Annotated in this window: 54 protein-coding genes (1 of these 54 running past the window's edge); 35 read left to right on the top strand and 19 right to left on the bottom strand. The window is 41.8% G+C overall.

Annotation, left to right across the window (positions count from 1 at the left end; translation table 11 throughout):
- Together WA256_RS15030 and WA256_RS15025 are read left to right on the top strand one after the other, a co-directional pair.
- Positions 1 to 182 carry the 3' portion of a hypothetical protein gene (locus WA256_RS15030; RefSeq protein ID WP_054563498.1) on the top strand. It extends 205 nt beyond the left edge of the window, so the window shows 182 of its 387 coding nt (coding positions 206-387); its start codon lies off the left edge, out of view; the stop codon is at positions 180 to 182.
- Positions 183 to 683, top strand: coding sequence for a prolyl-tRNA synthetase associated domain-containing protein (locus tag WA256_RS15025; RefSeq protein WP_058583962.1), 501 nt, complete (start codon positions 183 to 185; stop codon positions 681 to 683).
- Here WA256_RS15025 and WA256_RS15020 read toward each other — a convergent pair.
- Positions 650 to 1786, bottom strand: coding sequence for an MFS transporter (locus WA256_RS15020; RefSeq protein WP_304636221.1), 1137 nt, complete (start codon positions 1784 to 1786; stop codon positions 650 to 652). The genes WA256_RS15025 and WA256_RS15020 overlap by 34 nt on opposite strands.
- Before the next feature lie 71 nt (positions 1787 to 1857).
- Between WA256_RS15020 and WA256_RS15015 the strand changes: the two genes are divergently transcribed.
- From WA256_RS15015 to WA256_RS14990, 6 genes are all read left to right on the top strand, one after another.
- Positions 1858 to 1980 carry a hypothetical protein gene (locus tag WA256_RS15015; protein ID WP_267237900.1) on the top strand — a complete coding sequence of 41 codons (123 nt, stop codon included), beginning with the start codon at positions 1858 to 1860 and terminating at the stop codon, positions 1978 to 1980.
- Positions 1981 to 2018: 38 nt separating this feature from the next.
- The gene (locus WA256_RS15010; RefSeq protein ID WP_063529912.1) at positions 2019 to 2558 is read left to right on the top strand and encodes a DUF2058 domain-containing protein; all 540 of its coding nucleotides are present in this window, start codon (positions 2019 to 2021) and stop codon (positions 2556 to 2558) included.
- A gap of 103 nt (positions 2559 to 2661) precedes the next feature.
- Positions 2662 to 2985 (top strand): c-type cytochrome, encoded by a 324-nt coding sequence (locus WA256_RS15005; RefSeq protein ID WP_054552448.1) that lies wholly within the window; start codon positions 2662 to 2664, stop codon positions 2983 to 2985.
- A gap of 129 nt (positions 2986 to 3114) precedes the next feature.
- Positions 3115 to 3882 carry a class II aldolase/adducin family protein gene (locus tag WA256_RS15000; protein WP_054552449.1) on the top strand — a complete coding sequence of 256 codons (768 nt, stop codon included), beginning with the start codon at positions 3115 to 3117 and terminating at the stop codon, positions 3880 to 3882.
- Between the two features lie 9 nt (positions 3883 to 3891).
- A complete protein-coding gene (locus tag WA256_RS14995; RefSeq protein WP_054552450.1) occupies positions 3892 to 5067 on the top strand; it encodes a mandelate racemase/muconate lactonizing enzyme family protein in 1176 nt (391 codons plus the stop codon).
- Positions 5068 to 5480: 413 nt separating this feature from the next.
- Positions 5481 to 8501, top strand: a complete 3021-nt coding sequence (locus WA256_RS14990) for a TonB-dependent receptor (protein WP_062566633.1) — start codon at positions 5481 to 5483, stop codon at positions 8499 to 8501.
- 80 nt (positions 8502 to 8581) lie between these two features.
- Here the strand turns inward: WA256_RS14990 and WA256_RS14985 are convergent, their stop codons facing one another.
- The 9 genes from WA256_RS14985 to WA256_RS14945 form a co-directional block, all read right to left on the bottom strand.
- Entirely contained in the window at positions 8582 to 8956 is a 375-nt protein-coding gene (locus WA256_RS14985; protein ID WP_062566632.1) for a hypothetical protein, read from the bottom strand.
- 8 nt (positions 8957 to 8964) lie between these two features.
- Positions 8965 to 10512, bottom strand: coding sequence for a S41 family peptidase (locus WA256_RS14980; RefSeq protein ID WP_335992533.1), 1548 nt, complete (start codon positions 10510 to 10512; stop codon positions 8965 to 8967).
- Between the two features lie 44 nt (positions 10513 to 10556).
- Positions 10557 to 11399 carry an amidohydrolase family protein gene (locus WA256_RS14975; RefSeq protein WP_130167216.1) on the bottom strand — a complete coding sequence of 281 codons (843 nt, stop codon included), beginning with the start codon at positions 11397 to 11399 and terminating at the stop codon, positions 10557 to 10559.
- Positions 11396 to 12121, bottom strand: a complete 726-nt coding sequence (locus WA256_RS14970) for an SDR family NAD(P)-dependent oxidoreductase (RefSeq protein ID WP_130167217.1) — start codon at positions 12119 to 12121, stop codon at positions 11396 to 11398. The genes WA256_RS14975 and WA256_RS14970 overlap by 4 nt, the downstream gene beginning before the upstream one ends.
- Positions 12122 to 12130: 9 nt before the next feature.
- The gene (locus WA256_RS14965; protein WP_054563509.1) at positions 12131 to 12619 is read right to left on the bottom strand and encodes an FKBP-type peptidyl-prolyl cis-trans isomerase; all 489 of its coding nucleotides are present in this window, start codon (positions 12617 to 12619) and stop codon (positions 12131 to 12133) included.
- Positions 12620 to 12682: 63 nt separating this feature from the next.
- Positions 12683 to 14179 carry a LysM peptidoglycan-binding domain-containing protein gene (locus WA256_RS14960; RefSeq protein WP_304636218.1) on the bottom strand — a complete coding sequence of 499 codons (1497 nt, stop codon included), beginning with the start codon at positions 14177 to 14179 and terminating at the stop codon, positions 12683 to 12685.
- A 28-nt stretch (positions 14180 to 14207) separates the two neighbouring features.
- Positions 14208 to 15194, bottom strand: a complete 987-nt coding sequence (locus tag WA256_RS14955) for an MBL fold metallo-hydrolase (protein ID WP_335992532.1) — start codon at positions 15192 to 15194, stop codon at positions 14208 to 14210.
- Between the two features lie 68 nt (positions 15195 to 15262).
- Positions 15263 to 15550, bottom strand: a complete 288-nt coding sequence (locus WA256_RS14950) for a cell division protein ZapA (RefSeq protein WP_054563511.1) — start codon at positions 15548 to 15550, stop codon at positions 15263 to 15265.
- Entirely contained in the window at positions 15550 to 15780 is a 231-nt protein-coding gene (locus WA256_RS14945) for a cell division protein ZapB (protein ID WP_054563591.1), read from the bottom strand. The genes WA256_RS14950 and WA256_RS14945 overlap by 1 nt, the downstream gene beginning before the upstream one ends.
- Positions 15781 to 16020: 240 nt before the next feature.
- On the opposite strand from WA256_RS14945, the gene WA256_RS14940 reads away from it, so the two are divergent.
- Positions 16021 to 16860, top strand: coding sequence for a 23S rRNA (adenine(2030)-N(6))-methyltransferase RlmJ (locus WA256_RS14940; protein ID WP_062566627.1), 840 nt, complete (start codon positions 16021 to 16023; stop codon positions 16858 to 16860).
- A 57-nt stretch (positions 16861 to 16917) separates the two neighbouring features.
- Here WA256_RS14940 and WA256_RS14935 read toward each other — a convergent pair whose 3' ends face one another.
- The 3 genes from WA256_RS14935 to WA256_RS14925 form a co-directional block, all read right to left on the bottom strand.
- On the bottom strand, positions 16918 to 17727 hold the full coding sequence (locus WA256_RS14935; RefSeq protein WP_058583951.1) for an META domain-containing protein: 810 nt from the start codon (positions 17725 to 17727) through the stop codon (positions 16918 to 16920).
- 150 nt (positions 17728 to 17877) lie between these two features.
- Complete coding sequence (locus tag WA256_RS14930) at positions 17878 to 18444, bottom strand: PhnA domain-containing protein (RefSeq protein ID WP_058583950.1); 567 nt, start codon at positions 18442 to 18444, stop codon at positions 17878 to 17880.
- Between the two features lie 86 nt (positions 18445 to 18530).
- Positions 18531 to 19295: a substrate-binding periplasmic protein gene (locus tag WA256_RS14925; protein ID WP_335992531.1), complete on the bottom strand. Its 765-nt coding sequence runs from the start codon at positions 19293 to 19295 to the stop codon at positions 18531 to 18533.
- Between the two features lie 104 nt (positions 19296 to 19399).
- On the opposite strand from WA256_RS14925, the gene WA256_RS14920 reads away from it, so the two are divergent.
- From WA256_RS14920 to WA256_RS14890, 7 genes are all read left to right on the top strand, one after another.
- Positions 19400 to 20677: an EAL and HDOD domain-containing protein gene (locus tag WA256_RS14920; RefSeq protein ID WP_335992530.1), complete on the top strand. Its 1278-nt coding sequence runs from the start codon at positions 19400 to 19402 to the stop codon at positions 20675 to 20677.
- 54 nt (positions 20678 to 20731) lie between these two features.
- Positions 20732 to 21346 (top strand): paraquat-inducible protein A, encoded by a 615-nt coding sequence (locus tag WA256_RS14915; protein ID WP_335992529.1) that lies wholly within the window; start codon positions 20732 to 20734, stop codon positions 21344 to 21346.
- A gap of 43 nt (positions 21347 to 21389) precedes the next feature.
- Positions 21390 to 21743: a hypothetical protein gene (locus WA256_RS14910; protein ID WP_332394104.1), complete on the top strand. Its 354-nt coding sequence runs from the start codon at positions 21390 to 21392 to the stop codon at positions 21741 to 21743.
- A gap of 104 nt (positions 21744 to 21847) precedes the next feature.
- The gene (locus tag WA256_RS14905) at positions 21848 to 23170 is read left to right on the top strand and encodes a TolC family protein (protein WP_335992528.1); all 1323 of its coding nucleotides are present in this window, start codon (positions 21848 to 21850) and stop codon (positions 23168 to 23170) included.
- The gene (locus tag WA256_RS14900) at positions 23163 to 24620 is read left to right on the top strand and encodes an efflux RND transporter periplasmic adaptor subunit (RefSeq protein ID WP_335992527.1); all 1458 of its coding nucleotides are present in this window, start codon (positions 23163 to 23165) and stop codon (positions 24618 to 24620) included. Before WA256_RS14905 ends, WA256_RS14900 begins: the two co-directional genes overlap by 8 nt.
- Positions 24617 to 27721, top strand: coding sequence for an efflux RND transporter permease subunit (locus WA256_RS14895; RefSeq protein WP_335992526.1), 3105 nt, complete (start codon positions 24617 to 24619; stop codon positions 27719 to 27721). Before WA256_RS14900 ends, WA256_RS14895 begins: the two co-directional genes overlap by 4 nt.
- A 142-nt stretch (positions 27722 to 27863) precedes the next feature.
- Positions 27864 to 28319 carry a hypothetical protein gene (locus WA256_RS14890; RefSeq protein ID WP_054563522.1) on the top strand — a complete coding sequence of 152 codons (456 nt, stop codon included), beginning with the start codon at positions 27864 to 27866 and terminating at the stop codon, positions 28317 to 28319.
- A gap of 3 nt (positions 28320 to 28322) precedes the next feature.
- Here WA256_RS14890 and ppx read toward each other — a convergent pair whose 3' ends face one another.
- The 3 genes from ppx to WA256_RS14875 form a co-directional block, all read right to left on the bottom strand.
- Entirely contained in the window at positions 28323 to 29810 is a 1488-nt protein-coding gene (ppx, locus tag WA256_RS14885; RefSeq protein ID WP_062566619.1) for an exopolyphosphatase, read from the bottom strand.
- Positions 29803 to 31884, bottom strand: coding sequence for a polyphosphate kinase 1 (gene ppk1 / locus WA256_RS14880; protein ID WP_332394099.1), 2082 nt, complete (start codon positions 31882 to 31884; stop codon positions 29803 to 29805). The genes ppx and ppk1 overlap by 8 nt, the downstream gene beginning before the upstream one ends.
- A gap of 160 nt (positions 31885 to 32044) precedes the next feature.
- Positions 32045 to 32551, bottom strand: coding sequence for a glycine cleavage system protein R (locus WA256_RS14875; protein WP_054563525.1), 507 nt, complete (start codon positions 32549 to 32551; stop codon positions 32045 to 32047).
- Positions 32552 to 32899: 348 nt separating this feature from the next.
- Here WA256_RS14875 and WA256_RS14870 point away from each other — a divergent pair, with 348 nt between their 5' ends.
- From WA256_RS14870 to WA256_RS14825, 10 genes are all read left to right on the top strand, one after another.
- Positions 32900 to 35134, top strand: coding sequence for an ABC transporter permease subunit (locus WA256_RS14870; RefSeq protein WP_054563526.1), 2235 nt, complete (start codon positions 32900 to 32902; stop codon positions 35132 to 35134).
- Positions 35135 to 35149: 15 nt separating this feature from the next.
- The gene (pstA, locus tag WA256_RS14865; RefSeq protein ID WP_130167225.1) at positions 35150 to 36799 is read left to right on the top strand and encodes a phosphate ABC transporter permease PstA; all 1650 of its coding nucleotides are present in this window, start codon (positions 35150 to 35152) and stop codon (positions 36797 to 36799) included.
- Between the two features lie 26 nt (positions 36800 to 36825).
- On the top strand, positions 36826 to 37653 hold the full coding sequence (pstB, locus tag WA256_RS14860) for a phosphate ABC transporter ATP-binding protein PstB (RefSeq protein WP_062566615.1): 828 nt from the start codon (positions 36826 to 36828) through the stop codon (positions 37651 to 37653).
- A gap of 47 nt (positions 37654 to 37700) precedes the next feature.
- Positions 37701 to 38402, top strand: a complete 702-nt coding sequence (gene phoU / locus WA256_RS14855) for a phosphate signaling complex protein PhoU (RefSeq protein ID WP_054563528.1) — start codon at positions 37701 to 37703, stop codon at positions 38400 to 38402.
- Between the two features lie 150 nt (positions 38403 to 38552).
- Positions 38553 to 39230, top strand: a complete 678-nt coding sequence (locus tag WA256_RS14850; RefSeq protein ID WP_054552477.1) for a TIGR00153 family protein — start codon at positions 38553 to 38555, stop codon at positions 39228 to 39230.
- Between the two features lie 43 nt (positions 39231 to 39273).
- Positions 39274 to 40542 (top strand): inorganic phosphate transporter, encoded by a 1269-nt coding sequence (locus WA256_RS14845; protein WP_054563530.1) that lies wholly within the window; start codon positions 39274 to 39276, stop codon positions 40540 to 40542.
- A gap of 76 nt (positions 40543 to 40618) precedes the next feature.
- The gene (locus tag WA256_RS14840) at positions 40619 to 41548 is read left to right on the top strand and encodes a hydrogen peroxide-inducible genes activator (RefSeq protein ID WP_063528173.1); all 930 of its coding nucleotides are present in this window, start codon (positions 40619 to 40621) and stop codon (positions 41546 to 41548) included.
- Positions 41549 to 41675: 127 nt separating this feature from the next.
- Positions 41676 to 42218: an RNA polymerase sigma factor gene (locus WA256_RS14835; RefSeq protein ID WP_063528174.1), complete on the top strand. Its 543-nt coding sequence runs from the start codon at positions 41676 to 41678 to the stop codon at positions 42216 to 42218.
- Positions 42211 to 42810, top strand: coding sequence for a hypothetical protein (locus WA256_RS14830; protein ID WP_062566612.1), 600 nt, complete (start codon positions 42211 to 42213; stop codon positions 42808 to 42810). The genes WA256_RS14835 and WA256_RS14830 overlap by 8 nt, the downstream gene beginning before the upstream one ends.
- Before the next feature lies 1 nt (position 42811).
- Complete coding sequence (locus WA256_RS14825) at positions 42812 to 43720, top strand: hypothetical protein (RefSeq protein ID WP_063528176.1); 909 nt, start codon at positions 42812 to 42814, stop codon at positions 43718 to 43720.
- A 22-nt stretch (positions 43721 to 43742) separates the two neighbouring features.
- On the opposite strand, the gene WA256_RS14820 is transcribed toward WA256_RS14825, so the two are convergent.
- Positions 43743 to 43946, bottom strand: a complete 204-nt coding sequence (locus tag WA256_RS14820; RefSeq protein WP_054563535.1) for a hypothetical protein — start codon at positions 43944 to 43946, stop codon at positions 43743 to 43745.
- 233 nt (positions 43947 to 44179) lie between these two features.
- Positions 44180 to 46690 (bottom strand): two-component system response regulator, encoded by a 2511-nt coding sequence (locus WA256_RS14815; protein ID WP_130167226.1) that lies wholly within the window; start codon positions 46688 to 46690, stop codon positions 44180 to 44182.
- Positions 46691 to 46904: 214 nt separating this feature from the next.
- Between WA256_RS14815 and queA the strand changes: the two genes are divergently transcribed.
- The 8 genes from queA (at position 46905) to WA256_RS14775 (ending at position 56080) form a co-directional block, all read left to right on the top strand.
- The gene (gene queA, locus WA256_RS14810; RefSeq protein ID WP_054563537.1) at positions 46905 to 47936 is read left to right on the top strand and encodes a tRNA preQ1(34) S-adenosylmethionine ribosyltransferase-isomerase QueA; all 1032 of its coding nucleotides are present in this window, start codon (positions 46905 to 46907) and stop codon (positions 47934 to 47936) included.
- Between the two features lie 410 nt (positions 47937 to 48346).
- Positions 48347 to 49474, top strand: a complete 1128-nt coding sequence (gene tgt / locus WA256_RS14805) for a tRNA guanosine(34) transglycosylase Tgt (protein ID WP_058583935.1) — start codon at positions 48347 to 48349, stop codon at positions 49472 to 49474.
- Between the two features lie 29 nt (positions 49475 to 49503).
- A complete protein-coding gene (gene yajC / locus WA256_RS14800; RefSeq protein ID WP_036973302.1) occupies positions 49504 to 49842 on the top strand; it encodes a preprotein translocase subunit YajC in 339 nt (112 codons plus the stop codon).
- A 22-nt stretch (positions 49843 to 49864) separates the two neighbouring features.
- Entirely contained in the window at positions 49865 to 51724 is a 1860-nt protein-coding gene (gene secD, locus WA256_RS14795) for a protein translocase subunit SecD (protein ID WP_063528500.1), read from the top strand.
- 8 nt (positions 51725 to 51732) lie between these two features.
- Positions 51733 to 52680 (top strand): protein translocase subunit SecF, encoded by a 948-nt coding sequence (gene secF / locus WA256_RS14790; protein WP_063528501.1) that lies wholly within the window; start codon positions 51733 to 51735, stop codon positions 52678 to 52680.
- 56 nt (positions 52681 to 52736) lie between these two features.
- The gene (locus tag WA256_RS14785; RefSeq protein WP_063528502.1) at positions 52737 to 53288 is read left to right on the top strand and encodes a hypothetical protein; all 552 of its coding nucleotides are present in this window, start codon (positions 52737 to 52739) and stop codon (positions 53286 to 53288) included.
- Positions 53289 to 53375: 87 nt separating this feature from the next.
- A complete protein-coding gene (locus WA256_RS14780; RefSeq protein ID WP_063528503.1) occupies positions 53376 to 55166 on the top strand; it encodes a GGDEF domain-containing protein in 1791 nt (596 codons plus the stop codon).
- Positions 55167 to 55249: 83 nt separating this feature from the next.
- Positions 55250 to 56080, top strand: coding sequence for a substrate-binding periplasmic protein (locus WA256_RS14775; RefSeq protein WP_269408433.1), 831 nt, complete (start codon positions 55250 to 55252; stop codon positions 56078 to 56080).
- Positions 56081 to 56114: 34 nt separating this feature from the next.
- On the opposite strand, the gene suhB is transcribed toward WA256_RS14775, so the two are convergent.
- Entirely contained in the window at positions 56115 to 56918 is an 804-nt protein-coding gene (suhB, locus tag WA256_RS14770) for an inositol-1-monophosphatase (RefSeq protein ID WP_054552496.1), read from the bottom strand.
- 282 nt (positions 56919 to 57200) lie between these two features.
- Here suhB and WA256_RS14765 point away from each other — a divergent pair, with 282 nt between their 5' ends.
- A complete protein-coding gene (locus tag WA256_RS14765; protein ID WP_062566604.1) occupies positions 57201 to 57548 on the top strand; it encodes a four helix bundle protein in 348 nt (115 codons plus the stop codon).
- Positions 57549 to 57671: the final 123 nt, after the last annotated feature.

The raw sequence follows: 57671 nt of genomic DNA, 5'->3' as shown, positions 1-57671 counted from the left end.
AAGATTTTGCCGAGCAAGAAGTATTTGAAGAGTCGAGCAACTTAAAACTTATGCTCGAAGACCAAGCGGTTGAATTATTAAATGAAGAGCTTAAAGAACGACAATACTGCGACGATAAACACGTTATTGACGAAGTATTATGGCGTGATTTAAGTGTGCAATTACGAGGACGTTGTTTGTAAATGTATGCAGATAAAAGCAAGTTAGCTGCTACGCTAGCTCAATTAGATATTAATTATGATGTGATTGAGCATCCACCATTACACGGCAGCTTAGATGCCGATAAGTTTATGCTCGATAGACCGGGCACACGTTTAAAAAACCTGTTTTTACGGGATAACGAAGGTAAGCGCCACTTTTTAGTGATCACCGCTCACGACAAACAACTCGACTTAAAAGCCATTGCTCAGCAGCAGGGGTTATCGCGTTTAGGGTTTGCATCTGATGAGCGATTAGCGCGTTATCTTAAAGTGCCACCGGGCTGTGTTTCTATGTTGGCACTGTTAAACGATAAGCAAAATAATGTCACTCTTTGGCTAGACCAAGAAATTTGGTTTAACGAGCTTTTTCATTGTCACCCTTTTGAAAATACTGCCACTTGGCTGATGAAAAAAGAGGATTTAGAGCTGTTTTTTGAAAGTACCGGGCATCAACCGCGTATCGTATTTCTACCTGCCAAATAAACTAAGCTTAAACCCACTAAGCAGACTAAAAGTAGCACGGTCATAAAGGCAACTTGGCCGTGTTGCTGATATACCAGCCCAGGCAATAACGAACCTAATGCGCCACCGCTATAATAAAACGATACATAACCGCCATTGGTGACACTTGCAGGTGCACTGCTGATTTTATTTACCAGTGGAGCGGCACTTGAGTGGATCACAAACATTGCGCCACAAAAGCCAGTAAAAGCAATAACAAAAAGTAATAACTGTTGGCTCATCAATAGCACCATCGTCAGGCTATAAAATACAAAAACCCAGGTTAGTAAACGCCAAGGTGTTGATGACTTTCGTAACAGCCAAGGTGTGGCTATAGAAGCTAGTGCACCAAGCAAATAACCGCTGTAAACCAGTCCGATGTCTCGGGTGTTAGTGATAGCAAAACTGTCTTGCAGAATGAAAGGTAAATAATTTAACAGTGCCGCAAAACAAAAGAACATACAAAACACCGCTCCGTAGAGCTTTAATACCAACGGATCTTTTAATTGCTTTAGATACAATAGCGGCGACTTTGCAGCATGAATACTCGCACCTTTGTTTGATTTAGGAATGGCGAGTGCAAACAGTACTAAGCCAAGCGCAATCACATAATAAAAACTTTGCCAGCTTAAAAAGTCAGTAAACAAAGCAGCGAACATACGTCCGAAGTAGCCACCAACAATGGTGCTGCCAATGTAAAGTGTCATATTACGTTGTAATTGGTCAGCCTGAAAAGTCACACCAATATAACTGGTCATAGCGGTGAGAGCCGCAGGTAGGGTGATCCCTTGTATAAAACGAACCAGTAATAGCAACTCAAAGCTTGGTGCTAAAGTAAAAGCGATACAGCTGATTGCTAACACAAACATGGCAATTTTTAGAATTGTGAGTGGGTTTCGCTTAGCTAAAAACAAGCCATACACTAAAGGAGCAATGGCTAGTGGCAACATAGTAGCGGTCATTAAGCTACCAGCAGTGGCTGGCGATACAGAAAAATGACTAGCAAATAATCCAAGTAAGGGTTGTGGGGCGTATAAAACAAAGAAAATAAACACAGAGCAAAGTAACAAATGTCGCAGCTGCATTTTTAGCTCCCAAGAGGAAAAGCCCTAGCTTATCGGGTACAGGTTTTTTTACAAGTTCAAAGGCGACTAAAATGATAAATCTTGCGTTAAATCAATATGTCATGATTTCATCGCGTGTTAATCTCACATCAATATACTCGATTGCTGTTAATCAAGTGGGCTCAGTACTGTTATTTGTTGGCAGAGCTGATTAAAATAACCCTAATACGCATTAATAAATTGGAATTTCGTCATGGGTTCATTACAAGATCAATTACTTAAGGCTGGTCTTACTACGGCACATAAAGCTAAAGTAGCCAAATCTGAAAAGCGCAAACAGCAAAAGAAGAAAAAGAAAGGCGCCACGAGTAATCCTAGCGATCTGCAAAAGCATATTGAGCAGACTAAGCTTGAGCAACAGAAAAAAGCCGACGAGCTTAATAAAGCGCGTTTAGAAGAGCAAAAGCAACGTGAGCAAGTGGCTCGCGTTAAACAGATTTTAGAGCATCACAATCAAGATGAGATCCGTGGTGATCGTACATTTAACTTCACTTATGAAAATAAAGTGAAAGAGCTCGAAGTAAACGAAAAAACACAAAAGGCCCTAGCTGGTGGCCGTTTAGCAATTTGTGTTTTAGAAGGCCAATTTTTTGTACTGGAAGACGAACCAGCACGAAAAGTCGCTGAAGTCAGCGAAGACTACATAGTGTTCCATGTTGAGCCTGAAGATAAGCAAAAGGATGAAGATGATCCGTATGCTGATTTTGAAGTACCTGATGATTTAATTTGGTAGTGACTGTTTCTATTGCCGTTACAATTTTCGGGTGCAATATTGTTAAATCATGGTCTACACTAAAGAAAATGTTTAATAACCCGTCAAAAAAGAGAAGATACAAATGAGCAAGATCACGAAAATTTTATGTGGGGCTGGCATTGCAATGGCTGCAAGCCTATCTTTCAACACTATGGCTGCGGATGGTGCAACACTATACACAGCTAAGCTTTGCCAAACTTGCCACGGTGCAGAAGGTAAAGCGCCTATCATGCCTCAGTACCCTAAATTAAATGGTCAAAATAAAGAGTACTTACTAGCACAAATGAAAGACATTAAGTCAGGTGCGCGTAGCAACGGTATGGCTGCTGCGATGAAAGCAATGGTTGCAAACGTATCTGAAGAAGAAATGGCTGCAATTGCTGATTACTTATCACAAGTAAAATAAACACCATTTTAGCGTGAAAAGGCCACATCAATTGATGTGGCCTTTTTGTATCACCTATTGATCATCTATTAATAGTAATTTAGACTTCTATACATCTATTTGTGCAGTGTCACATATACAAGGTTTTCCATGTTTGACTTACCAAAACTCGATTTAAAAAATAAAGTATCTGAACAAGAATGGCAGCTTCGTGTTGATTTAGCAGCATGTTACCGTTTAGTTGAGCACTTTAGATGGGGGGATTTAATTTATACCCACCTATCGGCACGTTTACCGGGCACAGATCACTATTTAGTTAATGCATTTGGTCTTAGTTTTGATGAAGTGACGGCATCTAATCTTGTGAAGGTCGATTTAGCCGGCAATATTCTTGATGACACGCCATTTAAAATTAATCCGGCTGGTTTTACTATTCACAGTGCCATTCATGAAGTTCGTGATGACGCTCACTGTGTTATTCATTTACACACAAAAGAAACCATCGCCGTTGCAACGCAAGAAAAAGGCCTGTTACCACTTAGCCAATACTCAATGTTCTCATTGCCATCATTGTCTTATCATGGCTACGAAGGGTTAGCGGTAAACAGTGATGAGAAAAAGCGCTTGCAAGATGATTTAGGCACTACTAATCACATGCTATTGGTTAACCACGGTGGCTTAACTGTTGGCCCAACAGTGGGAGATGCCTTTATGCGATTTTATGATTTGCAGCGTGCCTGCGAAATTCAATTGGCTATTCAAGCCAGTGGTCAAACGGCAATTCCAGTACCACAACCTATTATCGATAATATTTATAATCAAGCGAATGTCGTGCATAGCGGCAGCACCGGTGGCCAGTTAGCTTGGCCAGCCATGTTGCGTAAAGCTTATCGTCTTGATCCTAGTTTTGCTCAGTAAGGAGTAACCATGAAAGTTAATCGCGTCGAAGTGTTCGATATTCATTGTCCAGACAGACCTGCTTGGACACCTGTTTTTGTGCGTATTCACACCGATGAAGGTATTAGCGGTGTGGGTGAAGCGGGTCTGGCTTATGATTTAGGTCATAGCGCAGCTGCGGCAATGATCAAAGAAATGGCTGATGCCTTTTTAATTGGTCATGACCCATTTCAAACAGAAAAACTGTGGTCACGAATGCTACGCGAAAGCTTTTGGGGTTTAGGTGGTGGTCCTGTTGTATATGCAGCAATGAGCGCCATTGATACTGCACTTTGGGATATTAAAGGTAAAGCACTAGGCTTGCCTGTTTACCAGCTATTAGGTGGTAAAGTTAACGATAAGCTGCGTACTTATGCATCACAATTACAGTTTGACTGGGACAGCGAATTTAAAGCGCTTGTTCACCCAGAAGAATACGCAGAAGCAGCGCTTAAGGCGATGGCTGAAGGGTATGATGCGGTAAAAGTTGACCCAATCCAGTACGATAAAAACGGCAATACTTATTACGATCGCACTAACATTATTTCTCGTGCAGAAATGAAATTATATCGCGCGCGTATGCAGGCTATTCGTGAAGCAGTCGGTGACGAAGTTGACATTATTTTTGAATGTCACAGTTTACCTGGCGCAACATCAGCAATTCAAATTGGTGAAATTGCTGAAGAGTTCGATTGTATGTATTACGAAGAGCCTGTGAATTACTTAAATCATTCATTACATGCAAAAGTTGCTGACAAAGTAGCGGTGCCAATTGCAGGTGGTGAGCGTTTGTATAACCGCTGGGGTGTGCGTCCATACTTAGAAGATCAAAGTATTGATGTGCTACAGCCAGACTTAGGCCTGTGTGGTGGTTTCACTGAAACTAAAAAAGTGTGTGATTATGCAGATATCTTTGATGTGCGTATTCAAGCTCACGTGTGTGGCGGTCCAGTAGCAACTGCAGCTTCGTTACACTTAGAAACTGCGATTCCTAACTTCTTAATTCACGAACATCACACCTATGCGATTAAAAAATGGAACCGTGAGTTATGTATTCAAGATCCACAACCTAAAAATGGTTTCTTCCAAGTATCAGAAGAGCCAGGTATCGGTATTGAATTAAATGATGAAGTTGTTATGCGTTCTCAACGTGTTGAGATTAAGTAATACTAATTCACAATATCAGAGTTAAAATTTAATGTTGAATATTGATAAAGGCCCGTTAGGGCCTTTTTTGTGAAAAAATGTAATTGTTAATATTTATGTATTAGGCTTTTTTATTAAATAATAGGCATGTTTAAGCTGAATGCCGAATCTAAGTTTGCTAGCTTTAATGTTAAATGTTTTGGTTTATTTTGATGTTTTTAATATAACCCATCTCTGTATTGTTTATGTTTCTGAAATTATACAGGTTAAAACCCTTTGATTACATAGAGTTACATTTAACCCCTAATTCTAATAAATATGGTTTTTTTGTAATATATTTGTGTTTTTTAATTTACATTCTTGTTTCACTTTACTAATGTAATTGTGCCTATTTTATAGGCGCAAATAATTATAATTTAAACAGGGATACAAAAATGAAATCTATGTTTCGGAAAAGCATAACAGCGATAGCAGTTACTGCATCGCTAGGTTTAGCCCTTCCTGCATCTGCATCGGACGTAATTGGTTCTGTTCAGAATGTGGCAAATACCTCTTCTTACACTGTAAAAGTTAAAAATCCAGCAACAGGTTTAGAACGTACTTTAAATATTTCAGAAAATGGAACGTTCCGCTTTGCATCATTACCTTCAGGTAACTATGACATTCAGATTCTAAAAGACGGTAATGTTGTTGCTGAAGACAAAGTGCGTGTTTCTTTAGGTGCTAACTCAAAGGCAAACTTTGATTTAGCAAGTGTTGCAAACTCAGGCCCTGAAGTTATTCAAGTTGTTGGTGCACGTATTTCATCAATTGATTTATCGACAGCTGACTCAGGCTTGGTTATTACCGATGCTGAAATCGATCGTATGCCTATCAGTCGTGATCTTACTTCGGTTGCATTATTAGCGCCTGGTGCAGTTAAAGGTGATAGTGCATTTGGTAACACTGCGTCATTTGGTGGTTCATCTGTTGCGGAAAATGCTTGTTATATCAATGGTCTTGAAGTAACAAATACACGTCAAGGTCTAGGCTGTGGTGAAGTGCCATTCGAATTTTATGACCAATTCCAAGTAAAAACGGGTGGTTACTCAGCGAAGTTTGGCCGTGCGACGGGTGGTACGATTAACACCACAACCAAAAGTGGTACCAATGAATGGGAATTCTCTGCAGTTGTGCAATATTCTCCTGACTCACTTCAAGAAGAGGGTTCTATTTCACGTGGTAACCAAGGCGCGGGGCAAATTTTCCGAGATGAAAGCGTAGCTTCTGATAATAGCGCGGATGTCACTTTAGCAGTGGGTGGTCCGTTAATTGAAGATACTTTATTCTTCTATGGCTTAGTAAATCCTCGTGATACAGAGTCTACATACACTTGGGGAGGTGACGAATTCTCACCAAACGATCAATATCGTAAAGAATCAGCATCAGGCGGTGATAACCTTTTCTGGGGTGGTAAGCTTGATTGGGATATTACGGATAACCATCGCTTGAGCTATTTTGCTTACTCAAACCGTCGTGATATTGAGCGCTCTGTTTTTGAGTATGACAATGGTGCGATTGGTGATCGTATTGATGGCGCACTTCTAAAACGTGGTGGTAAAGCACAAAGCTTAAGCTATACAGGTATCTTAACAGAAGACCTAGTAGTTACAGCAATGGCTGGTAATATCAAAACTGAGTATGAAACTCAGTCTGAAAATCTAGTTTGTCCAAGTGTAACTGACTCGCGTGGTACTTCAAACCCAATCACTGGCTGTGGTGCTGGTGGTAGTTTTGGTGCAAATAACGATGACAACACACAATACCGCTTAGATGTTGAGTATGTGTGGGATGCACACGAAATTAGCTTTGGTATCGATTATCAAGAGCGTAAATCAGAGCGAATCAGCCAACCAATTGGTGGTCATAGCTATGATTATCGTACGCTTGCAGATAATGGTAGCTGGCAAGCTGATAATGGTGCACTAACCAATAACACAGGTGCTGCACTTGATTATGTTGAAGATCGTATCTTTGACGGTGGTGGTAGCTTTGAGTCAGAATTAACCGCTTACTATCTTGAAGATCACTGGCAAGTAACTGATGATTTTGCTGTTAAAGTTGGCCTACGTATCGACGAATTCGATAGCTGGGGTACGACAGGCAAGTTATTAACAAGCTTTAAAACAGACATTGCTCCTCGCTTAGGTTTCACATGGGATCCAACAGGTACGGGTGATACGAAAGTGTACGGTACATATGGTCGTTACTATTTACCAGTTGCTAATAACACGATTTTCCGTGCGGCATCAGGTGTCAGTGATATTACGACTGCTTATACGTATACGGGTGTGGATCCAACAACAGGCGCACCAACAGGCCTTGCTCCTTTAGCTGATACTATCGGTAGTGGTGGTTTAGCAAACTCACAACAAGTGAGTGGTGTACCTGTTATCCCTGAAAAAGATATTTTCCAAGCAAAAGAAGCGGATCCATTTTCTAAAGATGAGTACATCATTGGTGTGCAACAAGCACTTAATGATGAATACACCGTTGGTTTAAAAGGTACATATCGTGAAGTTGCAACTGCGCTTGATGATTACTGTGGCCGTTACGCATACCCATACTGCGTCATGATCAATCCAGGCTCTACATCAAGCTGGTACAGCGATGGTTATTACTGGAATGGTACTGATTGGGGTGATTCAAGCTTTGATAATGACGGTGTTCCAGATGCAGGCTCACTAACAACTTACTCAGCTGAAACAATCGGCTTACCGAAAGCAAACAATGAGTATACGTCAGTTGAATTTAGCTTGGATTACCGCGCGGAAACTATCCGTTACCAATTCGGTTATACTTGGGCACGTAGTGTAGGTAACTTCGAAGGTGCTGTTAAGTCTGATATCGGTCAAGCTGATGCGGGTATTACGCAAGACTTCGACTTCCCAGCAGTAATGGATGGTTCACAAGGTTATCAACCTAACGATCGTCGTCACACATTTAAGTTCTTCGGTAGCTGGGAACCAGTTGAAAACTTAACTGTTGGTTGGAATGCAACACTACAAAGTGGTCGTCCACAAAGCCTATTCGGTCAAGGTTATCCATCAAAAGATCCAAACCTAAATGGTGGCTGGGGTGATACTTTCTACATCTATACCAATGAGTGTCCAGACACTAATGGTGATGGCGAATGTCAACAAGACGAAAAAATCTATGAGCAGCACACTCGTGGTACAGCGGGTCGTACTCCTTGGACGTTTAACTTAGATTTATCAGCTGCATATGACTTCACGGTATCTGATATTGATATGCGTGCAACTATTAACGTATTTAACGTACTTAATAGCCAAGAGATGACATCTGCGAATGAGCATTATGAGCAAAATGAGGGTGAAGTTAACTCTTATTATGGTTCTGCGTATACATGGCAAGCTCCTCGCTCTGTTCGTTTAGGGTTTGAAGCTCGCTTCTAATCATAATAACAATCAATTTGATTGTCCCCCGACTAAAAAAGCCCGTAAGGGCTTTTTTTATATCTGCTTTTTAGTTTAGGTTAGTTTATCGGTTTACATTTTACCAAAGGCAATGGCTCGGTCGCTTTACTATCTAAATGGCGCACAAAACACATTTTATTTTTGATTAATAATTCAAAACGCTCAGGCATAGCTAGCTGTTTACCCATTATCGGGTTACCTTGCGCATCCAGTACATTCATACTATCAGTCACTAATATACTGCTATTTATAAACGCATCATCGGCTACAGCGATAGGCTTGCTATGCATTAGTCTTGCTATCCCTTTTGCTATTAGCTCACTTTGTGGCTCAGTTAACCGCGCATGCTGCAGTTTCGGTGTTGGCTCTTGGCTTTGAGCACTACAGCCTAGCAGTGTCGATAACAGTAATAGACTAGTTAGTTGGGCTCTCATTAAGGTTCCTACTGCTCTAAAATTTTACTTTGCTGAAGCAAGGTAGAAGTACGGGTATCAAGCACTTTCGGTGTGTCTGTAAAAATAGCCGGTGCAAACCCTTGTTCACTAATCGTTGAAGTGGCGGCAGGGCAGCGGCCAGTCTCACGATAGCTAAGCGCTGTACTTAGCATAGCTTCACTTTCATCGCCTAATTGATGAGTGAAGTCGTCAGCTACAGCGCAGCCTGGGATCATTACAGGTTGAAACTCGCTATCGTTGCTGTTTTGTGGTGCAAAGCCATCTGCATATTCACCAAATTCCTTATTATTGACACCGGTAAACTGAATGCTGAAATACGTAGTATCACAGTTATCAGTTGGGTAGTAACCATAGGGTTTGCCACAGGTTGTTTCGCCTATTTGAATTACCTCGATATCAGCACCGCGTAGGCCATTAATCACTGCCTCACTTGCTGAGCAGGTGTTACCCGTTGTCAGCACAAAAACACGTTCTAGGTTCAACGAAGGCAATGGGGTTCCTGGACTGACAGCTGGGTTTTCGGCAAAGCCTAAAAACTCATCAGTAAAATAAACAGGCTCTAAGCGATCGCCAGTGATTGGGTTAAACGTTGGATGCTGATCATTAAAAATAGTGCGCTCGAAGATTTTACCTGTGGTGTTGCTTTCACCTGCTACCATGTAAGCAACTTGGCTGGCCATTTGCAGGAATCCACCTGGGTTATAGCGCATATCAATAATTAAATCTTTAACGTTACTTGCAGCTAAATCATTAAAGGCATCGTATAAGGGTTTTTCTGCTACAGCATTATGGCGATTAAACTGAAAGTAGCCTACTTCACCATTAGCGAAGGTCTTTATGTTGCTAACTGCTTGGCCTGTAATAGTTTGTGCAGTCATTGTGACTTCACAAATTTCGCTGGTATTAATGTCTTTGAATACAAAAGAGGTCACCTTGCCAGACTCTGATGGAAAGAGGCCTGCATTTAATACATCAACCTCGGCTTGGGTGCTGGCATTAACAAAGTCAACGCCATCCACTTCAATGACTTCTAAGCCTCGGCTCAGGTTGAGGTTTGCAGCCGGTGAGTTAGGTTCTGTGTAGCTGATAATCCCTTGGCGAGGGGCGCTGGCACTGATTAACTTAAGTTTAAAGCCATAACCAAAAGACTGACCCGATTGGCTCTGAGCTTGCCACTCGTCAGTTGGCAAGCTGGCATGAAAGTTATCTTTGTTTGCACCTGAATCAGTGGTGTTTTGGGTTTTTAATAAGGCAAAGTAATTTAAAACACCATCAGTCAATGCAGGGTCGCGATCAACAATTTCGTCATACCAAAGGTAGGTTTCGTGACTCCAAGCGCGTAGCCAGTGCTTTTCATTAAGTGCTTGGCATTGTTGGTCAAACTTACTTGATGGCTCAAATACACCTTCAGTCCATGTGATATCAGCAGCATCGATAGTCCCTGACTCTGAGTTACCAGAACCACCACAGCCTGTGATAATGAGCGAACAAGTAACTGCTACAGCAGCTAAAGGCTTTTTAAAATGAACAAACATAACACCAACCTAAACAGCTTTACTGACCTGAATATAGCTAGTTTTTAAGCAATTAGATAGATTTCGCGGGCGTTTTTATAGCTTAGTTTATGCCATAAACTCGACTGCGAGCACAGTGAGTGATAGTGCTGCCAGCAGTTTGTGTAACTGGTATTTATTTGGCAAACAGGGAAATTACTGGCAAACATAACGCGATGTTCACCAAAGTACTTAACTAAATTATTAACCAGCCAAAGATGTTTGTTTACGGCAATTTGTGTGAATTCTAACCCTGAGAACTTTATCGCGATATTATCGCAGCGGCTGAGTTTAATGATTGCTTCAAGCCATATTTGCTCATTACTAATAAAGCCTAGATGGTTTATCACCACACGTAATGACGGCAGTGCTCTGCAATACTTAATAAGCTGCTCGGTTACCTGCATGTTTTCAATTTCAAACTGTGCTTCAAAGTGTAAGTTTTCGCTTGCGAGCATGGCTAGGTTATCTTGGCAGTGAGGAGTTAATAAGCGCTTGGCTTCATCACCTTCGGTTATATCGCGAATACCAACCAAAGATGGATGATCTAACTCATTGAGTGACGTTTCAAAGTGTTTGCTAGATGCGTCAATCGCGCTGTAGCTGATTGCGCGATAGGGTATGTCATTTAAATGTGTTGCAAGCCAATTAAGCTCATTCACAGGCGCTTGATTATCAAAGCCAGCTTCAATATGCACCAAGGCTTCTAGTTGAAATGGACAAGCGGCTTTAAGTTCTGAGGTAGTAATTTGCTTTTTGATTTTATCTAAATTTGGCCAAGAGGGGGGATTGCTACCTTGTAGCCAAGTGTATTGACCCTCCGTGAGGTTAAAAAAGTGCACATGGGGGTCAATAATTTTGTCGCTCATTGCGTGGTGTATCCACCATCAATGCTTTGTAAGCTGCCAGTAATAAAGCTCGCTTCTGGGCTTATTAAAAAGTTCACCAAGGCAGCAATTTCTTCTGGTTGCCCTAAACGGCCTAGCGGTTGCAGCGCGGCTTCTTCAGCAACAATCTCTGCTTTATCGGCACCACTGCGCTGACAATATGCATCAATCGCATTATGAAACAGTGGCGTTTCTATCGTACCCGGACACACTGCGTTTGCACGAATGTTAAACGCCGCATAATCGAGTGCTGTCGTTTTTGCCATGGAAGCTAGCGCGTGCTTGGTGAGGTTATAAGCAAACGAGTTTGGTTTGCCAATGATTGCCTGATCAGAGGCAACCAATACGATACTGCCGCCTTGCAGGCTTTTCATGCTAGGTAATACAGCTTGAATTGCTGCATAGGCACCTTTCACATTGAGCGCAAACAGGGCATCAAACGTTGCTTCATCGGTATTTTCAATGTTGGCACTTAAATGACGACCCGCATTAGAAATTAAGGCATCAACGCGACCCGTCTCGGCAATAATTTCGGCGATAACTGACTTCACCTGCTGAACATCACTAACATCACAGTGGCGATAGTTGCCCTCAGACGGGGTGATATCTAAGTTATATACTGTGTAGTCTTCACGCTCTAAACGCTCAACAATAGCTTTGCCAATACCTTTACTGCCACCAGTGACAATTGCAACGTTTGTCATCATTTACCCTTAGTGGCTGTGGCCACAACCGCCTTCACCGTGCACGTGGCCGTGTGATAATTCTTCGGCAGTTGCTTGGCGAACATTAATCACTTCAACATCAAACGTTAGTGTTTTACCAGCAAATGGGTGGTTTAAATCACAATCTGCATTGAAACGGCCCACTTTAACGATAGTCACTTGGTGACGACCTTGGTTTGAATGAACGATTGCAGTCATACCTGGCTTCCACACTTTTGTGTTGCCTTGTAAATGCTTAAGTGGAATACGTTGAATAAGGTTATCAACGCGCTCGCCGTAAGATTCGCTAGGCTCAAGTGTTACGCTAAAGTTATCGCCAGCCGATTTACCTTCAAGGGCTTTTTCAAGACCAGGAAGCATGCCTTCAGTGCCATGGATATATGAAAGTGGCTCGCCATCTTTACTTGATTCGATTTGCTCGCCTGCTTCACTAAGTGTGTAGTGAAACTCAACCGCTGCGTCTTTACTGATCTGCATGTTATTTCTCTTTAGAATTTAAATATAGGCGCTGATTTTACGCTAACCACAAAGAGTGAGCAATCAAGGCTTTTTCAACGAGCTTTCGATGCCTGACAACATGGCTTCGCTGGCTGGTACTTGCGGCTCAGCGGGTTTTGCTTGCGGTAGGTGCAATGTCAAAATGGTGCCTGGTTTTAAAATGCTGGTGGCACTGAGTTTATTCCATGTTGCAACGTCTTTATGAGGCACGTCGTATAGCTGGCTGATACTCCAAATTGAATCACCTGGTTTGACTAGGTAATCAACCGCAATGGTTGCGATAACTTCCTCGTGCTGTTCAAGGTAAGGGCTAATATTGTAATCAACCATAAGTGATTCCGGCATGGTTTGGGGCTGTGATAAGCGCAATTGTTCACCGACTTTAATCAGGTTACTTGTTTTACTATTAAGCGCTTTAAGCTCCTTTACAGACATATTAAAGCGTCTGGCAATGCCATAAAGGGTATCGTCTTTTTGCACTATATACTCACCGGCAAAGTTGTTGCGAAACAGCTTACTTTGCAACAAGGTGCGGCGCTCCATAGGTAAAAGCAGAGTATGTGGACCATTTGGCGAGCTTTGGTTTTTTAAATATCCTGGGTTTAATTTGTGGAGCTGGTTATGCCCCACGCCAGATAAGTTAGCGATCACCGAAAAATCAAATTGCTGGCCAACATCAAATTCTGTGGTGAGTGCTTTATTCGCTAATTTAGGGCGCTTTAAGCCTTGTTCAGGATGCTTTAGTAAATAGCTAAGTGCCAAAAGTTTAGGTATATATTCAGCGGTTTCTTTTGGTAATGATAATGACCAATAGTCAGTTTTTTTGCCAAGCTTTTTATTTTTTTCGATGGCTTTTTTAACGCGTCCTTCACCACTGTTATAGGCAGCAAGGGCATGCAGCCAGTCACCATCAAAGCGTTTATGTAAGTAACTTAAATAAGCTAAAGCGGCATCGGTTGAAGCGAGTATGTCTTGGCGACCGTCATACCATTGGTCGCTTTGCACACCAAAATGATAAGCCGTTGCGCCGACTAACTGCCAAACACCAACGGCTTGCTCTGATGATCGTATTGTTGGTCTAAAATCACTTTCAACAAAGGGTAATAGGGCCAGCTCCATCGGTAGCTTCTGTTGCTCGATACGTGTGACGATATGATACAAATAAGGTGCCGCACGTTTATTTACTTTAATCAGGTAATTGGGCTGTTTTAAATACCATTTTACTCGTGCAGATGTATGTTTATTGGTTTGAAATACCAGCGTTAAATTGTTGGCGATATGCTGCCATAGATCTTTCGAACGAGGCTTTGCTAGCGGGGTATTATTGACTGCTATGGGCGCAGCAACAGGACGTGGTTCAACAGCTGTTGAATCGACAAACTCACTAGGTGCTTGTTGGGTTGTTAAATCGGGCTCGTAATGGCTAAAAATCTCCGGCCTTGCCCGTTGTTGTTCTGTTTCTTGCTGAGTTACTTGGCATCCTTGTAAGCCAATAAACAAGCTCAGCAAAAGTAAATATTTCAAACTTACTTGAGCCATATAATAAAATCCTTTTACTATTTTAGCCCTATTTTGACAATTTGCTTTGTTTAAGTCCAGCTTCTAGAAACATAGAAAACGCTCTTTCGCCCACTTCATCAAGTTGGTATTGCTGTTTAACCTCTGCAGGAAAAAGCGGAATTAATTCACTCACTGGTTTATCTGGCGAGGAATTTGTCATCTCTTGAATGGTTTTTAAAAACCTCAAAGGGAGTGCAAGTTCAGCAGGTGTCAGTGGCTTACCGTGACCCGGTAAAATAGTTGTCAGTGTGGTATTTTTTTGGATACCTTGCAGCGTGGTTATCCAGCGAGTGAATGTACCATGCCCAGGATAGGGTAAGCTGTCGACTATATCGCCACCTAACAGCACGCGACCTTGATCTGCACTTAAAGTAAGATCGCCTTTAGTGTGCGCTTGATACGGTGTAATAACGATAGGGTAATTACCAAGGTTTAGCTTTGTTGGTTCAGGAATGCTAATCGCCGGTGGCTTTAAGGTGAGCTCTCGCCAGCGAAATAAGCGTTTTTTAGCAAGTTCTAGTTTGTCGCGCCAAATAGCTTGTTGATCTTCAGGTTGATTGGCAAGGCGTTGATAGCTCAATTCAATACTTTTTTCATAACCATCTAATTTATCTGTCAATGCTTGCTGCATTGCTACAAACTCAGTTGCTACTTGCTGATGCACAATAAGTTTAGTTTCAGGGAACTCAGCCTGTAAAACGGCCAAGCCTAGCAGGTGATCATCATGATAATGGCTCGCCACTAAATAACATAATGGTGTTTTTAAGCGTTTTTTTAACTGCACTGCGAGCTTTTCTACTTCGGCAAAGTTACCACTGGCATCAAACATTAATGCGCATTCTTTACCTTCAATCAGCACTTGATTCGAATCGTAAAAACGCAGTTTATTTTGTTGTTGTAGAAATTGGATTTCGGGAGTGATGCTATGCCAGCTAACGCTTGCTTGGGCGCTATAGCTTACGAAAAGACAGATCAAAAAAGCACAAAATCGCATAGTGTTTCGCTCTGATAGTGGTTAGTAGAATTGATTGTAAACAAAAAAAGCGCAGGATGCGCTTTTTTCTAAATACTAAGGTGCTGGCTGAGCTTATCTATTAAGCTGTCATGTTGTTGCTCTTGTTCTGCTTGTTGAGATTTAACTTCAAGCAATTCATGACTTAAATGTAATGCTGCCATCAGCAACGCTTTTTGGTCATTGCGAACCGATGAGCGTTGTTTCATTTGCTCCACTAAGTCATTCAAATTTTGTGCAGCAGCAACTAGGGCGTGTTCTTGCCCAGGTGGGCAAGAGAACTCATGTTCTTTACCTAGTAGCTCTACGGTGACCCGCTGACTTTGTGGGCCGCTCATTAGCTAGCCTGTTGAACGCTTTGTAATTTCTCAAGCAGGCCAGTTAGTGTGCTGCTTGTATCTTTTTGTTTCTCTTCGTTTTCTAGTACTTCTAGTTGCAGAGTTTCGTTCTCATCTAAAAGCTTAGAGTTTTGCTCTTGTAAGCTTTTAACTTCGCTTTCAAGTTCACTGTTGCGAAGAATTAACTTGTCGATCAGTTGTTCGAGTTGGGAAAGAGTTTCGTTATTCATAAATGCGCTCATAAAACTGTGATTATTGTCATGCAAATGTAAAGGAAAGTGTCTTGATATGCCAGCATTTACGGCCGTTTTAGAGGATTTTTATTTATTATTAAGGTGTAATTCAGCGTAGCGGCTTTTTTATTCATTTATGATTCACCAAAGCGGCAGATGCTAGGATCATTTTCTGTTTATCATGTACAATATGGCTATTCATTTTTAATGCAGATTTGCATTTGGCGATTTATAAATATGCTTAGTTATCGACACTCTTTTCATGCAGGCAACCCTGCTGATGTGCTAAAACATCTTGTTCTAGCTGAAGTTCTTAAATACCAAACAATTAAAGATAAACCACTTGATTATGTGGACACCCACTCAGGTGCTGGCTTTTTTGAACTTGCAGGCAGTGATGCACAAAAAACACAAGAGTATTTAGATGGGATTGCTAAGCTTTGGCAGCATAACAGTGAACACAATGCACTTAATGAATACATTGAGTTGATTAGATCATTTAACTCAAATGGTAATTTAGATTTTTACCCCGGTTCGCCAAAAATTGCAGAGCACTTTTTACGTCGCCAAGATAACGGTTGGTTCTTTGAGTTGCATCCACGTGACTTAGAGTTACTGCAAGACAACATGAAAGGTAAGCGTTCTATTCGCGTACGTGGTGAAAACGGCTTTCAAGGCTTAATTGGTTTATTACCACCAGCATCACGTCGAGCTTGTGTGCTTATTGACCCTCCTTACGAAATTAAAAACGATTACGATACAGTTGTTAATACCCTTGTGAAAGCGCATAAACGCTTTGCAACTGGAACGTACATGATTTGGTATCCGGTTGTAGATCGTGAGCGAATTGACAGAATGGAAGCGGGTTTAATCGCATCGGGTATGCGTAACATTCAGCTTTTCGAGCTTGCAACAGAGGCAGACACCGACGTTCACGGTATGACAGCATCGGGTATGATAGTGATCAACCCGCCATGGAAACTAAAGCAAACAATGGATGCGGTATTACCAGAGCTTGTTTCATTACTAAGCGATAGCAGTGGTTTTTATCGCAGTGAACAGTTAGTTGAAGAATAATTTCTTCAATACAAAAACGCCCAGCAATTGCTGGGCGTTTTTTTTATTTAACTGTTGTTAATTCATATAAGTCGCTGCGAAGGTCGCAAGTGGCTCATCACTATCATCTAACAAGGTTAACTGTTCACCATTGATAGAGTACTTAGCTGTTGCCGCAAGCGCTGCAGACATGGCCGCTTCAATATCCATTTGTGATACACACATTTTTTTGGTGCTTGCTAATGGGTTGAATGTAAGCGTCTGCTCGTTAACCTCGTAACTACCTGAGAAGTTATTACATCCTAAGTGACCATTGGTTGAACCATCGTCTTTAAACTGTACGAAAGGTTCTTTATTTTCAACGGTGATAGCCTCACCGCTGATTGTAACTGCTTTCCAATACGTATTGGTCAATGTCACGTCTGGCTTTTTCGCTGATACTTTTGTCACTGTCACCTTGTACACATCACCAGAGGCATCTTCGGCAAATGGATTATTATGAGTGGTGCTGATGTAAAGTAATTTACCTTGATTCTCAATGCGTGCACTCACACTGTAGCGGTGACGGTCAGCAATTTTGCTTTCGTCATACTCAAGTGCCACGTTGTATGGTGGTGCACCATTTAATTCAATTTCTTGTTCGCTGATAACCTCTGCTTTGGCATCCATTTTTGATACATCAGCAAGTTGTACTTTTAATACTGAACCCGGTGGCAGCATGCTGCGGTCTAAATAAATAACCTGAGTATTGAGGGTTTTCATTGTTGATTGCTCAGCTTGTGGTGCGGCAGAGTCTTCACCACAACCTGTTAATACTAAGCTGCTCCCTAAGATCATTAAACTGCATAGAGAAGCGCGTTTGAAAGATGAGATGGTATCCGAAGCCATGATTGTTTCCTTGCGTTTTAGGGTTATGCGTCTTTGTAATTGAATAAGCATAAAGTTCGCTGACTTAATCATAGCTTAATTAACAAAAAATGGGCACTAGGCCCATTTTCTTAATTACGGATTCGCTTTAAAAAGCAAATTGAGTGCTCGTTATTTTTTCACGTATTTGGTTAGAATAACAATGCGTTGACCATCAACACGGCCTTCAATATGTTCTGGGTTGCTCGTTAAGCCAATGTTTCTTACTGCTGTGCCACGCTTAGCAACAAGGCTGCTGCCTTTCACATCAAGATCTTTAATAAGTGTCACAGTGTCACCCGCTTGAAGTACAACACCATTACTGTCGATGTGCTTAATATCGTCATCTTCAGCTAGGGCTGTTTGCGCCCATTTTAACGTGTCTTCTTCAAGATAAATCATATCTAGTGCATCTTGTGCCCAGCCGTTATCAGCAGCTAAGCGCTTTAACATGCGATAAGCCACAACTTGTACAGCAGGAGTTTGACTCCACATGCTGTCATTCAAGCAGTGCCAGTGGTTTGCAGTCAAATCAGCATTGTTTTCGATTTGATCTTTACAAGTTTGGCAAACATAAATGCATTTATCAGAATGAGCCTCTGTAACAGGCGGCACTTCGTATACAGACAGGTTATCTGTAGCGGCACAAAGTTCACATTGGTTATTACTGCGTTCGATTAGGGCTTGTTCAATGCTCATAGGAGGCTCTTTTTAGTTAACAAGGTAAGAAAAACAAAAACAGCGCGCATTATAGCAAAAGCAGGTCCAAAGCGGAATATCCCTAATTATTGTAGGGGTATGCTTTTTGTGTATTTATTGATTATGGCATCTAAGCGGCCAGAATTTTTAAGTTCTTTGATTGCTGTATTTATTTTTGGTAACAATGATTGATGCTCACTGCGCAGGCGAATTTTTAGATTACCTAGCGAATGTAATGCACCAAAGCTGATATCTGCATCAAATTGCTCAGCCCAATATAATGCTGGCAGTTTATCAATTATGACGACCTCAATTCGTTGCATTTTTAACGCCTGAATGAGTTGTTGTTCAGAGTGAAAATCAACCCGTTTAAAGCGGTTATCGTCATAATAGTAATAGCCTAAAACAGTCCCTACGGGTTGATTACGAATACTGTTGAGTTGCTGCCATTGAGCCACAGAGCTTTTTAAGCTCACTAGATACTCTTCAACGGCAAACAGGGTGTTTGAGTAACTAAACTGTGGATTTTGTTTTTCTGTCTGGCTCAGCCATTCGGGGCTTATGACATCAAAATCGATATGTCCTTGGTGAAGGTATTTAACGGTTCGTTTTGCAGGAAGCTCGACATGCTGCACTTGAATATCAGCAAGCAGCATAACTTGTTTGATAATTTCAGGAAGGATCCCTGGATTGCTTTTATTATCAATATAGTAAGGATAGTAGTTCCCAGAGCCGGTTACATTGTATTTCAGTACAGGTTGCTGCTCAGCCAAAACTGCTTGAGTAAGAAAAAGTAAAATTAAGAAAATCGAGTTAGAGAAGCGCAATGGTCTGATTGAATTCGTTTTCATGTACCTAGTTTGGTTGGGTTTTTGTTTTTTAGCAAGGCAAACATCTTTCACTATACTTATAACAATAGTAATGTGGAGATAGCCACATCTAAGTGAGAAGTAGAATGTCAGAATTAAGTATGGAAGGTAACAAAAGTCAGAGCATGACTCAGTATATAGCCCGGCAGCCAATATTTAATGCTGATAGAAGTTTGTATGCTTACGAATTATTGTATAGAGAATCGAGTGATAATGTCTTTCCGGTAGGCACGAGTGATGGCCAAGCAACGGGGCGACTGTTTTTTAACGCGTTAATGTTGATGGGACTCGAGAAGCTAACGGGCTTTCAACCTGCGTTTATCAATCTATCGACTGACGCTATTTTGGATGACTTCCCTAAGTTGCTGCAACCACGCAGTGCGGTTATCGAAATAGTGGAGCGGGCTACTAGCATTCCCAAAGTAGTAAGCCGCGTTAAGCAATTAAAACAAGAAGGATATTTGTTCGCGCTTGATGATTACGATGGCACAGATAAATGGCAAGATATTTTGCCTTTGATGGATTTTATTAAGCTTGAAGTTACGCAGCCGATTATCAAAACCAACATGATGATCAAAAAGCTCAAACGCAGCTTCCCAGAAACCACTATCATAGTGGAGCGCATTGAAACTTATGAAGACTTTAAGCAACTAAAAGCGGCTGGTTGCGACCTGTTTCAAGGCTACTTTTTTGCCAAGCCAGAGCTTTTAAGTTTTGGTAATGTTGAACCATCAAAAGTTGCCGTGCTTGAATTACTTAACTGTACTGCGCAAACAGATTTAAATTTTGACGCAATTCAACAACGAGTTGCTAAAGATATAGGCCTTACAGCACGCATTTTAAAATTAGTTAATGCGCGGATCAGCAATAGTCAGCAAACAATTCGTTCTATTTCACAAGCGGTTATTTACCTTGGTGAAGACGCGATTAGACAATTTGTACGGGTATTAGCGCTGAGCGAGTTAGGCAATGATAAACCGCAAGAGCTAACTAAACTGGGCTTAACAAGAGCTAAGTTTATTGCGCTGATGCTTGAACCCGGTGGTAAAGACCTAGCTGAGCAGGGTTATTTAGTCGGTTTACTATCCGTACTTGATGCTATTTTAGATATGGAGCTTGATATCATTGCCAAAGAGTTTTCACTGGGTAGTGAGCTTTCGAGCGCACTATTAAACTTTAATGGCATGCAAGGTGCGAGCTTACAACTTGTTAAGGCGATGGAAGAAGAGCAATGGCACACAGCCCATGAGCTACTAATGATGATCCGCCCTGCGTCAAAGATGGATGTGGTTTTTCAAGCTATGTACGATGCCCGTGCTTATGCTGATGAAGTGTTCGCAAGCTTATCATCGGTTACAGACTAAAAGTGCAGAGTTCGTTATGATGCGGGCTCTGAGTATTAAAAAGGTTTGTAACTAATGCGTGTTGTTTTTCCAGTACTGGCTATTTTAATTGCCTTGGCGTTACTAATTCCTGGTGTAACCCAGCCTGTGCTCACCCTAGAAGGAAAAATCGATAAATCTAAGCTTGCCAAAACAGGTATTGAAATGATTGCCGATGAAGGCGATCGCAATACCCGTAGCGTGTTAATGATGGCTTCAAGCATGTTGGGGCTTGATAAGCTTGAAGGTGAAATAGATGCCTACAAAAAAACACGCAGCATTTGGGGCACCGTGAATGAGCTAGCCAATAACAAAAACCACCTTGTTGCCGCGCTTGTTGCAGTGTTCTCGATTGTTATTCCCACTTTAAAACTCCTGATGCAATTGCTTTATTGTTTCTTACCTGTGAATAGATTTAAGCATTTGCTCGGTCAACTCATACAGGGCCTAAGTAAATGGAGCATGGTCGATGTGTTTGTGATTGCATTAATCGTGTCTTATTTAGCAGGTAATGCCGATGGGCAAATGGGCGAGCTAATCAAAATGCATGCCGAATTGGGCGATGGATTTTGGTATTTTACTGGCTATTGCCTGTTTGCTATTGCCGCCAGCAGTAGCATTAAAATAGATAAACCCTTGTCGAGCGCGTAAATTTCGGGCTACAATTTGGGCAATTAATTTTTAAGGTATGATGATGACGCGACTTTCAAGCTACTTATTGATAGCTATGATGCTGCTCACTTTTGTGGGTCAGTCAGTTGCGTCTGTTGCTATGGTATGTGATATGCCACATGCCAGCATGCAAATGGATCATCATGCTAATATGAATGCTGACAGCGACATGAGTGATATGGATTGTTGCCATGAAGATGCAATGGATAACAGCGATTGTGCGTGTCCGTTCAATGCCTGTACAGCTCACTCACTCCTGCCGCTAAATGATTTAGTTATTAAATCAATTAAGCAGTCAGAAAAAGTCACCGTGTTAGGCGCCAGCCAGCTTAGTTTCCACGCAAGTTCTTTATATCGTCCACCTATTACTGCTTAAGCAGGATAGGTCTGTCTAAAATTCAGTAAAACGCTGAAATACTCCTTATTCTGCACCCAAAATCTATTGTTTTTTAACCATTTTTAAGATTTTTGGAGCATGTGATGATTCACAGCAAATTGATTAAGGCGCTTTCTCTAGGCGCAGTATTGATAACCTCAAGTTTAGTGAAAGCAGAGCCATTGGCGCTCAATCAGGTGATTGATTATGCATTGACTCACGAGCCTTGGTTACAGGCAAATAAATACCAGCAACAGGCGATAGAAGCGCAAAGCATTGCCGCCGGTACCTTGCCAGATCCAGTATTAACCGTTGGGCTAATGAATTTACCAACCAATGGCTTTGCCTTTGATCAAGAGGGTATGACGCAATTCAAAGTAGGCTTGTCACAACAATTTAGCCGAGGTGATAGCCTTGCCTTAGAGCAACAAGCTTTAAAACAATCGGCTGAGCAATATCCTTGGCTAAGAGCTGACCGCCAAGCACAGGTTAAAGCCATTGTTAGCGAAGCATGGCTAAATGCCTATCGTGCACAAAAAAGTATTCAACTGATCAACCAAGATAAAGCCTTATTTAATCAGCTTATTGATATTACAGAAGCAAGCTATGCCAATACACTTGGTGCGACTCGCCAGCAGGATATTATTCGCGCTCAGTTAGAGCTGACTCGGCTTGAAGATAAGCTGGTGATGTTAGAGCAACAGTTTGATAGTGCCAAAAAGCGTCTAGCTCAATGGCTACCTATTGAAATGCTAAACGGTGCCGTGAGCGATGAAAATACCAAGGTGGCAGCACTAATGTCTTATCAAGAGCTTGCACCATCGGGTGTCACAGAAGTGCTCATGAGTCACCCGGCAATTATTGCTATTGATCATGCAATGCGTGCTAAAAACACCCAAGTGCAAGTGGCGAAAGAAGCGTATAAGCCGCAATTTGGTATGAACCTAGGCTATGGCTATCGTGACGATACCCCTATGGGGGACTCTCGCGCTGATTTACTCTCTATTGGGGTGAGTGTTGATTTACCGCTGTTTACTGATAACCGTCAAGACCAACAAGTTAATGCGGCAATAGCTAATGCCGAGGCGGTAAAGACCAACAAACTTATTACTCTACAAAAACTGCAAGGTCAGTATTTTAAAGAGCTTAGCCAGTTGAGCCGACTTGCTCAGCGCAAAGCGTTGTATCAACAGCAGCTATTACCGCAAATGGCAGAGCAGGCTGAGGCGACTTTAAATGCTTACACCAACGATGATGGTGACTTTTCAGAAGTGATGCGTGCACGCATCAGCGAACTTAACGCAAAAATTGATGCGTTGAATATCGAAATAGACAAACAAATAACCCTCGCTCGCCTTAACTATTACGCAGCAGCAAAAGATAACCAAATAAATGCAGCACAAAGCCAAGGAGCTAGCAATGAATAATACAGTGAAATTAGTTATCGCTTTGGCGGTAGGTGCAGCATTGGCAACGGCTGTAAATAAATTGGCTGAGCCAGAGCATGAACAAATGCCAAGCGCTGAGAAAAAGCCGCTATATTGGGTGGCGCCTATGGACAGCAATTATCGCCGTGATGAACCGGGTTTATCGCCAATGGGTATGGAATTAGTCCCCGTTTATGAGGAGCAAAGTAGCGCTGAAGACAGCCCTGGTACAGTGAGGATCTCACCCGCGGTCGTTAATAACTTAGGGGTAAGAACAGCGCCCGTACGGTTTAAATCATTACAAACGACCGTTGATACGGTTGGTTATGTGCAATACGACCAAGACCAACTCGTGCATATTCACCCTCGTGTCGAAGGTTGGATAGAAACCTTATATGTAAAAGCTGCAGGTGACCAAGTTAAGCAAGGTGAGCCACTTTATACCTTGTATTCTCCACAGCTAGTGAATGCACAAGAAGAGCTACTGCTTGCCCTTAAGCGTAACAATGCTGTGCTTATACGTGCGGCAAAAGCACGCTTAGCCTCACTGAATGTTTCTGACGATTTTATTGCGCGATTAGAGCAAAGCCAAAAGGTCAGACAAAACATTACCTTTTATGCCAAGCAAAGTGGCGTATTGGATGAGCTAAATATCCGCGAAGGCTTCTTTGTGAAACCGGGCACAACCATGATGAGTATTGCTCACTTAGAAGAAGTATGGGTCGAGGCTGAAGTTTTTGAGCGTCAAGCGGGGCTTATTCATAAAGGCTTGCCAGTTACTATGAGCTTAGATTACTTACCGGGTAAGCGCTGGCAAGGCAAGGTCGATTATATTTATCCAACCCTTGATGAGAAAAACCGTACCCTTCGCGTACGTTTACGCTTTGCCAACCAAGATGGCTTACTCAAACCGAATATGTTTGCTGAAGTGAGTATTACTACTAAGCCAACAGAGCCGCAATTAGTGATAGCCAAAGAAGCGGTGATCCGCACCGGTAGCCAAGACCGTGTCGTGATTGATTTAGGTGAAGGGCGCTTTAAATCAGTCGCAGTGACGCTAGGTCGTAGTGATAATCATGATGTCGAAATTTTATCAGGCTTATTGAAAGACGATAACGTAGTGGTTTCAGCGCAGTTCTTAATAGATTCCGAATCAAGTAAGAGTTCTGACTTTATGCGTATGCAAGAACCTGATAGTGACAGCGCAATGGTGAATGGCGTGATCAACAGTATTGACCGCGAAGCTCGCACTGCTGTGATCAGTCGTGAGGCTATCCCTAAGTGGGGACGCGAGGCTGCAACTATGGAATTTCATTTTTCGCCGCGTATCGATATGTCTAGTTTACAAAGTGATGATGAAGTGCATTTTACCTTTAAGTTGGTAGACGGTGAGTTTGTGATTTTTGACATCATGACCATGAGCCACCCTATGCAAGGAGAAATGCAATGATAGCTGCCGTGATCCGTTGGTCAGTCGGTAATCGCTTCTTTGTATTACTGCTGTCTTTAATGTTGGCAGGCTTTGGGGTTTTTTCTTTAAAGAATACCCCAGTTGATGCCTTGCCTGACTTATCTGATGTACAGGTTATTGTAAAAACGTCTTACCCAGGACAAGCGCCACAAGTGGTGCAAGACCAAGTAACGTTTCCTATCACTACAGCCATGTTGTCGGTGCCAGGAGCTGAAACGGTAAGGGGCTTTTCGTTTTTTGGTGACTCTTATGTATACGTTATTTTTAACGAAGACACCGACCTTTATTGGGCCCGTAGTCGGGTGCAAGAGTATTTGAGTCAAGTAAGTGCTCGCTTACCAGATTCAGCAAGGCCTGAACTTGGCCCTGATGCAACAGGTGTGGGTTGGATTTACTTGTATGCGCTGGTGGATAAAACCGGTAAGCACGATATTAGCCAGCTACGCAGCCTGCAAGATTGGTTTTTAAAGTTTGAGCTGCAAACTGTGCCGGGCGTATCAGAAGTAGCGTCTGTTGGCGGTATGGTTAAGCAGTATCAGGTGAATGTCGACCCGGATAAATTGCGTGCTTATGGTATTCCGCTAAGTTTAATTCAAACAGCGATTAAGCAAGGTAACCAAGAGCGTGGTGCTTCAGTGGTCGAAATGGCAGAAGCCGAATACATGGTATCGAGCACAGGTTATATTAAAAGTGTCGCAGATTTAGAAGCCATTCCGCTGGGTACTAATGCCAATGGCACGCCACTGCAATTACGTGATGTGGCTGATATAAAACTTGGGCCGCAAATGCGCCGTGGTATTGCCGAACTAAACGGCGAGGGTGAAGTAACTGGTGGTGTAGTGGTGATGCGCTTTGGAGAAAATGCCGAAGCGACCATTAAACTCGTAAAAGAAAAGCTAGAGTCGCTCAAAAAAGGCCTGCCTGAGGGCGTTGAAATCATCCCTGTGTACGACCGTTCAAACCTTATTACCCAAGCGCTTGATAACTTAAGCTCAAAGTTAATTGAAGAATTAATCGTCGTGGCCTTAGTGTGTGTGGTGTTTTTATTCCATATACGCTCATCGATCGTAGCCATTATCACGCTGCCAATGGGCATTTTAACGGCTTTTGTGGTGATGTATTGGCAAGGTATAAACGCCAATATCATGTCGCTTGGCGGGATAGCGATTGCCATTGGTGCAATGACAGATGGTGCTATCGTGATGATCGAAAATATGCATAAGCATATGGAAAAAACTCCACTGACCGATGAAAATCGTTGGCAAGTGGTGATGGACTCAGCCGCAGAAGTCGGGCCCGCGTTATTCTTTAGTTTATTGATCATCACTGTCAGCTTTATGCCGGTGTTTATTCTTGAAGCACAAGAAGGACGAATGTTCTCGCCTCTGGCTTATACAAAAACCTATGCAATGGCGGCCTCGGCTGGTTTAGCGATTACATTGGTGCCGGTATTAATGGGCTACTTTATTCGCGGTAAGGTTATTTCGGAGCAGAAAAACCCTGTAAACCGCTTATTAGTGGCAGCCTATAAACCCTTGTTAAATGCGGTATTAAAAGCGCCGAAAACAACACTGGTACTGGCATTAGTGTTGGCTGCTATTGGCTTTTACCCGGTTAATAAAATTGGTAGTGAGTTTATTCCTCCTCTTGATGAGGGCGACTTAATGTATATGCCAACGACTTACCCAGGTATTTCAATTGGTAAGGCCCGTGAAATCTTACAGCAGACCGATAAGTTAATTGCCAGTGTGCCAGAGGTCGAGTCGGTATTTGGTAAGGTAGGTCGTGCAGACACTGCCACAGATCCTGCGCCGCTGACCATGATCGAAACCTTTATTCAGTTAAAGCCAAAGTCACATTGGCGCGAGGGCATGACAACCGAAAAACTCAAAAAAGAGCTCGATAATCTGGTTAAGTTCCCAGGGCTTACCAATGCGTGGGTTATGCCAATCAAAACCCGAATCGACATGCTTGCCACTGGGATTAAAACGCCTGTGGGGATCAAAGTAGCAGGGCCAAAGCTGAGCGAAATTCAAAAAATCGGTGAGCAAATTGAAGTCATCTTAAAAGATTTACCGGGCACGGCTTCGGTTTATTCTGAGCGCGTTGCCGGCGGTCGCTACATCAAAGTTGATATCAACCGTGAAAAAGCAGCACGGTACGGTTTAAACATTGCTGATGTGCAACAGGTTGTTGCTACTGCTATCGGTGGTATGAATGTGACAGAAACGGTTGAAGGGCAAGAGCGTTACCCGGTTAACTTACGTTATCCACAAGATTATCGCGACTCGCCAGAAGAGCTTAAGTTGTTACCGATAGTGACACCAAACGGACAGCGTATCGCATTGGCCGATGTAGCTCATGTCTTTATCGAAGATGGCCCGCCGGGTATTAAAAGTGAAAATGCCCGCATTAATGGCTGGAGCTTAATCGACATTGAAGGCAGTGATATTGGCAGTTATGTTGAGCGTGCGCAACAAGCGCTGCATGAGCAACTCGAGCTACCTGCTGGTTACTCAATTACGTGGGCGGGGCAATATGAATATATGGAGCGCGCAAAAGCTAAACTCAGTTACGTATTGCCATTAACCTTGGCAATTATTGTGGTGCTGTTATACCTCAATTTTAGAAGTTTTATTGAGGTGGCAATGATTATGCTGACCTTACCGCTTGCGATGATAGGCGGTATTTGGCTGATGTACCTTGAAGGCTTTAACTTCTCGGTTGCTGTTGGGGTTGGTTTTATTGCCCTGGCTGGGGTTGCTGTGGAAATTGGCGTGATCATGCTGGTTTATCTCAACCAAGCTTATCAAGATGCTAAAGCGCAATCAGCACAGTTCACGGTTACAGAGCTGCGCCAAGCAATCATCAATGGCGCAGGCCTTCGGGTTAGGCCAGTGATGATGACTGTTGCTACCATTATCATTGGTCTACTGCCAGTGCTCTATGGCACAGGAACGGGTAGTGAAGTGATGAGCCGAATAGCAGCGCCTATGGTCGGCGGGATGCTCAGCGCTATAGTTTTAACGCTACTTGTGTTACCTGCGCTTTATTTTATATGGCGTAAACGCCATCTATAAATTTTACAGTCAGTGTGTAACTTGTACGCTTTTCCTTGCTGTAAGTTACACACTTTATTTTTAAAGTGCTGAAAATTAATGAGTTTATTGCTGGTGTGATTTATGCAAAGTCATATTAAATTGATTTTGATAAGGAATGCACATGCAAGTTAAAACAATACAACAAGTTTATGATTGGACCGTGTTATTTCATACTCAAATGGCAGCTAACTTCCACAGTGTTAAAGACTTACTGGACGAGCATAATCAAATGCTGGTGGATTATTACCTGCAATATGAGAAGAAACTAGCAGAAGATCTCGTTGGCTTTAAAGCTATTACAGAAATAAACACGCTTGATACCTATTGCTATGAGTATTTTGCTGAAAACCCAGAGTTAATTACTTTTAACGATATCAGCACAGATCAGCAAATTGATGAAAAGGCGATTCAGGTTTACTTAACCACGCAACACCAAAAAGTAATCGACTTATACGAGTACTTGGTATCGCGAGCTGATACAGAGCAAAGCAAAGAAAAGCTCGAACGTTTACTTGAGCTTGAACATCAAGGCCTTAAGCAAATGATGCAAAGCTCAAACCGCCATATGGATATGTAGTCTTTAATGAAAATCGAGTAAGAAGCCGACTTTTTTAAGGTATTTTTGCTCTTGCTGTAAGTCAGCTAAAAGCAAGGTATGTTCTTTAAGCCACTTATTGTGAAACTTTAAGAACATACTATTTTGCTTGGCTGTTACCTCAAGCTTAAAGCCTTGGTCAGTAATGCGCTTTTGATTTAGCAGTACTGCTAAGCGCAAAATCACGATAAGCTGCAATATTTCATAATGCTGCATGGTATGCAGTGCCGGAAACTCTTCTAAACGAATTTTTTTACGATAAAAACGGATCATGCAACTAAGCAAGGTTTGTTGTTGCTGCGTAAAGCCAGGCAATTGGCTATTCGCAACGATATACGCACTGTGCTTATGTATCCCTGATGAATTAACCCCTAAGCCAATTTCATGCAGCTGCGCGGCCCAATCCAGCAAGTTGATGTAGTCAGGATCGGTAAGTTGCCATGCCTCTTCTACTTGTTCAAACAGCCACTTTGCAGTTGTCGAGACGCGGTTAGCATGCTCTTTATCTATGGCATTACGCTCAGATAGGTTCGCTATCGTATTAGTGCGAATATCCTTATGGGCGAGCTTTTGCTGCATTTCATGTAGCAGGCCTTCACGAAGTGAAAAGTCGCTGTATTGCAACGCTTCGATTTTAAACAGCCTAAATACCGCAATTAAAATAGCTAAACCACCACAAATACTCACTTGCCGCTCAGGTGTAAGACCTTCAATTTGTAGCGCTTTTATTTGTTTAGCAGCAATAAACTGAGTTTTTAGCTCTAATAATCGCTCTAAAGTAATTAGCTCTTGCTCTGCATCGTTAGCATTGATCATGGCAAGGATAGATTTAATAGTGCCTGATGTTCCCACCACTGATTGCCAGCCAGCCGATAAGTAGTTGGCAAAAATCACTTCGAGTTCTTGTTCTGCGCGAACTTCAGCTTTGGCAAAGCGCTTAGCGGTGATTTGTCCATCTGCAAAAAACTGCTTGGTGTAACTAACACAGCCCATATTGCGGCTAGTAAGTAATTTATGTTTAAAGTGTTTGCCAATAATGAGTTCAGTACTGCCGCCGCCGATATCAATAACTAAGCGGTTTTCATCGTGATGAATGTAATGGGCAACACCTTGATAAATTAAACGCGCTTCCTCCTGCCCCGATATTACTTCAATTGGGTAAGGAAACACTTTACTTGCTTGGGTTAAGAACGAATGAATGTTTTTAGCGCGGCGTAATGTGTAAGTTGCCGCCACTTTGACATTCTCAAGGGGGAAGTCCTGCAAGGTAGTAGCAAACTGCTTAAGAATCGCCAGCGCGCGTTCGATTGCTTCTTGGCTTAAATGATTTTTATCATCTAAACCGTCAGCTAAATAAACGCGTTGTTTTTCTTTGTGTAAGATTTGCAAAGAGCCATCGACCTCTCTTGCCACCACTAAATGAAAACTGTTTGAGCCTAAATCAACGGCAGCAATTGAGGGATAATCATTCATTATTATAGTTACTTTCCCATTTCTTAAGGTGGTCATAAATGGCAATTTGCGAGCGAATTTTCTTACGATTGCCGCGGCGCACATAGCTGTTTTTTTGTTCGCTATCGATTATGCGTGCTTTTGTTCTATCTTTAAACTGTAGCTCAAGAATATCAATAATAAGCTGTTTTAATTTTTCATCATAAATCGGTGCGGCTACTTCAACACGGTGATCAAGATTTCGGGTCATCCAGTCTGCCGATGAAATATACACTTTTTCGTCGCCATTATTATGAAACACCATCACCCGAGGGTGCTCTAAAAAGCGGTCAACAATGCTAATAATGCGAATGTTTTCGTTAACGGCAGAGGGCACTAACGAACACATGCCACGCACAATAATGCGAATTTTCACACCGCGTCTTGCGGCAAAGTAAAGGTGATCAACCAGCTCTTTATCAACAAGGTTATTTATTTTTAGCGTAATTCGGCCAGCCTTACCATGTTCTACATTTGTTATTTCAGCATCAATTAGCGACATAATAGTTTGTCGTGCGTTGACTGGCGAAATCATCAAATGATCAAATTGAAATGGTTTATAGCTGCTTTCGATAAACTTAAACACACTATCGCACTCTTCACTAATGCCCTCAAACTTGGTGAATAAGCTAAAGTCAGTGTAGATTTTGGCGGTTTTTTCGTGGAAGTTACCCGTGCCTATATGGGCATATTTCACGATGTTGTTCTTTTCTTTACGGTGAATAACACATAACTTACTGTGAACTTTCAACGCAGGAATACCAAAGATCACTTTAACACCGGCATTGCTTAGGATTTTTGCCCATTCAATATTGTTTTGTTCATCAAAACGCGCTTTCAGCTCAACCATAACGGTTACGTGTTTGCCATTTTTTGCGGCATTAATAAGCGTAGAGACAAGTCGAGACTGACTCGCAACGCGATAAATATTGACCTTAATTTGGGTTACATCTGGGTCAAATGCTGCTTGACGTACAAATTCAAGTAAATGATTAAAGGTGTGATAAGGGTAATACAGTAAAATATCTTGTTCTGAAATGGCATCAAACACACTTGAGTGATTGTTAAAAGCCGTGCTTTGTAATGCCGGTAGTGGTTTGTTTTCTAAATACTGACGGCCAACATTCGGAAACGCAATAAAATCTCGGAAATTACGGTAACGGCCGCCGGGGATCAACGCATCATGTTGGCTTATATTAAGGCGCTTTTTCATCACTTTAAGCATTTCAGCAGGCATGCTCTCGTCATAAACAAGGCGCACAGGCTCTGCAGAAATACGTTGTTTTAGACCTTTTGACATTTTATCGAGCAAGCCTTCTTCAAGCTCGTCATCTAAGTTGTATTCGGCATCACGGGTCAATTTGATGGCATAACATTGAATATCATCAAAGCTAAAAAAGCTGCTAAACACATCGCGAATAAAGTAGGCGATAATGTCATCAAGCATCACAATGGTTTTGTGACGGCGCGTTTTCTCTGGTGGCAAAATAACAAAACGAGATACGCGGTCGGTTGGCACCTCCATCATGGCATAATGACTTTTTTGGTTAGTCATCTCGACAAACAAATAAGTCATGGTGTCGTTGATTTGATCTGAGTAGTCTTTCTTTTCAGAGAGTAAAATCGGCAATATGTGTTGTAGCACATTATCGTGGAAGAATTTTTTCAGCCAACTCAAGTGAAATTCAGATAACTCCTCAGGTAACTCAACGTGAATATTGTGCTCGTTTAAGTCATTTAAAATATCTTTATGAATTTGGTTAAACTTTTTACCAAGCTGTAGCACTTTGCTTTGGATCTGATGAAGTAATATTTCGTCTTCTTCAAAGTTCGCATCAGGAATTTTATTAAGTAATATGCGGCGCTTTACATCAGCAACACGGACACGGAAAAACTCATCCATGTTGTTTGAATAAATACCTAAAAAGCGCATGCGCTCAATAATCGGGTTAGATTTATCTTTAGCTTCTTGCAGCACGCGCTCATTAAAAGACAGCCAACTTAGCTCTTTGGCAAAGTAGTTAACGGCTTGAGAAGAAGAATGTGATGCGTTCATCTGGTTTTCCAACGTTTATAGCTAGTTAGAATATAGAGGATGCAGATGACGTTTATATGACGTATTTATCACTTTTATGACATACATGTCAGTTATGTGACATGTATGCCGTTAATTTTAAAGCTTAGTTTAAGTTTAAATATCCCTATAAACTTGCTTGTTATGCGTCCTCAATATCAACAATTAAGTCTGTGGTAATAGACTCGAGTGCCGTGATTACTTCGTCCTTGTTCATGCCTATTGGCAAAGCGACGGTGGCAACAGCACTAAAAATTGGCACACCCCAGTTAGGTGCACTTTGTTGTTTTGAATTTAGGTGAGTGATATTCGCCCCTTTGTGACGAATAACGCTGGCAAGCTCTTGCACAATGCCAGGTCTGTCGTTGCCAGTAATGACAAAATTGATTTGTTCAGATTTTTCTTCTGAAAGTGTTTCGGCGCCGCGTTCAATTCTGATTTCTAAATACGGCAAACTATGCAATGCGTCTTGCAGCTCTTGCAGGTGCTCTTCAGGCACTGCTGCCTCAATGATCCCTGCAAAGTGACCTGCAAGGTGGCTCAAATTACTGCTTAACCAGTTACCATGATGGTTTAAAATTGTGGCTGAAAGGTCTTCAACTAGGCCGGGTTTATCTGGCCCCAAAATAGTAATTACTAACTGCTTCATACTTATATCTCTATAAAAATGCCTCTGAAAAATGCAATAAAAGGAAGGAGGCGTTGGTTAAAAATGATTCTTATTGTCGAAAAAAATAAGTCATCTTGAGTATTGATGCTGTTTTATTGTTTGTCCAATTTTTTCCATATAGTTATAAAAAATTAGTTATAACAGTTTGTTAGCTTGTCAATTTGGTCGTTATAAATACGCAGAGCAATGTCGCAATTTGGTCATTTTTTAACTTTAAAATACGTCCCTGAAATACTCGCTTTATTACACTGAATTATGACGTTTGTAACATTACTGTCATCTTGGTGAAATATAATGCGCGCAACGTTAAGATTTAAGGGTGTTTTGATGACTTCCAATCCGAATAAACCTACCTTTCATACGGATAGAAGCCGTCTATTTAAAGACAGGTTTGCCAAGTGGGGTATTTCCGCAGGTGGCGTAATGGTGCTAGTAGCACTGCTACTTATATTCTTTTACCTTCTTTATGTTGTTCAACCTATTTTTGAGTCAGCAAAAGTAGATACACGTAACAGTGTAAAACTACAAAATGCGTCAGAAGTTGTGGGTCTTGGCATTGAAGAACAAACAGAAATTGCCTTTTTACTTGGTGAAAAAGGTAATGTGGACTTTTACAATGTTGAAAAAGAGCAATTTGGTAAAAAGATCACCACTCTTAATACAGAATTACCAAGCGATGTAAGCAGCTTCGCAAGCTCTGCACCGTTTCAGGGGCAATACGCATACGGCCTAGAAAATGGCTCTGTGGTTGTGGTTGCGCCAAAATTCTTAGTGACATTCCCGAACAATCAACGCAAGTTAACACCACGTTTAGATTACCCGCTGGGTGATATGGCGCTTGAAGTTGATGAGCAAGGTGCGGCAATCACTAAATTTGCATTTAGCCACTACGAAGATAAAACAGCTGTTGTTGCTTTAACGGCTGACAAGCGCGTTATATTCAGCAGCTTTGTGGGTGAAGAAAACATGTTCACCGGCGAAGTAGAGTGGGTTGTTGAGCGTACTGAGCTTGATATCGAAGGTCGTGTTGATGAGCTATTAATCTCACCAGATACAACACGTACATTCGTGCGTTCAGCAAATCAAATTTACGTATATGATACCCGTTACCCTTCTGAAGTTGAGCAAATTCAACTGCTTGCAGCTAATGAAGAAAACGCGAACCTAGTTTCAACTCAGCTATTAGCGGGTGCAAACTCACTAATGCTTGCTAACGATAATGGCGAAGTATCACAGTGGTTTGAAGTAAACACTGAAAATGGCCGTGAGTTCCAAAAGATTCGTGCATTTGAAACCAGCAAGCAATCGAAACTAAACATTTTTACAGAGTTCTATCGTCGTACCTTCTTCACAGCAGGTGCTAACGGTGAGCTAGGTATTTATTACACAACCAGTGATGCAAAACTGTGGCAAGGTAAAGTAAGCGAAGGTCCAATTCAAAACTTTGCAATTGCGCCACGTTCAAATGCGGCACTTATTCTTGCTGATGACGCGCTAAAAGTAATTGAAATTCATAACGAGCACCCAGAAGTAACTTGGTCTGCTTTGTGGCAAGAAGTATGGTACGAAGGTTACCCAGAGCCGGGCTACATTTGGCAGTCAACGTCTGCAAGTGATGACTTTGAATCTAAGTTCTCATTAGTGCCAATTTCATTCGGTACAATTAAAGCGGCAATGTACGCAATGTTATTTGCGGTACCAATTGCGCTTTCAGCGGCAATTTACACGGCGTACTTTATGTCGAGTGAATTACGTAAAGTGGTTAAGCCGACTGTAGAAATCATGGAAGCATTACCAACGGTAATCCTAGGTTTCTTAGCGGGTCTTTGGTTAGCACCATTAATTGAAGAGCATTTACCTGCGATTATCGGATTATTGGTGTTGCTACCAATCGCTATTTTATTAACGGCATTTGGTTGGAATAAGCTACCGGCGTCAATTCGTCACCGTATTCCTGAAGGTTCGCACTCAATTTTACTTATTCCAGTGGTTATCTTTATTGGTTGGTTATCGTTTGCGATGAGTAACTCAATTGAGCTTTGGATGTTTGACGGCAATGTGCGTCAGTACTTAACCAATGAGTTGGGTATGACGTTTGACCAACGTAACTCACTAGTTGTTGGTATTGCGATGGGCTTTGCTGTTATCCCGACTATCTTCTCAATTGCTGAAGATGCGGTATTCAGTGTTCCTAAGCACTTATCAAACGGTTCATTAGCACTAGGTGCAACGCAATGGCAAACATTGGTTCGCGTAGTATTACTAACAGCAAGCCCAGGTATCTTCTCAGCAGTAATGATGGGTCTAGGCCGTGCTGTAGGTGAAACAATGATTGTACTAATGGCAACAGGTAATACACCTATTATGGACTGGAGTATCTTCCAGGGTATGAGAACACTTGCAGCGAATATCGCGGTAGAAATGCCTGAGTCTGAGGTAGGTAGCTCGCATTATCGCATTCTATTCTTAGCAGCATTTGTATTATTCATATTCACATTCATTTTCAACACAGTGGCTGAGTTTGTTCGACAGCAACTGCGTGATAAATACAGTTCAATGTAGGTGGAGAGACACGACATGGTAAAGCAGTGGTTTAAGTCTGGTTCTCCTTGGATTTGGATGACCGGCGGTGCGGTAAGCATCAGTTTAATCTCGGTTCTTGGCTTACTAGCCATGATTGCTTGGAAAGGTTTAAGCTTTTTCTGGCCATCAGAAGTAGTGCAATTTGAGCTGCAAGGCTCAGTTGAAAAACAAACTGTTATCGGTGAAATTTATGACCGTGAACTAGTTGCAAAATCACGTATTGAGGCGACGGGCGTTGATTTATCTCATTACGATAAAGAGCAACTAGAGCGTTTATTGATTAAAACAGGTAACCGTGAGTACGTAGCTCTAGATTTCCGTTGGGTACTAGAGACAGACATCACATCGCGTACTGCGCCAGCTGAGCTTGCTGTATTCGAGCGTAGTAAAAACGGTAACTTCTACGGTTATGTAGAACAGGTTATTAAAGACGGTGAAGTTATCACTGATAACAAAATCGACGTGCTTTATGATCTTGTAGACCGTGCTGTTGACCTGAATGACCAAGCGTTAGACTTACAAAATGGTGATATTGGTCATATTAACTATGAACTTGAGCGTTTACGCTTAAGAGAAAAGGCATACCAGCTTGATAACGAACTAACCGATGAGCGTGTTGCTGAGCTTGCACAAGCGCGTGCTGAGCTACGTGCTGAGTACACAGTGTTAGAAAAGCAGTTATTTGCGCTTCGTAAACAAGCAAAGCGTGACCAAGTAACAGTAAGAGACATGCGTGGTGAAGTGGTTACTTTACCTCTGTATCAAGTTCTTGATGTGTGGTTCCCTAATGACATGGGCTTCTTTGCTAAGCTTGGTCATTACTTTGTACAACTTGGTAAGTTTGTAGCAGATGACCCACGTGAAGCAAACACTGAAGGCGGTGTATTCCCAGCGATTTTCGGTACCGTGTTCATGGTATTACTAATGGCAGTGATTGTGACGCCGTTTGGTGTGGTTGCAGCGATTTACTTACATGAATACGCGGCAAAAAATGCCGTGACTAAGATGATCCGTATCGCGGTAATCAACCTTGCGGGTGTACCATCGATTGTATACGGTGTATTTGGTCTAGGTTTCTTTGTATACATGCTCGGTGGCAGCATTGACCAATTGTTCTACCCAGAGTCATCGCCAAGCCCAGTATTTGGTACGCCTGGTGTGATTTGGTCTGCATTAACGCTAGCAATTTTAACGCTGCCTGTTGTTATTGTTTCGACTGAAGAAGGTTTATCGCGTATTCCAAGTACGGTTCGTCATGGTTCATTAGCACTTGGCGCAACAAAAGCAGAAACGCTATGGCGTATCATCATTCCGATGGCAAGCCCAGCGATTATGACAGGTTTAATCTTAGCGGTTGCACGTGCAGCCGGTGAAGTAGCACCACTAATGCTTGTTGGTGTTGTTAAGATGGCGCCAACACTGCCACTTGACGGTAACTTCCCATACATACATTTAGATAGAAAATTTATGCACTTAGGTTTCCACATTTACGATGTTGGTTTCCAAAGCCCTAACGTAGAAGCGGCACGTCCGCTGGTATATGCCACGGCATTCTTACTGGTATCAGTAATTATCGCCCTGAATATCACCGCGATTGGTATTCGTAACCACTTACGCGAAAAGTTTAGAGCTCTTGAGCATTAATACAGAATTTTTATAGGTAGACAGAGATGATTACAGTTGCACCACAAGTAAACCAAGCGAAAAGCGCGGCAAAGCTAGATTTAGATAACCTAACTGCAGAACAAACAGCGTTAGAGATTAAAGACTTAGATCTATACTACGGTGATAAACAAGCGCTTAGCGGCGTAAATATGAACATCCCAAAAGGTCAGGTAACAGCATTTATCGGTCCATCGGGTTGTGGTAAATCAACACTTTTACGTTGTATCAACCGTATGAACGACCTTGTTGATAGCTGTCGTATCGATGGTGAGATCTTACTACATGGTCACAATATCTATGATAAGAATGTAGATGTTGCTGCACTACGAAGAAATGTCGGGATGGTATTCCAACGTCCTAATCCATTTCCAAAATCAATCTACGAAAATGTCGTTTATGGCCTACGCTTACAAGGTATTAAAGAAAAGCGTAAACTAGACGAAGTGGTTGAACAATCTTTACGTGGCGCGGCGTTATGGGATGAAGTTAAAGACCGTTTACACGATAGTGCATTTGGCCTATCGGGTGGTCAGCAACAGCGTCTTGTTATTGCTCGCTCAATTGCTATCGAGCCTGAAGTACTACTTCTGGATGAGCCTACATCGGCACTAGATCCAATTTCTACTTTAGTTATCGAAGAGCTAATTAACGACTTAAAGAATAAGTTTACCGTGGTAATCGTTACTCACAACATGCAACAGGCTGCTCGTGTATCAGACCAAACTGCGTTTATGTACATGGGTGAGTTGATTGAGTATTCAGATACCAATACGTTATTTACAACACCAAGCAAAAAGAAAACAGAAGACTACATTACAGGCCGTTACGGTTAGTCAATAAAGTCACTTGGTACCGTAAACGAAATTTATAGAGGTAGACAATGGAACATAATATCAATAAACACATTTCGGGCCGCTTTAATGAAGAGCTTGAAAATGTGCGTAACCATGTATTAAACATGGGTGGTTTAGTTGAGCAACAACTAAACAGTGCACTGGATGCTGTTAGTAATGGTGATGCCGATCTTGCACAAAAAGTTCGTGAAAACGACTACAAAGTAAATGCAATGGAAGTGAACATCGACGAAGAATGTACACGCATTATCGCTCGCCGTCAGCCGGCAGCGAGTGACTTACGTCTTGTAATTGCTATTGCAAAAACAATTGCCGATTTAGAGCGTATTGGTGATGAAGCTGAGCGTATTGCTAAAGTTGCGCTGGACTCATTCACAAAAGATCAGCAAGACCTACTGGTGAACATTGAAAACATGGGTCGCCAAGTATCGAAAATGCTTCATGATGTACTTGATGCATTTGCACGTATGGATGTGCAATGTGCGTTTGAAGTACATAAAGAAGACGCCAAAGTTGACCGCGAATACGAAGCAATTACCCGTCAAATCATGACATATATGATGGAAGATCCACGCTCAATCCCGAAAATTATGGATTTAGTGTGGTCAGTTCGTTCATTAGAGCGTATTGGCGACCGTTGCCAGAATATTGCTGAATACATCATCTATTTTGTTAACGGCAAAGATATTCGTCATACATCTCAAGAAGATATCGAAAAGTCGCTGTAAATTTAACCGCAACTTTTCATTATTAAAACGAGCGGCCTTTGGCCGCTTTGTCTATTATTGGTGATGTAAGGCAGAAAAAGCGTTCACAATCGAACACAATGCTGTAAAATTCGCAGCTGCCAAAGCATACTAATTTATAAAGGGTCAGTTATGCCTACAAATGCATTTTTAGGGGTTTTTGCTAAATCACCTATTAAGCCTATGGAAGATCACATTAAGAAAGTACATCAAGCAAGTAAAGCATTGATCCCTTTCTTTAATCACGTGTTTAAAGAAGAATGGCAAGAAGCGGAAGAAATCCGTCTAAACATTCGTAATTTAGAGCGTGAAGCTGATGAAATGAAACGTAACATCCGCCTTCAACTACCTCGTGGCTTATTTATGCCAGTTGAGCGTACCGATTTGCTAGAGCTTGTTACTCAACAAGACAAAATTGCTAACAAAGCAAAAGATATCGCAGGTCGTGTAGTTGGTCGTGAGATGATCATACCTACCGAAATCCAAACAGATTTCCTTGCTTATGTAACTCGTTGTGTTGATGCGACTAAACAAGCGTCAAAAGCAATCAATGAGCTAGATGAGCTGCTTGAAACGGGCTTCAAAGGTCGCGAAGTGACTTTAGTTGAAAAAATGCTCGTTGAATTGGACGCTATTGAACAAGACACGGATGACATGCAGATCAAAATTCGCCGTCAATTGCGCGCCATCGAAAATGAACTTAACCCTGTTGACGTGATGTTCTTATACAAGATCATTGAGTGGGTAGGCGAGCTTGCAGATATTGCAGAGCGCGTAGGTTCTCGTCTTGAGCTGATGTTAGCTCGTTAATTAAAAATCAGTTCAAACACGAAAAAAATTAAAGGTTCACACAATGGATATCATTGCAAATTACGGCACGTTATTGGTTTTAACTGCCGCCGCAGTCGGTTTCTTCATGGCTTATGGTATTGGTGCAAATGACGTTGCCAATGCGATGGGTACATCAGTAGGCTCAAAAGCACTTACAATTAAACAAGCAATCATCATCGCGATGGTGTTTGAATTCGCTGGCGCATACCTTGCCGGTGGTGAGGTTACATCTACAATCCGTAAAGGGATTATCGATGCCACGCCGTTTATGGACATACCTGAGTTAATGATACTAGGTATGATTGCCGCGTTATTCGCTGCAGGTAGCTGGTTATTAATTGCCTCTTTCTTAGGCTGGCCAGTATCTACGACTCACTCAATCATCGGTGCCATCATTGGTTTCGCATTAGTTGCAGTAGGTAGCGAAGCAATCCAATGGAACAAGGTAATGGGTATCGTAGGTAGCTGGATTGTTACCCCTGCTATCTCTGGTTTTATTGCTTACTTGATTTTCATGAGTGCGCAAAAGCTAATTTTTGACACTGATGCACCACTTAAAAATGCTAAGCGTTTCGTACCTATCTATATGGGTCTAGCGGGCTTCATCATGTCGCTTGTAACAATCAAGAAAGGCTTAAAGCACATTGGTATTAACTTAGGTGCTGTTGAAGGTTATGCCCTTTCTATCGCGATTGCTGTTGTAGTTGCTATCATCGGTAAGATTGCGATTGCTCGCCTTAAAATTGACCCTAAAGCTGACAAAGCAATGCAATTCAACAACGTTGAGAAAGTGTTCGCAGTACTAATGGTACTAACGGCATGTTGTATGGCTTTCGCACACGGTTCAAATGACGTTGCTAACGCAATCGGTCCACTAGCTGCTGTTGTAAACATTGTTGAGCACAACGGTGAAATCGCTAAGAAAGCGGCTATCGCATGGTGGATTTTACCACTAGGTGGTTTAGGTATTGTTGCTGGTCTTGCTATTTTAGGTAAGAAAGTAATTAAAACAATCGGTGAAGGTATCACGCACTTAACACCAAGCCGTGGTTTTGCTGCTGAGCTTGCTGCTGCTTCTACAGTTGTTATCGCATCAGGTACTGGTTTACCTATTTCTACTACGCAAACACTTGTAGGTGCGGTTTTAGGTGTAGGTATGGCACGCGGTATTGCAGCACTTAACATGGGTGTTGTAAGAAACATTGTAGTTTCTTGGGTAATTACATTGCCAGTTGGCGCAGCCCTTGCTATTGTTATTTTCTATGTACTGAGAACTGCCTTCGGGGTATAAAAAGTACTAAAAGACTTTTAGCTTGAAAAGATCTCAATGCCTTAGGTATTGGGGTCTTTTTATTTGCAGGTAGAGAATGAATAACTTACCAAGTATTAAACAACTACAGTATTTATTAGCAGTCCACCAACATCAACACTTTGGCCGCGCAGCAAGCGCCTGTTTTATCGGTCAATCAACCTTAAGTAGTGCAATTCAAAACTTAGAAGAAACCTTAGGTTGCCAGCTTATAGAGCGTGAAAACCGCAGCTTAATGTTTACCGCAATTGGTGAAGAGGTTGTCGAAAAAGCACGTAAGATTATTGACGACACCCTTAGCCTTAAAGAGCTGACAAAAAGCTTTTTAACGCCTTTAAGTGGCACACTAACGCTTGGTGTGATCCCGACGATTGCCAGCTTTATTGCTGCGCCTTTATATCATTTCTGCAAACAGACCTTTACCGAGTTAGAGCTAGTCTTGGTTGAAGACACCAGTGACAAGCTACTCGATAAACTTGAGCATGGCCAAATTGATATGGCATTACTTGCTTTACCGTATGACACTGAAAAGTTTCATACCCAAGTACTCGCTAAAGATCAGTTCAGCCTAGTGCACCATAAAGATTACACACCAGCAGATGGCGTGGAAGACTTTAACCTATTACCAGATGCGAGTGTGTTCTTACTAGAGCGTGAGCACTGTATGACAGGCCACGCGTTAAGTGCCTGCCATTTGAATCGCTCAAGCTGTATTAACCCATTTGAAGCGGCAAGCTTACATACCTTATTAAGTATGGTTGAACACCAGCTTGGTGTTACCTTCTTACCGCAAATGGCTATCAATGCCGGTATTTTAGATAAAAAAGATATGGTTGCTACGCCATCACAAGGCGATGCATACCGAGATATTGGCATTGTGTGGCGTAAAACCACAGGCCGGATCAGAGACTTTAGGCTGTTTAGTCAGCAACTAGAGCTGTTTCTTAATAAGCAGTGTAGCTTAGACGGTCAGTGTGACAACGAATAAAACCTCTAAATAAAACCCCAAATAAAAATATTTGGAGTTTTTTATTATTTAAGCAAACTATTTTTTTCCTTCCCTCGACTAACATAATAACAAAACCATTAAAGGCAGATCAGATGACGAGGCTAGCGTGTTTTTTCAATCACTTGAGACACTAATTGCTAAAGCGCAACAGGGCAATAAACGGGCCTGGTTGAAATTAGTCAAGCAGCACGAAACACAGGTATATAACTATTGCCTAAGGATGTTAAGTCACCCTGATGATGCAATGGATTTAATGCAAGAAGTGTTTATTTCTGTTTATAAAAGCTTGCCGAGTTTTCGTGGTGAATCGAGTTTTAATACTTGGCTCTATCAAATTGTGCACCGGCGTAGTGTTGAATATTACCGCCGCCGTAAGCTGCATCAAGGTTTAGATGGTATACCAGAAGAAAGCTGCGAGCATAGTGAGTTAGAAACCAATCAACTGCAATCTGAGCAGCATCATGAACTCAAAGCAATGATGAACAATTTACCCTGGGAGCAACGCTTGGTGGTGGAGTTAAAGTTTTTTCAGCACTGTACATTTGAAGAAATCGCTGAGCAATTAGGTATTTCGACCAATACAGCTAAATCAAGACTATACAGTGCGCTTGGTAAGTTAAAAGTGCATTTGGAGGCCGTAGATGGCTAATTTAGATTCATTATTTACCGCATGGTTAGAGGGCGAAAGCCTCACTGATGAGCAAATTGCGTTGCTACAAGCCAATGCTGAGTATGCATCAATGATGAACAATGCAATGCAGTGGCAACAGCAAAGTCAACATTATGAAACAGTGCCCGTACCAAATTGGGATCGAGAGTCTACGATGCCGAAAGTGCAAAAACAAAGTCTGTTTTTTGGTGCTGGAATGTGGGCAGTGGCTGCTTCAATAGTATTTTGCGCATGGGTTTTTGTTAGTAATCCACAGCAAGGAAATCAGCAGTTACTTGAGCAAGTGGCCAAGCAAACCAATTTACTAGAGTCACAACAAAAGCAAATTGATCAGTTGCAAAACATCATTACTGCGCAAAACGAAGTGCAGCAACAACAGATGTACCAACTGGCCAAAGAAGCAATAAAAACTGGGCGAGTCGAGCGCCAAGAAGATATTGCCAGCGTACTTGCATATATAAAGACGCAGCGCGCCCAAGACCAAGCGTACTTACGTATGCAGTTAAATGATTTAGCAGAGCAAGTGGATGGCGGACCATTGCCAACCGTTGCCAACAATTTGGAGTATTAAGATGTCAAAATACAAATCAACTACGGCAGCCTTATTGCTTTGCACAGCAGTAAGCTTACCGGCACAAGCAAGTGATGAATTAGATAAAATTCAGCGTGAAGTCGGGATCATGGAAAAAATCCTCTCAGCGGCGTTAAAACAAGATACCGATAACAAGGTAAGAAATGTGTCTTCGAGTTATTTGCAGCATCAAGGTGTGGTGTTTAGCTTTGATGTACGAGGCAGTTCGCGCTGGTCTACAGTGTTTGCCTCTGTACCCGATGCGCCGCTGCCACCTATGCCAGATATCGACTTTGAAGAACTAACTGAAATCGAAGTGTTAGGCGAACATGTGCAAGTGATCAGCGATGCAGTAGTCGTGAAAACGCAAGAAGCCTATCAGCAAGCCATGGAAGTGATGCGCGAAAGCGCAGAGCGAGTACGTGAAGTTGCTGAGCAAGAGCGCGATGTGAGCCGTGAAATCCGTGATCTTGAACGTGAAAAGCGTGACCTTGAATTTGACCGTCGCCACGATAAAGATGCCAAAGAGCAAGAGCTCGAGAAGCGTAAACAAGCATTGCAAGCATCGATTAAAGAGCTTGAAAAGCAGCAGCAAAAGTTATCACAAAAGCAGCAACAAATGCGCAAAGAGTTAGCCGAGAAAAAACAAGCTCGTGTAAAAGAGCAAAAGCAACAGCTGGCTTCTTTAGCTAAGCAAGTAGATAAGAGCTTATCACTGACTTTATGTGATTATGGTAGCGGTTTAAGAAACCTGCCTAACGATGAACATGTGAGCTTTATCATCCGTGGTGTTAGCGAAGGTAAAACTGAGCAAGTAAAAGTATTTAAAAAGTCAGACATTAAAAAGTGTGTGGTTGGCGATATAAAAGCCGCGCAATTACTCGAAAAAGCATCAACTTATAGTTTTTAAATTCTCCCAACTAAAAAGCAGCCTAAAGTGGCTGCTTTTCATTCATTGAAAATGGTTTTAAATCGGGTAAAAACAACAAGTAAACCCACACGACTAAGTTAAAGTAAGGTACTAAACCTAGCCCTGTAAATGTTTTTACCGGATACCCCTTAAAGGTCGCATTACGGTAACATTGATACGCTATCCCTAGATTCACAATCAGCAACAAAACGATTAGTTGTGTCATCACTTTTCTCCTTTATACCGCCAATAGATGGACTTAACGATGTTAAGTCATACTCAGTATGTTTAATGTAATAAGCAATGTCATGTTTATTATAGATAATCACTATAAAAACACGACATTTTATCTTGCTGTGGATTTAAGTATAGATGAGTATTGTCAGTATGGAAGTTTAAAAACTAAGAAAAAATGTTTAAAAATGTATTAAATTTAGGCTTTTTAAGGCTAGATATTTGTTAGTTAAAAAGATTATTTTCAGATATTTTTTTCAGCTCGTCGCTAATTTTTTCAACCGGTACTGGGCGGGCAATAAAGTAGCCTTGACCATAGTCGATACCAATTTCTTTTAGTGCTAAGAATATTTCTTTGTTTTCAACATATTCAGCAACAGAGCGCTTATCAAGCGAACGGCTAATATCATTAATCGCTTTTACAAGCGCTAAATCGATTGGGTCGTTCAACATGTCGCGAACAAATGAACCATCAATTTTTACGTGTTGAGCCGGTAACTGTTTAAGGTAATTGAAGGTACTAAAGCCAGTACCAAAGTCATCAATAGAGAAGTGACAGCCTAAGCCGTTCAAACGCTCGATCATGGCACGGGTTGCAACTAGGTTGTTAATACTCGCAGACTCGGTGATCTCAAAAATAATGCGTGTTGGTTCAACATTGTATTCTTTTAAGCTCGATTCAATGTGCGGCAGTAAACGTTCATCTAAAAACGACTGTGCTGATAAGTTAATTGCGACTTGGTTAAGCTCTGGGTACTCGGCAACGCTCTTAATAGCATTACGAATAACACATTGGTCCATCAAGAAAGTATCGTTTAGAAGCTCTAAAGCAGGAATAAACTGATTAGGGTAGATGAGTTCATTATCAAGCTTTAAGCGTAATAGCGCTTCAAAGTAGGCGACGTGGCCGCGTTTAAAGTCCCAAATCGGTTGATAGTGCAGTTCGATAGCATCATGTTGTAATGCTTGGCGAATACTATGACCCCATTCAAGACCGGCTTGTAAACTATTGTGATGACTATCTTCTTTTGAATAACAGTGTACTAAGTTACGGCCTAAGCTTTTTGCTACATAAAGGGCGATATCAGCTTGTTTTAAACACTCACTTGGGTCGTTATTTTGCTCGGTGATTTGTGTTAAACCAATTGAACAGCTAATTGAGTACTCTTGACCTTCTGAATGAAAGCGGTGCTTTTCAATCGCCATACAAATACTTTCTGCCACCAAGTGTGCATCGAGTAAGTTAGTATTTTTTAAGATCACGGCAAATTCATCACCACCGATGCGGCACACTAAGTGCTCATCACTAATATTCGCAGTGAATAACTGGGCAACTTCTTTTAAAACGATGTCACCTTGTTGGTGACCTTTACTGTCATTGATGATTTTAAAGTGATCTAAATCGATATAAATCAGCGCGTGCTCTGTATCGTTACTGGTGTATTGTGCTTTACAAATACGTTGTAATTGTTGGTCAAAGTAGTAACGGTTATGGAGCTCTGTGAGCGTATCGTGCAAGGCTAAATGACGAAGTTGTAACTCTGCCTGCTTACGCTCATGAATGTTATCTATGGTGGCGGTAATAGTCGCTGAGTTTTGGCTGTTTTTAATCAGCTGTAAGCGACACTCAACCCAAATGGCATTGCCATTTTTATGTTTTAGCTGGATCTCTACCTGTTGCTGTTGCTCACCACCATGCAGAATACGCTGAATGGTATCTTGTAGCTTTGTTTTACACTCAGGTAAACAAAAGTCAGTTAATGACTTTGCTAAACTAGACTTAATGCCATAGCCTGTTAGGTGCTCCCAGGCAGGGTTAATAAAGCGAATATTACCCTCTTGGTTAAACTCAAGTACCACAGTATTTAGATGTAATAAAATACGTTGGTGGGCAGAAAACAGCTCTTTATAGCGGCTTTGACTTTGGCTTAGTTGCTCTACTTTTTGCGCAAACTCTGCATAGCTCACCATGAAATCTTCACGACGGGCAGCGTGGTCACACACTTTACTCAATAACGAGTGATCGTAAGGGGCGCGAATAAAATCAGTAACGCCAGAGAGTAACAACTGCTCAGCATAATCTGCATCATTGTTATCAATGATAGTTACAATCGCTTGCTTTGGGTTGTGTTGTAATATTTCGCTAATTAACCCAGCTGCGGTATCAGAATGAGATTCGGTGGCGTCAATCAATACAATGGCAAATTTTTGCTGCAGATAGGTCGCAAGTGTCGCTTTTGTTGAAGTGGTATGGGTTATCGCGAAGCTAAGTTTTAACTGTTCGCTGATATCTTTTGCTTTACGGTTATCGGTTTCAAGTAGTAATAAATTAAGACGACTACTTTTTTCAAGGTGAGTTGATAATACGTTGGCAAGCACTTGCGGCAGCATATCTTGGCGCTCAAATGGCAATACTGCATCAATGCCATAGCTGCGCGCTGTGGTTTCGGCTATGCGTTCACAATAGATTGGTGGAGTAAGTAAAATTGGTGTGTTTTTTGGTGTTTTTAATAACCCTGAACGGATCATGCGCGAAAAGCGCCAACCATCAATCTTACCGACCTCAAGGCCTGTAATGATAATATCCACCGGGTGGCTTTTAAGAATTTTAAGCGCATCTTGAGAGTCACTGGCTTCGATAAACGTGAAGACATTAAGCTTGTTTAATGTGGTCTTAATTGTTTCACGCTCAGCAACGCTCGCGTTCAAAATTAGCAGCTTTAACTGCTTTGCCATGGCGCTACTACCTCTTACTTAACCCATGTTTAGTGAATAAGCTAGAATAATGACATTTTGCCTAATCTACAAGCAAACTTTACCCAAAAGCGGTTAATAAGTACTTAAGTTTGTAATCCTTTAAGCTAGTACCAAGTTGACGCAGGGCTTTGCTTGAGGTGGTGGGCGTATCAGAGTAAACTTGGCGCGTTTTTATTAATGAGAGATATGCTCTATGCGCGTAGCTGATTTTAGCTTTGACCTTCCTGATGAATTAATTGCTCGTTTTCCTAAAGCAGATCGAACTAGCAGTCGTTTACTGACGCTTGATGGCCCATCAGGCCAAGTTGAGCATAAAGTATTTAGTGATATTTTATCGCTCGTTAATGAAAATGACCTATTAATTTTCAATAACACCAAAGTGATCCCTGCTCGCATGTTCGGGCAAAAAGAGTCAGGCGGTAAGCTTGAAGTGTTAGTAGAACGTGTACTCGACGAACACCGTGTTCTTGCGCATGTGCGAGCTAGTAAATCGCCAAAACCAGGCTCAAAAATCATTCTTGAAGGTAAAGCCGAAGCAATCATGGTTGCGCGTCATGGCGAACTTTTTGAGCTTGAATTTGCCAAAGACGAAAATGTATTAGATATCCTAAACGACATCGGTCACATGCCATTACCACCTTATATTGACCGTCCTGATAACGAGTCAGATCGTGAGCGCTATCAAACTGTATACGGTGAAAAACCAGGTGCAGTTGCAGCGCCAACGGCAGGCCTGCATTTTGATGATAAATTAATGGCAGCCTTAAAAGACAAGGGCATTAACATGGCCTTTGTGACCTTGCACGTAGGTGCAGGTACCTTCCAGCCTGTGCGCGTTGACTCAGTTGATGAGCATGTTATGCATTCAGAGTACATCGAAGTACCAGATGAAGTGGTTAAAGCGGTAGCCGAAACGAAAGCAAAAGGTGGTCGTGTCATTGCTGTAGGTACTACATCAGTTCGCTCATTAGAGTCAGCTGCTAAAGTGCATGGCGGCAAACTAGATACTTACTTTGGCGATACCGATATCTTTATTTACCCGGGTTATCAGTTCAATGTGGTTGATGCCATGGTGACAAATTTCCACTTACCTGAATCAACGTTAATCATGTTAGTCAGTGCCTTTGCAGGTCAAGAGAACATAATGGGTGCTTACCACACGGCTATTGAGCAGCAGTATCGCTTCTTTAGTTATGGTGATGCGATGTTCTTAACGCGCAAATAACAACAAATAGTTTATACCCAAGCCTCCTCAAGGTGCAGAATTCAGCGTTTCACAGGTGCTTAATATCAAGGCGTTACTTTGCAAGAATGGCAGTCCCTTTTAAGAAGTAACAACGATGAGAGTGAGTGCCTGTGAAGCGCCCAAAGGGTTGGTTTAAAAGCGATTTATACTGCGTTATTGATTTTAATAATAGAACCACTATTACTTGCAATCAATGCCTTGCCTAAATCGCTTTTAATTCCAACTGAAACTCGCATCTTGAGGTGGTTTGGGTATATAGAGCCCAGTTTTTTAACTGGGCTTTTTATTTTCGAATTTAGCCCAATTTATAGTAATAAACCCGCAAACAGGGTAGAATCGAGCGGTTAAATTATAGCTTGTTGGACTGTTTTTCCGACACTGAGGATAATATGAAATTTGAATTAGACCGCACTGACGGTAAAGCGCGCCGCGGCCGCTTGATTTTTGAACGTGGTGTTGTAGAAACACCAGCATTTATGCCTGTAGGTACTTACGGTACTGTTAAAGGTATGACGCCTGACGAAGTTAAAGATACTGGCGCACAAATCTGCCTAGGTAACACTTTCCACTTAATGCTGCGTCCTGGCACAGAAATCATTAAGCAGCACGGTGATTTACACGACTTTATGAATTGGGATCGTCCAATTCTAACTGATTCAGGCGGTTTCCAAGTATTCAGCTTAGGCGCAATGCGTAAAATCACTGAAGAAGGCGTGATGTTCAGTTCACCAGTTAACGGTGAAAAAATCATGCTTTCGCCAGAAAAAGCGATGCAAGTTCAGCGTGATCTAGGCTCTGACATCGTGATGATTTTTGACGAATGTACGCCATACCCTGCGACAGAAAAAGAAGCTAAAGATTCTATGGAGTTATCACTTCGTTGGGCTAAACGCTCAAAAGAAGGTCATGGCGATAACCCAGCTGCGCTATTTGGTATTATCCAAGGTGGTATGTACCCTGAGCTTCGTGCACAATCACAAAAAGGCCTAGAAGAAATCGGCTTTGATGGTTATGCATTAGGTGGTTTATCGGTTGGTGAGCCGAAAAACGAGATGATCAATATTCTTGATCACTGTGCTTACAAAATGCCTGAAGACAAGCCTCGTTACTTAATGGGCGTTGGTAAACCAGAAGACTTAGTTGAAGCGGTTCGCCGTGGTATCGATATGTTTGACTGTGTAATGCCTACGCGTAATGCCCGTAACGGTCATTTATTTGTAACTGGCGGCATTGTTAAAATCCGTAATGCAGTACATAAAACAGACACCGGTCCACTGGATCCTGAGTGTGATTGTCATACGTGTAAAAACTATTCACGTGCATACTTGCATCATCTTGATAAATGTAATGAAATCTTAGGCGCACGTCTAAACACGATTCACAACTTACGTTATTATCAACGCGTGATGGAAGGCTTACGTAATGCCATCAGTAATGGCAAACTAGACGAATTTGTTGCAGATTTTTATGCACGCCGCGGCCAAGAAGTGCCAGAGCTTGCAGATACATCAGATTAAATTTTTAGAAAAATTAAAGAGGAAGTGAAATGAGTTTATTCATCTCAAACGCCCACGCAAGTGCGGCAGGTGCAGCACCAGCAGGTGGTGGCATGGAAATGCTAATCATGTTGGGTATTTTTGGTCTGGTATTTTATTTCTTAATCTACCGTCCACAAGCTAAGCGTGTAAAAGAGCATAAAGCACTAATGAGCGCAATGGCGAAAGGCGACGAAGTACTAACGCAAGGTGGTTTAGTAGGTAAGATTGCTAAAATCGCTGATGACAAAGACTTCATCGTGATTTCATTAAACGACCAAGCAGAAGTAACAGTACAAAAATCAGCTGTTTCTGCAGTATTGCCAAAAGGCACTATGAAGTCGCTATAACAATAAAAATAAGGACTCACACGTGTTAAACAAGTTTCCATTATGGAAGTATTTACTTGTTCTTGTAGTGTTAGTCGTTGGTATTTTATATGCCTCTCCAAATTTGTATGGCCGAGATCCGGCCATACAAGTATCGGGCACTAAAGGTACTGATGCTGACCTCAGCGTACTCGATAAAGTAAATGCGACTCTCAAAGAACATAACGTTACTGTTAAATCAAGCAAACTTGAAGACGGACAAATCCTCGTTCGTTTTAAGAATGTTGAAGACCAACTAAAAGCGCAAGATCTACTGCGTGATTCCCTTAGTGAAGATTATATCTCTGCAATCAATATGGCGCCTGCTCAACCAGAGTGGTTAAAGTCATTGGGTGGTAACCCAATGAAACTAGGCCTAGATTTAAGCGGTGGTGTTCACTTTACTATGGAAATCGACATGGCGACGGCGGTTGATACTCAGCTTGAGCAAATGGAACAAGATTTCAAAAGTGACTTACGTGAAGAAAAATTGCGTTATCGCACCATTCGCCGTGTAGCGAACAGTGAGCGATTACGTGTTGAAATGCGTAACGAAGAAGATAAAGATGCAGCAGAGCGTTTCTTATCAACACGTTACCCATTAAACGTTTACGTTGATGATAGCAGCAGCGACAATGCTTTTTATGCCAGCATGAGCGAGCAAAAGCTTAAAGAAATTCGTGACTACGCTATCAAACAAAATGAAACAATTATCCGTAACCGTATTAACCAAATCGGTGTTGCAGAGCCTAACGTACAGCGTCAAGGTGCTGAGCGTATCATCGTGCAACTTCCGGGTGTACAAGATACAGCGCGTGCTAAAGAGATTCTGGGTGCAACAGCAACCCTAGAATTCCGCGAAGTTGATGAAAATGCAGATGCAAGTGCAGCCCTGCAAGGCCGTTTACCGCCAGGTACAGAAATGATCATGGCGCGTGAAGGTTACCCTGTGGTACTTAAGCAGCGCATCATTCTTGAAGGTAGCCACATCACTGGCGCGCAATCAGGTATGGATGAGTATCAACGTCCACAAGTTAGCATTACGCTAGACAGCAAAGGTGGCGCAAAAATGAATGCGTTCACTAAGCGTGCTATCGGTAAACGCATGGCAACGGTATTCATTGAATACAAGCCATCAGGTAAAACAGATGAAAACGGAAAAGCACTTCCACCAATTAAAGTTGAAGAAGTGATTAACGTAGCGACGATTCAAGCGCGTCTTGACCGTTCATTCCGTATTACTGGTATCGATAACCCAGCTGAAGCACATAACCTAAGCCTATTACTTCGTGCCGGTGCACTTGTAGCGCCAATTCAAATCGTTGAAGAGCGCACGGTAGGTCCAAGCTTAGGTCAAGAAAACATTGAAGCAGGTATGACAGCGGTTGTGCTTGGTTTTGTGTTTGTTCTTGTATTTATGCTTTTCTATTACAAAGGTTTCGGCATGGTGGCAAATTTGGCACTGGGCGCAAACTTAGTATTAATTGTTGGTGTGATGTCGCTTATTCCTGGTGCAGCGTTAACGCTACCGGGTATTGCTGGTATCGTATTAACCGTCGGTATGGCCGTTGATGCCAACGTACTTATCTTCGAACGTATTCGTGAAGAACTTGCTGATGGCCGTAGTCCACAACAAGCCGTTCACTTTGGTTACGACAGCGCGTTTAGCACAATTTTAGATGCTAACATCACAACACTTATCGCAGCAGTGATCCTATTTGCAGTGGGTACTGGTCCTATTGCTGGTTTCGCAGTAACACTAGCGATTGGTATTATCACCTCTATGTTTACAGCCATTGTTGGTACCCGTGCGGTAATCAACTTATTCATTGGCGGTAAGCGTATTGATAAGTTGTCGATTTAGGAGTCAGCATGCAAATTTTAAAACTCGGTGGTAAAACACTCCCGTTTATGAAGTTAAGAAAGTTTGCCATGACATTATCAACTTTGTTGATTTTGGCTTCTTTCGTGTCGTTTTTTACTAAAGGCTTGAATTTTGGTCTCGACTTCACTGGCGGTACCGCTGTTGAGGTAGGCTTTACACAAGCACCTGATCTTAAAGAAGTACGTGATGCAATCACTGAAAGTGGCTTTGAAGATTTTTCGGTGCAACTGTTTGGCTCAAGTAAAGAAATTTTAGTGCGTCTTGCTCCGCAAGGTCCTGGCGTAAAAGCAGAAGTAATTGGTAACCAAATCATTACGGCATTACAAAAAGTAGAGTCGACAGTAGAAATGCGTCGTATCGAATTTGTTGGCCCAAGTGTTGGTGAAGATCTAAAAGAGCAGGGTGGCCTTGCCATGTTAACTGCACTTATCTGTATCTTAATTTACGTTGCGTTTCGTTTTGAATGGCGTTTTGCGGTAGGTGCTGTATCGGCACTATTACACGACGTTATCATCACATTAGGCTTATTCTCAGTACTTGGCCTAGAGTTTGACTTAACGATTCTTGCGGCTATTTTGGCGGTAATAGGTTACTCACTGAACGATACTATCGTTGTATCTGACCGTATCCGTGAAAACTTCCGTAAAGTGCGTATTGATGACACGATTGAAATTATCGATATTTCATTAACGCAAACGTTAAACCGTACCCTAGTAACATCAATCACCACTATTCTAGTATTGATTGCGTTATTTGGTTGGGGTGGTCAAACGATCCACGGTTTCGCAACGGCATTACTGTTTGGTGTGTTCATCGGTACTTATTCATCTGTTTATGTTGCTTCAGCTGTAGCAATTGCAATGGGTGTAAGTAAAGAAGACTTAATTCCAGAAGTAATTGAAAAAGAAGGTGCGGATCTCGATCCTATGCCTTAATAAGTGATACAAAAAGAAACCGCCCTAATTAGGGCGGTTTTTTTATGGGAGAAATTATGAAACACCTGATGTTTAGCGTGTTTATACTTTTAATGCTTAGTGCTTGTGACGATAAGCCTGAGCCAGAACAGACTGATGTGCAGCAAATACCTGAGGTAACACTTCAGCAGCAGTTCGACAGCTATAAAGGGTTGGCTTGGCAAGTTGTAGAAGCACTACAAAACCAATCAACTGCTCAGCAATTACAAGAGCTGACACTTAAGCTAATTACTTCATCAACAGGTTTGTTCTTAAATCTAAAAGCACAGTTGCCAGAGTGTGAGGCAAGCTTGCAAGCGATGGCAGGCGCTACAGAGTTTCAGCAACAACAAAGTGATGATATAGAGGCGTTGAAGAATGTAATAACAATTAATGTAGAGCCTGAACTACCTGAGTTTGCTGCGCCAAGCTGTTATCACGCACAAAAGTTATTACTTAATCCGCTCGCAGTTTATAAATTTGCGCAACAAGCTGATTTAGCACAGAGTGATTACCAAAAAGCTAAATTAAAAATGACAGATAGTTTTGCCCGCATTAAGCAACTTGAGCTGATCACCGCTATTGAGTAATCTGCACTCGTCATAGCCTTGCCATAAAATTGTCATACAAGGTTGATAATTTACCCACCTATTTGTATTACTAACGCTAGGTGTAAGGTGAACGCACAACTACAGCAGATCTTAGATAACAGTGCAATTGAGACCTTGTTTCAACCTATCTTTGATATTTCTAATCAACATATTTTGGGTTATGAGGCATTAAGCCGCGGCCCGAAAGGGTCTGAGTTAGAAATGCCGAGTGCATTATTCAGTGCAGCTATTGCTTGCCATAAGATCTCTGAATTAGAGCTACTTTGCCGCAGTAGAGCAATTGAGAACTTTGTGAAACTCAATTTACAAGGCAAGCTATTTTTAAATGTAAGCCCTAAAACCTTACTTGACCCTTGCCATCCTAAAGGTGAAACATTACACCTAGTTGAGCACTTTGGCCTAGCAACTAATCGGGTAGTAATTGAAGTTACAGAACAAGAAAAAGTCGATGATGGCTTTTTATTGTTAAAGACCATTGCCCATTATCGTGAGTTAGGCTTTTCGATTGCCATTGATGACTTAGGGGCTGGCTATTCGGGCTTAAAGCAGTGGTCTGAGCTATGCCCTGAGTTTGTAAAAATAGACCGCTACTTTATCGACCACTGCGATCAGAGTGTGGTTAAAAAAGAGTTTTTAAAGTCAATTATAGAGCTTGCAAAAGCCACCAATACGCAAGTTATCGCAGAAGGCATAGAACGGGCAGAAGAGCTTCGTTTACTCGAGAGCTTAGGTGTGCAACATGCACAAGGCTTTTTACTCGAAAGGCCGAGCTTACAGCCAAGTTACGAAATTAATATCCACTGCTTAAAACACTTAGAGTCATCAGACAATAGCAATACTTTTGAGCAGTCTATGGCAATCGGTTGGTTGGCAGTCGAGCACGCCAGCATAGAAGCAACAACCCGCTGTAAAGATGCCCACAGTATCTTTGAGCAAGATAAAACGCTAACTAGTCTTGCCGTATTGGAGCACAATATTCCTGTTGGTTTATTGCACCGAGATCAACTCACTGAAGTGTTTGCTGCTCCCTATGGCCATGCACTTTATGATAAGCAACCAGTTACTTCTTTAATGGATAAACAGCCGTTAATCGTTGACGAAAACGAGTTACTCGATACGGTGAGTCAGCAAATTACTGAGTTTGAGTTTGATATTCGACGCCACATTGTTATCACCCGAAGTGGTGAATACTTAGGGTTGGCACCATTACGTAATATCTTAAAACACATTACCGAAGAAAAAATCCGCCATGCACAACATGCCAACCCGCTTACTATGCTGCCGGGTAATGTCGCAATTAACGAAGCAATTGAGCTGAGGCTTCGTAATAATTATCCGTTCTCACTCGCATACGTTGATTTAAACCACTTTAAACAGTTCAATGACTTGTACGGTTATGCTAGTGGTGACAGCGTTATAAAATTACTTGCAGAAGTCATCGTAGAGGCCTGTAGTACTAGCAAAGGGTTTGTCGGGCACATTGGCGGTGATGACTTTATGGTGGTGTTCGATAAAAATGATGCAGAGCAAGTTTGCCATGACATCATTAGTAAGTTTGAGCTGCAGTCTCGGGCCTTTTTCACCCCAGAACATATTGAGCAAGGGGGTTATTGGGCAAGCAATCGAGAAGGTAAAAAGCAGTTTGTGCCACTACTTACATTATCAATCGGTTTAGTTAAGCCTGACTTAGAGCTATGTATTAACAGCCACCAAGTTGCAGCGCTGGCAACAGATGCGAAAAAAGAGGCCAAGCGTTATCAGAGTAGTCATTTGTTTGTATGTAAACGTAGCCGACCAGCCCCCGCAGTGGTGCGTTTAAGCAGCCAAAAAGATGAAGCATTCCCTATTAGTTCATGAAGAAATTTTAAGTTCGCTTAATTTTACTTGTGTCCCTGTTTAACTGGGTGTAGCTTAAAAAAAACACATAAACAAAAATAACAATGAAGCGACTATGTAGTGCAATCCTAGTATTGCTAAGCCTAGGATACAGCCTTACCACAGAAGCTAACAATGTGGTCAATTTAGCGATTGAGCAACGCCCACTGTATAAACGCGATTATTATCTTCATGAATTGCTGGCAGCGGCTCTACGCGCCAGTAATTATCAAGCAGAAATCAACGAAGTTCTGGTTCATCCTCATCAACAACGTACCTTGCTGATGCTCGATGAAAAGCAAGCCGATGTGTTTTGGAGTATGACAAGCCCCGAGCGAGAACACCTTGCAATAGCAGTTAAAGTACCTTTGTTTAAAGGCTACATTGGTAAACGCGCATTACTAACTAAGCGAGCGTTTTTACCGCGTTTTAAAGATGTAAAAACGAAACAAGATTTAGCGCAGTTTAGTGCCATTCAAGGCCATGATTGGCCCGATACTAAAATCCTTGCTCAAAACGGCTTAACAGTCAGACCGCTGGCAAATTACCAGGCAATGTTCAGCTTAGTGATCAGAGGGCGAGTTGATTATTTTCCGCGTTCGTTCATTGAAGTCATGTCTGAAATGGAACAAATCAAAAGTGACGAGCTGGTTATAGTGCCTGACCTTTATATTAGCTATCCAACGGCATTTTACTTTTTTGTCAGTAACCACAAACCTGAATTGGCAGAAGCTCTGTTAAAAGGACTCAAGGTGATGAAAAGCACGGGCGAATTTGAACAGTTATTTGCCAGTTACTTTGCTGAAGACTTGGCTAAGTTGCCATTTAAAGAAGGTGAATTCATAGAGATAAAACTCGACAACGATTATTTTCAGCCACAAAAAAAGGAGCCTTAGCTCCTTTTTTGCATTTTTACATTACAACCCGCTATTAGCGAAGTAGTGACTCAGTTAACACTGGGCGAATTTCACGAATGATTGCTTGAGTTAACTTAGGTGCACCACAAATGATGTTGCCGCTTTGGTTGTAGTTAATACCACCTGCGAAATCAACAACCATACCGCCAGCTTCTTTAACTAAAAGCTCGCCTGCTGCTGTGTCCCATGGCTTAAGGCCAATTTCAAAGAAACCATCAACACGGCCCGCTGCAACATAAGCCATATCTAATGCAGCAGAACCTGCACGGCGGATATCAGCAGTGTGCACGAAAAGTGCTTTAAACGCTTCAGAGTATGCGTCTAAGTGGTGCTTTTGTTTGAATGGGAAACCAGTTGCAAGTACAGAACCTGCTAACTCGTTAGTTTTAGTTACGCGTAAACGCTTGCTGTTAAGCTGTGCGCCTTGACCACGAGAAGCAGTGAATAATTCACCACGGATTGGATCATAGATAACAGCTTGGTCTAAACGACCTTTAACTTTAAGTGCAATAGATACTGCGAAATGAGGGATACCCTTGATGAAGTTAGTTGTGCCATCAAGTGGGTCAACAATCCATTGGTAATCTGCATCTTTACCTTTATGCTCACCTAGCTCTTCACCTACGATAGTGTGATCTGGGTAAGATTTTAAAATGGTATCACGAATTGCGGCTTCAGCTTCTTTGTCGATGTTAGTCACTAAGTCGTTAGTGCCTTTTTGTTGTACATCAACTTTTGATAAATCTTCACTTGCGCGAAGTAAAATTTTGCCTGCGTTACGCGCAGCGCGAACCGCAATGTTTAACATTGGATGCATAGCATTACCTTTGGGTTGTAAAAGAACGAATATATTTAAGCCGGCGTATTCTAGCGATTTCTAGCGTAAAGTAAACAATAAACTCGAATAAATTAGTTTGTTTTTTGTACAGTTCTGATTTTGTTGTTGATTTAATTTCAGAAGAAGGGGTTAGTGGTCAGCCGTCAGCCGTCAGCCGTCAGCCGTCAGCCGTCAGCCGTCAGCCGTCAGCCGTCAGTTTGAAATTTGCATTCTGAAAAATTCGTGCCTATATAAAGTTTTTATACTTAAAAGGATGCGAGTATGAATTTTGAAAAATTAGAGGTATGGAAGCGTTCAGCAAGATTAAGTGCTGACATCTACAAAGAAACGACAGATCTAAATGATTTTGGCTTTCGCAATCAGCTCACTCGTTCTGGTTTATCAATACCGAGTAATATCGCAGAAGGTATGGCGAGAGTCAGCAAAAAAGAGCGGGTACGTTTTTTAGATATATCAAGATCGTCAATAGCAGAAACACGAACGCAAATTTATATCGGAATTGAGATTAAATATATCGATGCCGCCATAGGTAGAGCTTGGGTGAGTGAAACGGAAGAGCTATCAAAAATGTTGACATCTCTTATGTATAGGATCGAAGCTGATAGCTGATAGCTGATAGCTGATAGCTGATAGCTGATAGCTGATAGCTGATAGCTGATAGCTGATAGCTGATAGCTGATAGCTGATAGCTGATAGCTGATAGCTGATAGCTGATAGCTGATAGCTGATAGC

Origin of the sequence: Pseudoalteromonas sp. CH_XMU1449-3 (genome assembly GCF_037027245.1) — a bacterium.
GTDB classification, from domain to species: domain Bacteria; phylum Pseudomonadota; class Gammaproteobacteria; order Enterobacterales; family Alteromonadaceae; genus Pseudoalteromonas; species Pseudoalteromonas shioyasakiensis.
This window is presented reverse-complemented; position numbering and strand designations above follow the sequence as displayed.

What these genes read in the sequence shown, in the direction of transcription:
- WA256_RS15025 (WP_058583962.1), top strand. Translation starts at nt 183, where the DNA reads ATGTATGCAGATAAAAGCAAGTTAGCTGCTACGCTAGCTCAATTAGAT.
- WA256_RS15020 (WP_304636221.1), bottom strand. Translation starts at nt 1,786, where the DNA reads ATGCAGCTGCGACATTTGTTACTTTGCTCTGTGTTTATTTTCTTTGTT.
- WA256_RS15015 (WP_267237900.1), top strand. Translation starts at nt 1,858, where the DNA reads ATGATAAATCTTGCGTTAAATCAATATGTCATGATTTCATCGCGTGTT.
- WA256_RS15010 (WP_063529912.1), top strand. Translation starts at nt 2,019, where the DNA reads ATGGGTTCATTACAAGATCAATTACTTAAGGCTGGTCTTACTACGGCA.
- WA256_RS15005 (WP_054552448.1), top strand. Translation starts at nt 2,662, where the DNA reads ATGAGCAAGATCACGAAAATTTTATGTGGGGCTGGCATTGCAATGGCT.
- WA256_RS15000 (WP_054552449.1), top strand. Translation starts at nt 3,115, where the DNA reads ATGTTTGACTTACCAAAACTCGATTTAAAAAATAAAGTATCTGAACAA.
- WA256_RS14995 (WP_054552450.1), top strand. Translation starts at nt 3,892, where the DNA reads ATGAAAGTTAATCGCGTCGAAGTGTTCGATATTCATTGTCCAGACAGA.
- WA256_RS14990 (WP_062566633.1), top strand. Translation starts at nt 5,481, where the DNA reads ATGAAATCTATGTTTCGGAAAAGCATAACAGCGATAGCAGTTACTGCA.
- WA256_RS14985 (WP_062566632.1), bottom strand. Translation starts at nt 8,956, where the DNA reads ATGAGAGCCCAACTAACTAGTCTATTACTGTTATCGACACTGCTAGGC.
- WA256_RS14980 (WP_335992533.1), bottom strand. Translation starts at nt 10,512, where the DNA reads ATGTTTGTTCATTTTAAAAAGCCTTTAGCTGCTGTAGCAGTTACTTGT.
- WA256_RS14975 (WP_130167216.1), bottom strand. Translation starts at nt 11,399, where the DNA reads ATGAGCGACAAAATTATTGACCCCCATGTGCACTTTTTTAACCTCACG.
- WA256_RS14970 (WP_130167217.1), bottom strand. Translation starts at nt 12,121, where the DNA reads ATGACAAACGTTGCAATTGTCACTGGTGGCAGTAAAGGTATTGGCAAA.
- WA256_RS14965 (WP_054563509.1), bottom strand. Translation starts at nt 12,619, where the DNA reads ATGCAGATCAGTAAAGACGCAGCGGTTGAGTTTCACTACACACTTAGT.
- WA256_RS14960 (WP_304636218.1), bottom strand. Translation starts at nt 14,179, where the DNA reads ATGGCTCAAGTAAGTTTGAAATATTTACTTTTGCTGAGCTTGTTTATT.
- WA256_RS14955 (WP_335992532.1), bottom strand. Translation starts at nt 15,194, where the DNA reads ATGCGATTTTGTGCTTTTTTGATCTGTCTTTTCGTAAGCTATAGCGCC.
- WA256_RS14950 (WP_054563511.1), bottom strand. Translation starts at nt 15,550, where the DNA reads ATGAGCGGCCCACAAAGTCAGCGGGTCACCGTAGAGCTACTAGGTAAA.
- WA256_RS14945 (WP_054563591.1), bottom strand. Translation starts at nt 15,780, where the DNA reads ATGAATAACGAAACTCTTTCCCAACTCGAACAACTGATCGACAAGTTA.
- WA256_RS14940 (WP_062566627.1), top strand. Translation starts at nt 16,021, where the DNA reads ATGCTTAGTTATCGACACTCTTTTCATGCAGGCAACCCTGCTGATGTG.
- WA256_RS14935 (WP_058583951.1), bottom strand. Translation starts at nt 17,727, where the DNA reads ATGGCTTCGGATACCATCTCATCTTTCAAACGCGCTTCTCTATGCAGT.
- WA256_RS14930 (WP_058583950.1), bottom strand. Translation starts at nt 18,444, where the DNA reads ATGAGCATTGAACAAGCCCTAATCGAACGCAGTAATAACCAATGTGAA.
- WA256_RS14925 (WP_335992531.1), bottom strand. Translation starts at nt 19,295, where the DNA reads ATGAAAACGAATTCAATCAGACCATTGCGCTTCTCTAACTCGATTTTC.
- WA256_RS14920 (WP_335992530.1), top strand. Translation starts at nt 19,400, where the DNA reads ATGTCAGAATTAAGTATGGAAGGTAACAAAAGTCAGAGCATGACTCAG.
- WA256_RS14915 (WP_335992529.1), top strand. Translation starts at nt 20,732, where the DNA reads ATGCGTGTTGTTTTTCCAGTACTGGCTATTTTAATTGCCTTGGCGTTA.
- WA256_RS14910 (WP_332394104.1), top strand. Translation starts at nt 21,390, where the DNA reads ATGACGCGACTTTCAAGCTACTTATTGATAGCTATGATGCTGCTCACT.
- WA256_RS14905 (WP_335992528.1), top strand. Translation starts at nt 21,848, where the DNA reads ATGATTCACAGCAAATTGATTAAGGCGCTTTCTCTAGGCGCAGTATTG.
- WA256_RS14900 (WP_335992527.1), top strand. Translation starts at nt 23,163, where the DNA reads ATGAATAATACAGTGAAATTAGTTATCGCTTTGGCGGTAGGTGCAGCA.
- WA256_RS14895 (WP_335992526.1), top strand. Translation starts at nt 24,617, where the DNA reads ATGATAGCTGCCGTGATCCGTTGGTCAGTCGGTAATCGCTTCTTTGTA.
- WA256_RS14890 (WP_054563522.1), top strand. Translation starts at nt 27,864, where the DNA reads ATGCAAGTTAAAACAATACAACAAGTTTATGATTGGACCGTGTTATTT.
- ppx (WP_062566619.1), bottom strand. Translation starts at nt 29,810, where the DNA reads ATGAATGATTATCCCTCAATTGCTGCCGTTGATTTAGGCTCAAACAGT.
- ppk1 (WP_332394099.1), bottom strand. Translation starts at nt 31,884, where the DNA reads ATGAACGCATCACATTCTTCTTCTCAAGCCGTTAACTACTTTGCCAAA.
- WA256_RS14875 (WP_054563525.1), bottom strand. Translation starts at nt 32,551, where the DNA reads ATGAAGCAGTTAGTAATTACTATTTTGGGGCCAGATAAACCCGGCCTA.
- WA256_RS14870 (WP_054563526.1), top strand. Translation starts at nt 32,900, where the DNA reads ATGACTTCCAATCCGAATAAACCTACCTTTCATACGGATAGAAGCCGT.
- pstA (WP_130167225.1), top strand. Translation starts at nt 35,150, where the DNA reads ATGGTAAAGCAGTGGTTTAAGTCTGGTTCTCCTTGGATTTGGATGACC.
- pstB (WP_062566615.1), top strand. Translation starts at nt 36,826, where the DNA reads ATGATTACAGTTGCACCACAAGTAAACCAAGCGAAAAGCGCGGCAAAG.
- phoU (WP_054563528.1), top strand. Translation starts at nt 37,701, where the DNA reads ATGGAACATAATATCAATAAACACATTTCGGGCCGCTTTAATGAAGAG.
- WA256_RS14850 (WP_054552477.1), top strand. Translation starts at nt 38,553, where the DNA reads ATGCCTACAAATGCATTTTTAGGGGTTTTTGCTAAATCACCTATTAAG.
- WA256_RS14845 (WP_054563530.1), top strand. Translation starts at nt 39,274, where the DNA reads ATGGATATCATTGCAAATTACGGCACGTTATTGGTTTTAACTGCCGCC.
- WA256_RS14840 (WP_063528173.1), top strand. Translation starts at nt 40,619, where the DNA reads ATGAATAACTTACCAAGTATTAAACAACTACAGTATTTATTAGCAGTC.
- WA256_RS14830 (WP_062566612.1), top strand. Translation starts at nt 42,211, where the DNA reads ATGGCTAATTTAGATTCATTATTTACCGCATGGTTAGAGGGCGAAAGC.
- WA256_RS14825 (WP_063528176.1), top strand. Translation starts at nt 42,812, where the DNA reads ATGTCAAAATACAAATCAACTACGGCAGCCTTATTGCTTTGCACAGCA.
- WA256_RS14820 (WP_054563535.1), bottom strand. Translation starts at nt 43,946, where the DNA reads ATGACACAACTAATCGTTTTGTTGCTGATTGTGAATCTAGGGATAGCG.
- WA256_RS14815 (WP_130167226.1), bottom strand. Translation starts at nt 46,690, where the DNA reads ATGGCAAAGCAGTTAAAGCTGCTAATTTTGAACGCGAGCGTTGCTGAG.
- queA (WP_054563537.1), top strand. Translation starts at nt 46,905, where the DNA reads ATGCGCGTAGCTGATTTTAGCTTTGACCTTCCTGATGAATTAATTGCT.
- tgt (WP_058583935.1), top strand. Translation starts at nt 48,347, where the DNA reads ATGAAATTTGAATTAGACCGCACTGACGGTAAAGCGCGCCGCGGCCGC.
- yajC (WP_036973302.1), top strand. Translation starts at nt 49,504, where the DNA reads ATGAGTTTATTCATCTCAAACGCCCACGCAAGTGCGGCAGGTGCAGCA.
- secF (WP_063528501.1), top strand. Translation starts at nt 51,733, where the DNA reads ATGCAAATTTTAAAACTCGGTGGTAAAACACTCCCGTTTATGAAGTTA.
- WA256_RS14785 (WP_063528502.1), top strand. Translation starts at nt 52,737, where the DNA reads ATGAAACACCTGATGTTTAGCGTGTTTATACTTTTAATGCTTAGTGCT.
- WA256_RS14775 (WP_269408433.1), top strand. Translation starts at nt 55,250, where the DNA reads ATGAAGCGACTATGTAGTGCAATCCTAGTATTGCTAAGCCTAGGATAC.
- suhB (WP_054552496.1), bottom strand. Translation starts at nt 56,918, where the DNA reads ATGCATCCAATGTTAAACATTGCGGTTCGCGCTGCGCGTAACGCAGGC.
- WA256_RS14765 (WP_062566604.1), top strand. Translation starts at nt 57,201, where the DNA reads ATGAATTTTGAAAAATTAGAGGTATGGAAGCGTTCAGCAAGATTAAGT.